The sequence below is a fragment of the Janthinobacterium sp. 67 genome (assembly GCF_002797895.1).
Classification (GTDB): Bacteria; Pseudomonadota; Gammaproteobacteria; order Burkholderiales; family Burkholderiaceae_D; genus Janthinobacterium.
On the sequence record NZ_PGES01000001.1, the window covers coordinates 4,921,885 to 4,978,042 of the forward strand.

Below are 56,158 nucleotides of genomic sequence, written 5' to 3' on the forward strand. Positions count from 1 at the left end.
ATGCCGTGCTGTTGCGCATACTGCTTGACGGCCGAGGCGTGCAGCTGCATGCCGCGTCCCGCAGGGCGGTCGGGCTGGGTCAGCACCAGCGGAATCTCGAATCCCGCTTCGTGCAAGTCTTTCAGGGCCGTGGCGGCGAATTCAGGCGTGCCTGCGAAGATCACTTTCATATGGTTCCTTGACGTGAGGTGCGCAGGCCCGCGCCCGAAGGCGCCAGGCTGGCGTGGTGTAACGACGACTGTTGCTGCTTAGTCTATCAGCTGTACTGCAAAAACTCCTTGAACACCTTACAAAACCGTAGCGAGCGGAAGCGAATTGTGGCTGAGAAGCGGAACTGTGCTTGAGCACAGTGAGCATCGCAGGCCGCAAGTCGCGACGCGCAGTAGGTTTGGTCAGGTGTTTTCAGAAACGGCGGTTCTGCGCACGCAAGCTCGCTTCGCGCTCGAGACCACGGATTTCCTTGATCATCTTGGTCTTGATGCGGTTGCGCTTGAGCGGCGACAGGTATTCGACGAATACCTTGCCCAGCAAGTGATCCATCTCATGCTGGATGCAGACGGCCAGCAAGCCATCGGCTTCCAGTTCGTACTGCTTGCCGTGGCGGTCCAGGGCGCGCACCTTGATGCGGGCAGGGCGCTCGACGCCGTCGTAGACGCCCGGCACGGACAAACAGCCTTCGTCGTAGACCTGCTTTTCTTCGCTGGCCCAGGTGATTTCCGGGTTGATGAACACTTGCAGCTGGTTTTTCTCTTCGGTGATGTCGATCACCATCATCTGGATATGCTCGTCCACTTGCGACGCGGCCAGGCCGACGCCAGGGGCGTCGTACATGGTTTCGGCCATGTCGTCGATCAGGGTTTGCAGGCGCGCGTCAAATTCGGTGACGGGCTTGGCGACCGTGTGCAGGCGAGGATCGGGGTAACGCAGGATATTTAATATGGACATACGGATTCGACTGGTTAAGGTGGGCGCCGGTGCGCCGGATTATTCATGCCTGGGCCATGCGGACGATGGCAGGGCTATTTTATTTTTGGGTACGCTACGGTTGGGCGCGTATGGCGCAACGGCGCGGCAGATGCGTTTGCCAGTGCGTCGATTAGTTTGCTGCAAAGGGAAATTTTATCACAGACGCCCCTTACCCTGTGGACGGCGGGCCGTTTTGCAGCGCCATTGCACGCATTGTTGCGCGCGTCGGTATCGCGTCCGTGCCATGGCGCTAGCATGGGATGGCACAGTACACAGCGAGGTTGCCATGCATGCAATTGCAACGACGGTGGACACGGCCACGGAACTGGCGGGCTGGCTGCGCCTGCAGCACCTGCCCGGCGTGGGGCCGGTGGCGGCGCGCACCTTGCTGGCCCGCTTCGGCTTGCCGCCGCAAATCTTCGCCGCTCCATTCGAGGTCTTGCGCGAAGTGGTGCCGGCCAGCGTGGCGCGCGCCATCGTGCAGCCGCCCAAGCCGGTGGCCAACAGCCAGCTCGCGCTTACCCTGCAGTGGCTGCAGCGGCCCGGCAATGCCGTGCTGACCCTGGCCGATGCCGCGTATCCGCCCCTGCTGCTGGAAATCGCCGATCCGCCGCTCTTGTTATATGTGCGGGGGCGGGCGGAACTGCTGTCGCGCCCCGGCGTGGCCATCATCGGCAGTCGTAATGCCAGCGCGCAAGGCATGCAGAATGCGGCCGCGTTTGCGCACGCGCTCAGCACGGCGGGCCTGACCATCATTTCCGGGCTGGCGCTGGGCATCGACACGCAGGCGCACGAAGGCGGCTTGCGCGGCGCGGGCGCGACCGTGGCCGTGATCGGCACGGGCGCCGATCTGGTGTATCCACGACGCAACCTTGATCTGGCGCAAAGAATCGCCGAGCAAGGCTGCATCGTCAGCGAGTACGCGCTGGGCTTGCCGGCCATGCCGGGGAACTTTCCGCGCCGTAATCGCCTGATCAGCGGCCTGGCGCACGGCGTGCTGGTGATCGAGGCGGCCGCGCAATCGGGCTCATTGATCACGGCGCGCCTGGCCGGCGAGCAGGGACGCGACGTGTATGCCTTGCCCGGCTCCATTCATGCGACTTTGGCCAAGGGTTGCCATGCGCTCATCAAGCAGGGGGCCAAGCTGGTCGAGTCGGCCGATGACGTGCTGCAAGAGCTGCAGTGGCTGGGTGGCGTCCCCGCCGTGCCGGCAGCGGTGGAAGACGAGACGCCGCTGCTGGCCGCGCTGGGCCACGATCCCGTCGATGCCGATACCCTGGCCGCGCGCAGCGGCCTGGCCATGGGCGCGCTGATGGGCGAATTGCTGGCGCTGGAGCTGGCGGGGAGGGTGGAACGCTTGCCGGGAGGACTGTTTCAACGCTGCAAATGACAGCTTGTCACTTGTGTGGCGGCCTTGCAGCACGGGCGCGCTTTGTCGGTGCGCACCCTTGTGCCTTAGCGAACTTAGCTGCTAGAGTAGAGCCATGTTCGATATCCTGGTGTACCTCTACGAGACTTACTATCGCCCCGATGCCTGCCCCGAGCCGGCAGTCCTGGCGCGCAAACTGTCGGCCGTCGGTTTCGACGACGTGGAGATTTCCGAAGCGCTCGTGTGGCTGACGGACTTGAACGCCATGGCCGGCGTCGAACAAACCCTGACGGCCAGTTCCACGGGCACGCGTTTCTATGTGCAGCAGGAAAGCGACGTGCTGGGCACGGCCGCCATCGGTTTCATCCAGTTCCTCGAAAGCGCCAAGGTGCTCTCGCCGCTGCAGCGCGAAATCGTCATCGAACGGGCGCTGGCGCTCGACGAGGCGCCCGTGTCGCTGGGCAAGCTGAAAGTCATCGTGCTGATGCTGCTGTGGAGCCAAGGCAAGGAACCGGATGCGCTGATGTTCGACGACCTGTTCGTCGACGATGAAGACCTCCCGCCGCGCCTGCTGCACTAATATATCAACGCCCCTGGCCGCACCTGGCGCCACTGCCGCGCCATCTCCCTTACTATATGCTGCGACACCGCGCACGCCAGGCCATTGTTTTTGCGCTGGCGCATTCTTGCTTGCAGATAACTTGCCGAATTCTTCATTAGGCGCTTATCATTGGCCGCTTGACAAGACCACAAGTCACAAGGCCTTGCGCAGACAAAAGCGTCGGCGCCTGGCAATGCACTGTATGATGCGCATGCTGAAACTATCCTAGAGCATTTTTCGAGACTAAAAAATATGACAAAAACCCTCATCATCGCCGAGAAGCCTTCTGTCGCGAACGATATCGCGAAGACGCTTGGCGGCTTTACCAAGCACGATGAGTACTTTGAATCGGATGAATACGTCCTGTCGTCGGCGGTTGGCCACTTGCTGGAGATCGCCGTACCGGAAGAATTCGACGTGAAGCGCGGCAAATGGAGTTTCGCGCACTTGCCGATGATTCCCCCGTATTTCGCGCTCAATCCCATCCCGAAGACGGAAGCGCGCCTCAAAGTATTAAACAAGCTGATCAAGCGTAAAGACGTTTCCACCCTCATCAACGCATGCGATGCGGGGCGCGAAGGCGAGCTGATTTTCCGCCTGATCGCGCAAAACGCCAAGGCCAAGCAACCGGTCAAGCGCCTGTGGCTGCAGTCGATGACGCCGGGCGCCATCCGCGACGGTTTCGCGCACCTGCGCAGCGACGAAGAAATGCTGCCGCTGGCCGACGCGGCCCGCTGCCGTTCGGAAGCCGATTGGCTGATCGGCATCAATGGCACGCGCGCCATGACGGCGTTCAATTCGAAAGAGGGCGGCTTCTACCTGACGACCGTGGGCCGCGTGCAGACGCCGACGCTTTCCATCGTCGTCGAACGCGAAGACAAGATCAAAAAATTCGTGCCGCGCGACTTCTGGGAAGTGCGCGCCGAATTCGTCTGCGCGGCCGGCATCTACGAAGGCCGCTGGCTCGACACGAAGTTCAAGAAGGACGAGAACGATCCCGAGAAGCGCGCCGAGCGCCTGTGGAGCAAGACCGCTGCCGACTCGATCGCCACCGCCTGCCGCGGCCGCCAAGGCACCGTCACGGAAGAATCGAAGCCGACCACCTCGATGGCGCCGGGCCTGTTCGACCTGACCAGTTTGCAGCGCGAAGCGAACTCGCGTTTCGGCTTCTCGGCCAAGAACACGCTGGGCCTGGCCCAGGCGCTGTACGAAAAGCACAAGGTGCTGACGTATCCGCGTACCGATTCGCGCCACCTGCCGGAAGACTATATGCCGACCGTGCTGCAGGCGCTGGAAACGGTCAAGGAAAACAGCAACTACCACCAGTTCGCCAAGCAGATTATCGACAAGGGCTGGGTCAAGCCGAACAAGCGCATCTTCGACAACACGAAGATCTCGGATCACTTCGCGATCATCCCGACGACGATCGCGCCAAAGAATTTGTCCGAGCCGGAACAAAAATTGTACGACCTCGTCACGCGCCGCTTCATGGCCGTGTTCTTCCCGCCTGCGGAATTCCAGGTCACCACGCGCTACACGGAAGTGTCCGGCCATCAGTTCAAGACTGAAGGCAAGGTCATGACCAATCCGGGCTGGCTGGCCATCTACGGCAAGGAAGCGTCGACGGACGCGGACAAGGAAAGCAATGGCAACGGCAACCTGGTGCCAGTGGCCAAGGGCGAGAAAGTGCAGACGGAAAGCGTCAGCGCCAACGGCCTGGTCACCAAGCCGCCAGCGCGCTTCACTGAAGCAACGTTGCTGTCGGCCATGGAAGGCGCTGGCAAGCTGATCGACGACGACGAGCTGCGCGATGCGATGGCCGGCAAGGGCCTGGGCACGCCAGCGACGCGCGCGGCCACCATCGAGGGTTTGCTGACGGAACGCTATCTGATCCGCGAAGGCCGTGAACTGATTCCGACGGCCAAGGCGTCGCAGCTGATGACCTTGTTGAAAGGCCTGGGCGTCAACGAATTGACGGCGCCGGAGCTGACGGGCGAGTGGGAATACAAGCTGTCGCAGATGGAAAAAGGCAAGATTTCGCGCGAAGAATTCATGCGTGAAATCGCGCAGATGACGCAAATCATCGTCAAGCGCGCCAAGGAATACGACAACGACACGATTCCCGGCGACTACGCTACCCTGGAAACGCCATGCCCGAATTGCGGCGGCGTGGTGAAGGAAAACTACCGCCGTTTCGCCTGCACCAAGTGCGAATTCTCGATGAGCAAGACGCCGGGTTCGCGCCAGTTCGAAATCGCCGAAGTGGAACAATTGCTGAAGGACCGCACCATCGGCCCGCTGCAAGGTTTCCGCTCGAAGATGGGCCGTCCGTTCGCCGCCATTTTGCGCATCGTGCGCGATGAAGAGATCAAGAATTTCAAGCTGGAATTCGATTTCGGCCAGAACGACGAGAGCGAAGATGGCGAAGGCGTCGATTTCACGGGCCAGACGCCCGTGGGACCTTGCCCCAAGTGCAATGCCGGCGTGTATGAAATGGGCCTGGCCTATGTGTGCGAACACAGCGTGGCCAAGCCGAAGACGTGCGACTTCCGCAGCGGCCGCATCATCTTGCAGCAGGAAATCTTGCCGGAACAAATGGCAAAACTGCTCAACGATGGCAAGACGGATTTGTTGCCGGGCTTTGTATCCCAGCGTACCCGTCGCCCGTTCAAGGCTTTCCTCGTGCGCGGCAAGGATGGCAAGGTGAGCTTCGAGTTTGAAGAGCGCAAGGCCAAGCCGGGCGCCAAGACGAAGGCGGCCGAGGTCGAAGGCGAAGAAGGCGCGGCGCCAGCGAAGAAAACGGCCGTGAAGAAAGCGGCAGCCGTGAAAAAGGCGCCAGCGAAGAAAGCGGCGGCGGTGAAAAAGCCGGCCGCCAGGAAGGCGCCGGCGAAGAAAGCGGCAGCGGCCGAGTAATCGGGCGCCAGCCACAAAAAAGCCAGGGACGTCCCTGGCTTTTTTTACGTCCCGATTTTCTTGGCGTTAGTCTGACGCTTAGTCGAGGTAGTCGGAATACTCGCGCTGCGCGTAGTTCTGCAAATTCGCCCACGGCTGCGCCTTGCTGACGGTCGGCTGCAGCTTGACGTCGACCCGGCGGTAGAAGGTATTCGCGCGGTCGCCGCTTTCGATGATCAGCGGAATCTGCTTTTGCTCATCCCACAGGATGCGCTGGAACACGCCATTCTTTTCCACTTCGCGCCAGCGCGCGCCCGTCACGTTCGACGCCTGTTTCGACAGCGGCATGGCGGTCACCAGTTTTGGGTCCAGCAGGTAAAAACTGTTTTCCCAGGACCCGTCGAAATTGACGTTTTCGTATTCGGCTTTCGGGATGGAGACGACGATCTTGTCGTGCGCATCGATGTATTCCACGCGCACGGTGTTCTTTTCCAGCATCACGTGGCGGGGGATCAACACGGGATTGAAGTGCTTGTGTTCATGCTGCGTGGCCTTCAGTGCCACTTTGGTGTTCTCGCCGTGGTTGTGGCCCGCATGCGCGTCCGTCGACGGCGCCAGCACGCGCTCGACCCACACGTGGCCGGGGCGGCGCAGCATCTTTTCTTCGTAGCGGCTTTCGCGCGTCACGCCTTCCGGCGTGAGGACGCGGCTGTAGTAGGTGATGCCCAGGTCCAGGTCGGCGGGAGCCGAAGGGGTTGCAGGAGCGGCTTGCGCGCCGGCGGCAAAGCCGGCGGCGAGGAGGACGGCGATCAGGGACGATTTCATGGTGTGGCCTTTACGTGCAGAGGGGCGGAGGGCATACGCCATCCGCCCCGGTGGGGTTACCGTGTTGATGTGGATCAGAAGCCGAAGGCCGCCTTCAGCAAGTCAAACACCTTGGTGTTGTCCAGGGTGCCCTTGAAGGCCTTGGCGCCGGCGCCCGTGGCCAGCAGCTTGACGTCGCCGCCGCCGTGGGTTTCGCTGGCCAGACGCACGCCTGTTTCTTGCAGGTAGTTGTCTTTCAGTGCCGTGGCGCTGTCGACATTGCTGCGCAGGTCAGGGCGGTTCGGGCCATTGCCGAACACCAGGGTGGTGTAGGTATTGCCATCGGCATCCTTGCTCGGCTGGTTGTCCTTGTAGCCGCGGTTGATGTCGAGGATAGGATTGCCGCGCTTGCCATAGCCGTTGAAGGCCAGGGTGTGGTCATGGTCGGCCGTGACGACGATCAGGGTGTTCTCCAGCTTTGGATCGGTTTCCTTGATCTTGGCGATGGCCGCCTTGATGGCGTCGTCGAAGGCAATGGTGTCCGTCAGCGCGCGCTTGGCGTTGATGCCATGCAAGGCGTGGTCGATGCGACCGCCTTCGACCATCAGGAAGTAGCCGTTCGTGTTTTTCGACAGCAAGTCCATGGCCTTCAGGGTCATTTCCGACAGGCTAGGCTGGGTCGCGCCTTCGCCCAGCGGTGGCGTGGCCGTGCGGTCCAGTTCATATTCCAGGTGGCTGCGGGTGCTGTACAGGCCGATGAATTTCTTGCCGCTTGGCGCTGCCGCCATTTCCGCTTTCGTCGCGGCCACGGTGTAGCCCTTGGCGGCAAATTCCGTCAGCAGGTTGCGGCCATCGGCACGGCCATACTTGTTGCTGGTCGACCAAGGCGTGAAGTGGTTGCGGCCGCCACCCATCAGCACGTCGACGCCATCGCCCAGGGCGGCGTTGTAGCCCGCGCCGCCTGGCACCGCTTGCGCGGCGATCGCGTATTGCGCATTGCGGTTGCAGATGTGCGAGAACGTCGTCGCCGGCGTGGCGTGCGTCAGTTCCGTGGTGGTGATGGCGCCCACGGCCTTGCCCTTGGCTTTCGCCAGTTCCAGGATGGTCGGCACGCTCTTGCCGCCGGCCGGGCAGTTGTCCACGCCCAGGTTGCCGTTGGCATCGCGGCCGGGCTCTTTGGCGATCGTTTCCTGTGCCATCGAGATGACTTCATTGTTCATCTTGACGCCGGTCATGTAGGCGGCCATCGATGGCGCGCTGTCCGTCGTTTGCGCATCGTTCGAGAACGTCTTGATGCGCGCCGTGCGTTCCAGCGTGTCCATCGTCAGGCTGCCGTCTTCCTTGTACTGGTAGATGCGCGCGGCCGTCACGACGGACGGGCCCATGCCGTCGCCGAGGAAGAAGATGACGTTCTTGGCGTCGGCGGCGTAGGCGCCGTTGGCAACGCTGGCGGCCACGAGCGTGGTCAACAAGGAGAGTTTCAATGCATGTTTCATGTGCTTGTCCAGTTCTGATGTCTTGATGATTACAGACCGCCGGCCGTCTTGACCAGGCCGAATACTTTGGTGTTGTCGATGGTGCCCAGGAAGGTTTCCGAACCTTTGCCGATGGCGCCCAGGAAGACGTCGGTGCCGCCGTGGGTTTCATTGCCGGCCGAGGTGCGGATTACCGCTTCCTGGTGGTAGGCATTGGCGCTGGTGACGGTTTCGTCGAGGCTGGCCATGGCGGCGCGGCTCGATTGCGTACGGTTTTCGCCATTGCCGAAGCCGATGATGGAATACGGTGCGCCGTCCAGGTCTTTCTCGACCGCGCCGGTCACGTAGTTCTTCACCACGCCCAGCACGCCAGGGTTGCCGGCAGCCGTCTTGCCCGTGCGCTTGGCGTAGCCGTTCAGCACCAGGGTGTGGTCATGGTCGGCCGTGACGACGATCAGGGTATTGGCCAGGGTCGGATCGGTGAGCTTGGCTTTTTCGATGGCGGCCTTGATGGCGTTGTCGAACGCGACGGTGTCTTGCAGCGCTTTCTTGGCCGTCGTTTCGTGCAGCGCATGGTCGATGCGGCCGCCTTCGACCATCAGGAAATAACCCTTCTTGTTCTTGGCTAGCACGTCCATGGCCTTGGTGGTCATTTCCGCCAGGCTAGGTTCCTTGGCCGCATCGCGGTCCAGGTCGTAACTCATGTGGCTGGACGTAAACACGCCGAACAGGCGGTCCGTCTTGGCCGGATCGACGGCCTTGAAGTCGGTGGCGTTGTTGGCGACCGTGTAGCTCTTCGCCTTCAGTTCGGCCACCAGGTCGCGGTCGTCGGAACGCTTGCCGCCGCTCTTGAATGGCGTAAAGAATTGTGCGCCGCCACCGAGGACCACTTCCAGGCCGGTGGCGCCCAGCGCGCTGTTGTAGCCCGTGCCGCCAGGCACGAGGGCTGCGGCGATATCGTTTTCCAGGTCGCGGTGGCAGATGTGCGAGTAAGTCGCCGCTGGCGTGGCGTGCGTCACGCGCGCCGTGCTGACGACGCCGGCGGCGAAGCCCTTGGCCTTGGCCAGTTCCAGCAAGGTGGTGGCGGGCGTGCCGTTGCCGGTGCCGCATTTGTTGACCAGCTTGTTGCCGTTTGCATCCGTGCCCGGATCGATGGCGACCGTGTTGGCCGACATCGAGATGACTTCATTGTTCATCTTGACGCCGGTCATGTAGGCGGCCATCGATGGCGCGCTGTCCGTCACTTGCGCATCGTTCGAGAACGTCTTGACGAAGGCCGTTTCCGGCAGGGTGTCCATGGTCAGCGCGCCGTCTTCGCCCACCGAATAGATGCGCGCGGCTGTCATGGTGGTCAGGCCCATGCCATCGCCAAGGAAGAAGATGACGTTTTTCGGCGGCGCTTCGGCCACCACGTCTTCTTTTTTGGCATCGCTGCCGCAGGCGGCCAGCATCAGGGTAATGGCGACGCTGCAGCCAGCGACGGAAATTTTTCTGCGTGTCATGTGGTTCATCCGGCTAGGTTTGAAAGAGCTAGCAAGATAGCAATGCAATGTGACACCATCATGACGCTGTGACACGTTTTGTAACGGCGCCACGTTGTCGCCGGCCGCGTGGCTTTCGCGCACGTCATTGACGGGAAAATACACCGTGCCGTAGCCGACATCGCTTGCCGAATCGACGATTGCACCGAATTGTGCAACAAACTATTGCGGTTTATCGGGTTTTTCTACCGAACCGAGCAACGTAAGATGCACTCATCCCAACCATCTTGTGAAGGCACATCATGTTCTCCAAATCCATCAGCAGCGTTCTTGTTTCCACCCTGTTTGCCGCCGGTGCCGCCTCGGCCGCCGCCAGCGCCCCCTTGACCCTGGAAGTATTCAACCCGGGCGAAGAGGCCATCTTCCCCGTCGCTTCCGTGCTGGTGGCGGGCAAGCATGACGCCGTGCTGATCGATGCGCAGTTTTCGCGCGCCGAAGCGCAAAAACTGGTGGAGAAGATCCGCGCCAGCGGCAAGAAACTGACGACCGTGTACATCAGCCACAGCGATCCCGATTTCTATTTTGGCCTCGACGTGATCAAGGCCGCCTTCCCGAAGGCGAAAATCGTTGCCACGCCAGAAACCGTGGCGGAAATCCGCCGCAAGGCCGATGCCAAGGTCGCCTACTGGGGCCCTATCCTGAAAGACAATGCGCCGAAAAGCATCGTCATTCCCGAAGCGTTGACGGGCAAGCGCATCGCCCTGGAAGGGCAGTCGCTGGACATCGCCGGCCCGACGCCAGCGCGCACCTATGTGTGGATTCCATCGATCAAGGCTGTCGTCGGCGGCGTGGTGCTGTTTGGTAACTTGCACGTGTGGATGGCCGATACGCAAAGCGCCCAATCGCGCCAGGACTGGCTCAAGACTCTCGATGGCATCGCCGCCCTGAACCCCGTCACCGTCGTGCCCGGCCACTTCAAGGTCGGCTCGCCCCTGACGCCGGACAGCATCAGCTATACGCGCGACTACGTGGTGACGTTTGAAGCGGAAACGGCCAAGGCCGCCAATTCGGCCGCCCTGATCGAGGCGATGAAAATGCGCTATCCGAAGGCGGGCCTGGAGGGCGCCCTGGAAACTAGCGCAAAAGTCGCCAAAGGCGAAATGAAATGGTAAAAACCTACTGCGCGACGCGATTTCCGGCCTGCGATGCTCACTGTGCTCTAGCACAGTTGCGCTTCTCTGCCAGAACTAGCGCCGCTCGCTACGGTTTTTGCAAGTCATCTGTTTCAGTTTTATAAAGGATAGAGTCATGCCCACACTGCACTACATTTTCGACCCGCTGTGCGGCTGGTGCTACGGCGCCGCGCCGCTGCTCGAGGCGGCGCGCGCCGTACCCGGCCTGACGGTGGCGTTCCACGGCGGCGGCATGATGACGGGCAGCAATCGCCGCCAGATCACGCCCGAGTGGCGCGGCTACGTGCTGCCGCACGACCGACGCATCGAGCAATTGTCGGGCCAGCCGTTTGGCGAAGCTTATATGAATGGTTTGCTGAACGACACGACGGCCATGATGGATTCCGGACCGCCGATCACGGCCATCCTGGCGGCTGAAGTCCTGGCCGGCAAGGGCCTGGACATGCTGCAGCGCGTGCAGCGTGCCCATTACGTGGACGGCTTGCGCATCGCCGACGTGCCCGTGCTGGTGGCGCTGGTGCAAGAGCTGGACATGGACGGGGTGGCCTTCCAGGCCGAGTATGCGCGGCAGGCGGGCGCCGCCACGCAGCGGCACATCGACGCCAGCCGCGCCTTGCTGGCGCAGGTGGGCGGCCAGGGTTTTCCTACCTTCGTGCTCGACGATGGCAGCGGCAAGCTGTCCGTGATCGATATCGGCGGCTTTTTGGGCCAGCCCGCGAAGTTGCAGGCGCAGCTTGGCGGCGTATGCGATGCGCAAGGGTGCGCATTGTAAATAGCTATCGGATCGATAAAATCAATTAGCTTTTCCTTTGTTGTTGACCTCGTTACACTAGTTCCATTAGTCAACAACGAAGGAAAAGCAGCCATGAGCCAACAGCCGCCATTCAGTACCGCCTCGGGCATCCCCGTCGCCGACAACCAGAATTCCCTCAGCGCCGGCCCCCGCGGCCCGCTGCTGCTGCAAGACTTCCATCTGATCGAAAAACTCCAGCATTTCAACCGCGAGCGCATCCCCGAGCGCGTCGTGCACGCCAAAGGCTCGGGCGCCTACGGCACCTTTACCGTCACGCACGACATTTCGCGCTACACCAAGGCCAAATTGTTTGCCGAAGTGGGCAAGCAGACGGCCACCTTCGCCCGCTTTTCCACCGTCGGCGGCGAACGCGGCAGTGCCGACACGGAACGCGACCCGCGCGGTTTCGCCGTACGTTTCTACACGGAAGAGGGCAACTGGGACTTGGTTGGCAACAACACGCCCATGTTCTTCATCAAGGACCCGATCAAGTTCCCCGACTTCGTCCACACGCAAAAGCGCGATCCGCAAAGCAATCTGAAATCGGCCGAAATGATGTTCGATTTCTGGAGCCATGCGCCGGAAAGCTTGCACCAGGTCACCATGCTGTTCTCGGACCGCGGCACGCCGGACGGCTACCGCCACATGGATGGCTTCGGCAGCCACACGTATAGCCTGATCAATGCGGACGGCCAGCGCGTGTACGTGAAATGGCACTTCAAGACGCGCCAGGGCATCAAGAATCTGCCGGCCGCGGAAGCGGGCCGCCTGGCCGGTGCCGACCCCGACTACGCCCAGCGCGACCTGTTCGGCGCCATCGAACGCGGCGATTTCCCCCAGTGGGAAGTCAAGCTGCAGGTGGCGACGCAGGAGCAACTCGATGCATGGGAGCAGCGCACGGGCTGGAACCCGTTCGACCTGACGAAAGTGTGGCCGCACGCGGACTTCCCGCTGCTGCCCGTCGGTATTTTCGAGCTGAACCGTAACCCGGACAATTACCACGCGGAAGTCGAGCAGGCGGCCTTTTCGCCGGCCAACGCCGTGCCGGGCATGGGCTACTCGCCGGACAAGATGCTGCAAGGCAGGCTGTTCGCCTACCACGACGCCCAGCTGTACCGCGTCGGCACGAACCACCAGCACCTGCCCGTGAATGCGGCCCGCTGCCCCTTCCATAACCAGCAGCGCGACGGCGGCATGGCGATCCACAATGGCGGCGCGGCGCGCAATTACGCGAACGTGGCGGCGGCGGGCAGTGCGCCGCAAGGGCTGGGCCATGGCGAGGGGGCGCTGGCACTCGATGGCGGCGCGGCGCGCTACGATGGACGCGGCGTGGAAGACGATTACACGCAGGCCGGCAATCTGTTCCGTTTGATGTCTGACCAGGCGAAGCAGAACCTGTTCGACAACCTGGCCGGTCCCTTGAGTCTGGTGCGTCCGGAAACCTTGCAGCGTCAACTGGGGCACTTCGACCAGGCCGATCCAGCCTATGGCGCCGGCGTGCGGACCGCCCTGCAGGCGCGCGGCGTGGCGCTGTAGCGTGTGTGGCAGGCGGAACAATCCTGTTCCGCCTGTTGTTGATGCAGCACAAATGAGCGCTTGATATTAAATATTGCCGTATGGACATATTTGCCGCCCATGCGTAGACTTGTCGGTCTGATCTGACTAGAAGGTCTTGCACTATGAATATGGCGAAGCTGTCGGTGCATGGGGACGACCCCACGCTCAAATCCATCCTCGAAGTCTTGCCCACCGATCCGGAACGGCAATGGCGCAAGGGCGAGGCGAAGGGCGCGAATCGCGTGCATCTCGATTCCGGCTTTGAAGTGCTGATCGCGCAGGCACCCAAATCGCAAGTGTTGCCATCGCGCATACGCAGCTACCTGGCCGAATGCCGCTCGCGCGGCGTGACGTTCACGATGCCGCGCATCGTGGCCGAGCTGCAACTGGAATTGAACGGCGACGACACGGTCGACGCGCCGCTCGACCTGTCGCTGGCCGACATGCAGCACCTGACGGAAATGGGCATCAGCCTGAGCCTGGTGACGCGCTCCGCCGCCTGACTCCCAACGATACCGAAGTGGCCGCCTGTATGCACAGGCGGCCATTGTTCGTCACGGTTCTTCGAGCTCGACGGTGACCATATTGTCGTCCGGCTTGCGGTCGATCAGCTTGTTGTCGGGATCGATGCCCGCCTTGCCGGGGCGGCTGCCGACGATGACGGTATAGCTCGCCTGGCGGGCCGTCATGCGCAGGCGCTCGCGCAGCAGCGGATGGCCATTCGCATCGTCGACGCCGATCTCGATCCAGTCGTGCAGGGGCGCGTCGTGTTCCTCGCCCTGTTCGCCGGCCGTCAATTTGCCCGCCTGCACCTTGATGGTGACGGCGTACTTGCCGTCGCTGCGCCTGGTGGCCGTGGCCGACAGGGCGCGATTGTCGAACAGCACGATTTTCTCGAACAGGTCGTCGATCAGATAAGCCTGCTCGGGCGGCGTGACCTGGCGCAAGCCGGCAATCAGGGCCGTCACGCTCGCATACGGCGGGCCTTTCTGGCCATAGGTCTTGAGCAGGTCGCGCAGCACGCCGTTGACCTTGTCTTCGCCGATGATATCTTGCAGCAAATACATGGCCAGGCTGCCCTTGTTGTAATGGATGTAGGTCTGATTTTCATTTTCGGCCAGCGGCAATTCCTTCTTGCGTTCTTCGCTGCGCCCCATCAGGTATTGATTCAGGTCATAACGCAGGAAGCGGCGCATCTTGGCCGGTCCCACGGTTTTCTTCATCACCATCAGGGCCGAATATTCGGCCAGGGTTTCGCTGAGCACGGTGGCGCCGCGCGTATTGCCGCCCACCAATTGATGCGCCCACCACTGGTGCGCCACTTCGTGCGCCGTGACGTAGAACGGATAGTCGATGTCTTTCGGGTTCTTGTCGTCCACCTTGGCGATGAAGCCCAGGCCTTCCGAGTATGGGATCGTGTTCGGGAACGATTGCGCGAACGTGGCGTAGCGGGGGAACTCGACGATGCGCAGGATCTTGTGCTGGTAGGGGCCGAAGTTCTTCGTGTAGTAATCGAGCGCTTCCTTGCTGCCGCGCACGAAACGATCGAGGTTGTATTCGTGGCCGGGATGGTAGTACACGTCGATGGCCACGTCTTGCCAGCGCTCGTGCTTGACGGCGTAGCGGGCCGACTGGAAGGCGTAGAAATTCAGGATGGGCTGGTCCAGCGTGTAATGGAAGTAATGGCGGCCCTTGGCGATCCAGTCGTTGTCCAGCATGCCTGGCGCGATGGCCGTCTGGCCGTCGACGGTGCTGACGGTGGCGTCAAAATTGATGCGGTCGGCGTCGTTGCTCACGTAATTGTCGGCCAGGCCCTTGGCATCATCGCGCGGCAAGGCCCGTTCGCGCGCCGGCAGACCGTGTTTCTTGCGGTCGCGCGGGTCCGTCAATTCCTGCTGCGGCTGGTAGCCGATGTGCGGCAGCACGGCATTCGTGAAAAAGGTGCCGTTGGCCACCACGGGCGTGTCCTGGCCCAGGCCGAAGATGCCGCGCGGCGCATAGCGGACGTCGAAATCGAGGCCCAGGGTGGCGCCTGGCGCCAGCGGCGCGGCCAGGCGGTAGCTGTAAAAGCCCAGCTTGCCGTCGTCGAGGCCCGGATGCACGCGCGCGTCGAAACGCAGGCGCATGGTGGCGGTCGGGTCTTGCTGCACAAAAATGTGGCTGATCGGCAGGCCGGTCTTGTTTTGCAGCAGGTAGCGGCCCGTGACGGCCAGGGTGCGCTGCGCCGGGTAGATGGCCACGTCGAGTTTCACGTCCGTGATTCTCGGCTGCGGCGTGGCGGCAAACTTGCGGTACTGGCGCTCGAGGCTGGCGCGGTCCGCATCGCGGGAAAATTCGGACTGGTAATCGTTGGCCACGTGGAAAACGTAGAACAGCACGCCGCCTGCGCCGACGAAGATCAGGGCCCCGCCCGCAAAGCTGGCCAGCACGCCATGCGTGAGGCCGTGGCGTGCCAGGCGCAGGCGGATGCGCCAGCTGTCCTGCGCGCCGCGGGGCCAGAACAGCAGCGACAACACCGTCAGCATGACGGCCGCGCCGCTCCAGTACAGCAAGTACCAGCGCTCGCGCAACACAAAGTGGCCGGCGCCGTTCATGGCCGAATACACGACTTCCGGCGTGCTGCCGTACAGCAGCAGCGGGTCGCCCAGGCCCAGCGAGGAAAAGCTGATGCTGGCGATGTGGTACAGAATCATGGCGAAATACGCGAGGTATTTCTGATTGATCAGCACCTGCGCGAAGATGGCCAGCACGGCCACCAGCGCATAGTAGGGCAGGTGCGACAGGAACAGCGATTCCACGTACAGGCCGGGGTCGAGGCGGTAATAGCCCTTGAAGACCTGGATCGACATGCCGCACAGCATGATGATCAGGCTCAGCAAGGCTTGCAGGCCGACCAGCGCCAACAGCTTTGACAGCAGGGGCAGCCAGTTCGGCACGGGCAGGGCGTCGAGCATCTGATACGTGCCCGCTTCCCGTTCGCGCCACACCAGCTCGCCCGCGTAGAAGGTGGTAATGATGAGCATGAACAGGGCGAACGAGGCGCTGACCATGTCCAGCACCTTTTCCGTCACGGGATAGGTATTCGTGCCGTACATGGAACCCATGTCCAGCGCGCCCGCATACATGGTCAGCACACCGGCCAGCACGATGACGACAAAATAGATGTTCTTGATGGTTTCGCGCAGGTTCAGCCAGCTCATCTTGAAGAGCAGGGTGGCCAGGTTGCGCTGCGCGAAGTCGGGCGCTTCCTGCGTGGACAGCGAGGCGTTCGACAGGCGCTGCGGCGCCTCGCCCTCGCTGCGGCGCCTGGCGGCGCCCGCGTCCGTCGTTGCGTGGAACTGGAAGCGCCAGTAGCCGAGCAGCAAGGCCACGAGGGCAAAGCCCGACCAGATGGCGCGGTTCAGCAGGTACACGCCTTCCAGGGTCACCAGGCGCGCGTTGCGCTCCGCGTTCGGCCAGTATTCCGTCAGGCGTATCAACGCCGTCGTGCCGAAGGGGTCGATCAGGGCGGCCAGGGTCTTGTAGTCGAGGTCGCGCGCCAGCGACGGCGCCACCAGGTAGCCGATCAGCATCACCACCGAGCTGATGTACACGGGCAGCATGCGCCGCGTCAGGGCCGCGATGACGAAGAAAATGGCGCCGAAGATGAACAGGTTGGGCAGCAGGGTAAACACATACGGCATCAGGTAGGCCAGCGTCCGTTGCGGCCCGAGCCGCTCCGGGTCGATGCCGGGCAGCCAGGCGCCCAGCCAGGCACCGATCACGATGCTGGAAAACACCACGGCCAGCACCAGATAGGCGCCGAGGAAGCGGCCGAAGACGTACTGGTATTTCCTGATCGGCGCGCTGAAGAAGAAATGCTGCATGCCGTATTCGAAATCCTGCTGCACCGAGCGGCCCATCATGGCCGCCACCACCACGGCGCCAAAGCAGCCCAGCACGCTGCACGTGAACGCCAGCGAGCGTGGTGCGTTGATCAGGAACTTGCCGCCGAAACTGATGCTCGCCTCCTTGAAGACGCCGCCGGCGGCCGCCATCCACAGCATGGCCAAGGCCAGGAACATGGCGAAATACACCCAGGTCGACAGCAGCTTGAGTCGCTGTCGCGCTTCAAAGCGGGCGATGGCAAACATGGCCGTCCCCTCAGTCGCACTGCGGGGCGACGCGGTGGCGCCCCGCAATGGTGGCGAAATACAGGTCTTCCAGGTCGCCGATGGCTTCCTCGAAGTCGTCGCCCGGGTCGTCGTCGCTGTAGACGTGGATCAGGGTACGGCCCGACAGCAAACGCGTGGAAATGACGGCATGGCGCTGCTGGAAGCTGGCCAGTTCTTTCTTGTCGACAAAGCGTGCCCAGATCTTGCAGCTGACTTCGTCGATCAGTTCCTGGGTCTTGCCGCATAGCAGCAAATGGCCCTTGTTGATGATGGCCATGTTGGCGCACAGGTCGGCCACGTCGGACACGATGTGGGTCGACAGGATCACCGTCTTGTCTTCGCCGATGTCGGACAGCAGATTATGGAAGCGCACCCGCTCCTGCGGGTCGAGGCCGGCCGTCGGCTCGTCGACGATGATCAGCTTCGGGTCGCCCAGCAGCGCTTGCGCGATGCCGAAGCGCTGGCGCATGCCGCCGGAAAAGCCGCCCAGGCGCTGGTGGCGCACGTCGAACAGATTGGTTTGCTGCAACAGGCCATCGACGACTTCGCGCCGGCGCGCCCGCTGCGACAGCCCTTTCAGTGTGGCGAAGTGGTCGAGCAGCTCGTAGGCCGTCACCTTCGGGTACAGGCCGAAGTCTTGCGGCAGGTAGCCGAGCATGCGGCGGATCTCGTCCTTGTCGTCGAGCACGTCGTAGTCGCCGAAGAAGACCGAGCCGGAATCGCACTCCTGCAGGGTGGCCAGGGTGCGCATCAGGGTCGACTTGCCGGCGCCGTTCGGGCCCAGCAAGCCAAACATCCCGGGCGGTATCGTCAGCGACACGTTATCCAGCGCCACCACGCCATTCGCGTAGGTTTTCGACAATTTGCGGATCTGCAATTCCATACAACTCCTGACTCATGCGTTGCTGCCCGATGCTACAAGGCTACTCTATGCTGGCATTGTATTGAATTTAAGACGTACTGGGCAGTTGCATGCGATACACGGCATTTTCGCGTGCCCAGAGTGCAGCCGGGCGGGGTGGATGGCGCCCCGCCACGCACCTAATTGCGGAACAACACGGATTCGCGATTGAACCACCAGCGGCACAGCATCAGCAGCGCGCCCGCGATCACCGTCGTCGAGGCCAGGATCACGCCGAACATGCGGTAATCCATGGTGCCCTTGACCAGCTCCTTCATGGCCAGCGACACGTTGGTCAGCGGCACCATGGCCCACATCCAGTTCAGTTCGACGCCTGGCAGCATGGCCGCCACCGTGGGCAGGATGACGAACAGCATCAATGGCGTGATCATGCCGGCAGCTTCCTTGTAGCTTTTCGCATAGATCGAGATCGACAGCAGCATCGAGGCGAAGATGGCGGCCGTTGGCACCAGCATCAGGGTCACCATGGCCAGGTCGGGCAAGCCGATGCTGCGTACCATGACGGCCATGTTGCCTTCGAGCGAACTGCCGAAGATGGCCAGCAGGGCGCCCATGCTGCCCACCATCAGCACGGCCGAGGTCATGCCGACGGTAAACAGCACGAGGAACTTGGCCACCACGATGGCGCTGCGCGGCACCGGGGCCAGCAGCAGCGTTTCCAGGGTGCCCCGCTCCTTTTCGCCCGCGCCCAGGTCGATGGCCGGATACATGGCCGCCGTCAGGCACACCATCAGCAGCAGATACGGCAGCATGCCGCCGACGATGGCGCCCATCTGCTCGCGCTCGTTGGCCGTCGATTGCTTGTCGAGCACGATGGGGTGCAGGGCAAAGGCCAGCTGGGCCGGACTCAGGTTCAGTGCCGACAGCGCGCTTTCGCGCAGGCTGGCGTTGTAGGCTTCGACGATCTCGCGCACCCGCTGCTGGGTCACGTCGACCGTGCTGGCGCTGTTGTAATGCAGGGTGACCTTGGCTTGCTGCTGTTGCCGCAGCGACTCTTCAAAATGGGGCGGAATGACGACGGCAAACTTGATCGTGTCGTCGCCGATGGCGCGGCGGATGTCGCCCTCGCTGGCCAGCGGCACTTCGCGCAGCTTGTGCTGCTGGGCAAAGCGCGCGCTCAAGCCCGGCGAATGGTCCTTGCCGAACAGGGCGTAGCGCATTTCCGCCGTTTTCGCGTTCTTGAACATATTGCTGGAAACATAAGCAAAGCCGCCAAAGATCAGTGGCATGGCGAAGATGGGGATGAGGATGGTGAAAATCAGCGTCTTGCGGTCGCGCGTGAGTTCCAGCAACTCTTTCAGATAAATGGTCCACATGGCTCAGGCTCCCTGGTTGATGACGCTGACAAAGGCGTCGTACAAGTCCGCGCTGCCGCCCAGGTGGCGCAGTTCGTTGACCGTGCCGTTGAAGGCGGTGGTGCCGCGGTTGATGATGCAGACGCGGTCGCACAGCTTTTCCACCTCGTGCAGGTGGTGCGTGGAAAAGATCAGCGGCACGCGCAGCGCCTTGTAGCTGGCGATGAAGTCGAGCAGGATCTTGGCCGACATCACGTCCAGCCCGGTGGTTGGTTCGTCGAGGATCACCACCTGCGGCTCGTGCACGACGGTGCGGGCGATCGCGCATTTCTGTTTCATGCCCGTCGATAATTGATCGGCCCGCTTGCCGCCGTATTCCTCCATCTGCAGCAGGGAAAACAGCTCGTCGCAGCGGCGCTTCAGCTTGTCGCCCGGCATGCCGTGCAGGCGGCCGAAATATTCCACGTTTTCGCGCGCCGTCAGGCGGCCGTACAAGCCCGTCGAACCGGACAGGAAACCGATGCTCTGACGCGCCACCAGCGGTTGCTGCAAGACATCGACGCCGTTGACGAGGGCGCTGCCCGCGTCCGCCTGCAAGGCCGTCGACAGCAGGCGCAGGGTGGTCGTCTTGCCGGCCCCATTCGGACCCAGCAGGCCCAGCACTTCTCCGGGGGCGCAGCTGAAACTGACGTCGCGCACGGCGTGGAACCAGCCATCGTGTTCGCGCGGATCGCTGACGTGCACGCCCTTGCCCTTGTGGGGCGGCATGCGGAAACGTTTTGCCAGGTGCTTGACCTCTATCATGTGCTTCATCCATTCAATGGTGAAGGACGAGAGTAGCATGCAAAAAATGTAACTTGCAAGGTGGAAATATCGTTTGGTCTATTGAAAAAAACAGCATCTTCATGCAAGCTGGCCCGGTGGGCGCCGAGGACGGCGCGGGAGAGTGCAATGCAAACGATCGATCAGGCGATGCAGGACAAGGTACTGGCCGTGGCCCGCGCCGGCATGACCAGTGCCGAAGCCATCGGTTTCTTCCGCGTCAGCCTGGGGCTGTACTACCTGGCCGGCCTGATGACGGAGGAAACGCTCGATTTCAAGCAGATCGACGCGAAGTACAACCGGTTTATCTACCACTCGATAGGTGGCGGGCACAGCATCGCCAGCGTGCTGCAGTTCATGAGCGGCGAGAAAGTCTTGCGTGTGCTCCAATCGGAGCGTTTTCGCGCCGCGTTTGCCCAGCACTGCCCGGACATTCCCGTCGACAGCATTTCCTTCCTGATTTCACTGAACCTGGGCGTGGCGAAAAGCCTGTCCGGCCTGGACGCCGTCGGCCCCGTGGTGGACTGGATCGAGCAGGAAAAAGCGCGCACAAGTCAATAAAGCCCCGATCCCCCTGCGCGCGGCGTGGGGACGGCTGGCCGCTATCGTCCTATAATTCATGCTTTACTACTCATGAGCATAGCCACGATGACCGCGAACCGCCATTTTGACCCCCTGGATCGTTTGATTGTCGGCGCCGACAAGGCCCTGCGCGTCATGGCGGGCGTGGCCTCGGCCTCGCGCCCCACGCCGGCCGCGCATGCGCCCGATGCGGAGCTGAGTCCGGCCGAACAGCGCCACAGCGCCGGCTTGATGCGTGTCAACCATGTGGGCGAAGTGTGCGCGCAAGCCCTGTACAACTCGCAGGCGCGCTATGCGCACAGCCCGGCCATCCGCGCCCAGTTCGACGAAGCGGGACGCGAAGAGGAAGACCACCTGGCCTGGACGGCGCAGCGCCTGACGGAGCTGGGCTCGCGTCTGAGCCTGCTCAATCCCCTGTGGTATGCCGGTTCGTTTGCGCTGGGCACCATTGCCGCGCGCATGGGCGACGGCCGCAGCCTGGGTTTTGTGGTGGAAACGGAGCGCCAGGTGGAAGCGCACCTGGCCAGCCACCTGGAAGAGTTGCCGCCGCAGGACGCCAAGTCGCGCGCCATTGTGAAACAGATGGCCATCGACGAGGTGGAGCACGGCGCCGCCGCCCAGCGTTTGGGCGCCATCGACACCCCGGCGCCCGTGAAGGCGCTGATGGGGCTGATGGGTAAAGTGATGACAAAAACCGCCTATTACATCTGACAGGTCGGGTAGGTCGGATTAGGCCGCCGGCCGTAATCCGACAACATTGTTGGCGCTTGCGGTGTCGTCGGATTACGCGGGGCCTTGCCCCGCTAATCCGACCTACTCCTCGATGATTTCGAAGGAGTGCGTAATTTCCGCCGTTTTCGCCAGCATGATCGACGCCGAGCAATATTTGTCATGCGACAAGGCCACGGCCCGTTCCACGGCCGTCGGTTTCAGTGCCTTGCCCCGCACGGTGAAGTGGAAGTGGATCTTGGTGAATACTTTCGGATCGGTGTCGGCGCGGTCGGCCTTCAGGGTTACTTCGCAGCCACTGACGGCTTCGCGGCCCCGTTTCAGGATCAGCACCACGTCATAGGCGGTGCAGCCGCCCGTGCCCAGCAAGACCATTTCCATGGGGCGTGGCGCCAGGTTGTGGCCGCCGCCATCGGGCGCGCCATCCATGGTCACCAGGTGGCCGGAACCCGTTTCTGCCCGAAAACTCATGCCCGACGGGCCATTCCAGCTGACTTTGCATTCCATCGTACTCTCCGAAAATTGTAAGCGTTTTGTATTGTAATAGAGGAATGCCCATCCATGTGCCGCCCGCCGGGCCGCAGCCGGCCTCGATTGCGGCTTGACGCGGCAAGGCAAAGCCGCTTATACTTGTCGGCTTTCCGTTCGCTCAGGAAAAGTAAATAAGGCAGAGTCCGAACAGCAACATCGTCGGAACCACCATTTGAGCGTGTAATCTATTAGGAAGTCAACATGAAAACATTTTCCGCTAAAGGACATGAAGTCCAGCGCGATTGGTTCGTGGTTGACGCGACGGACAAAGTCCTCGGACGTGTTGCCAGCGAAGTGGCACTCCGACTGCGCGGCAAACACAAACCAGAATTTACTCCTCACGTCGATACCGGCGACTTCATCGTCGTCATCAACGCAGGCAAACTGCGTGTGACCGGTACCAAAGCTACTGAGAAAATTTACTACCGTCACTCTGGCTATCCAGGCGGCATCTACGAAACCAACTTCCAGAAAATGCAACAGCGTTTTCCAGGTCGCGCGCTTGAGAAAGCGGTCAAAGGCATGCTGCCTAAAGGCCCACTCGGCTACGCAATGATCAAGAAGCTGAAAGTGTACGCGGAAGGTTCCCATCCGCACGCTGCTCAGCAACCTAAAGCACTTGTTCTCTAAGGAACTGACATGATCGGTAATTACAATTATGGAACCGGCCGTCGCAAAAGTGCAGTGGCTCGGGTTTTTATCAAAGTTGGCACAGGCTTGATCGTTGTTAACGGCAAACCAGCAAACGAATACTTTTCGCGCGAAACGGGTCTGATGGTCATCCGTCAACCCCTGGAACTGACCGGCAATGTCGAGCGTTTCGACATCAAAGTCAACGTCCATGGCGGCGGTGAGTCGGGCCAGGCTGGTGCAGTTCGTCACGGCATCACCCGCGCTCTGATCGACTACGATGCAGCGTTGAAACCGGAACTGGCGAAAGCCGGCTTCGTGACCCGCGATGCACGTGAAGTCGAGCGTAAAAAAGTTGGTCTGCGCAAAGCACGTCGCGCAAAGCAATTCTCGAAGCGTTAATTTCTACGCTACAGCACCTTTCGGGGTGCTGGTCGAAAAGCCGCTGGACTTCGGTCCCGCGGCTTTTTTGCATTTCAGCGTGACTCGGCGTTGCGCTGTAAAATACGCGGAAAACCCCATGGGTAGCGTTTCCCTTCATCTTTATGCAATCTATACACAAGGAAAGAACATGATCAAAGTTGGCATCGTCGGCGGCACTGGATACACGGGCGTGGAATTGCTGCGCTTGCTCGCTACCCATCCAGATGTCGAGTTGACGGCGATTACCTCGCGCAAGGAAGATGGCTTGCCCGTTGCTGACATGTATCCTTCCCTGCGTGGCCATGTCAACCTGGCGTTTACGTCGCCGGACAAGGCCAAGCTGGAGCAGTGTGACGTGGTCTTCTTTGCCACGCCACATGGCGTTGCCATGGCGCAAGCACCAGCCTTGCTGGCCGCCGGCGTGAAAGTCATCGACCTGGCCGCCGACTTCCGCCTGAAAGACCAGGCCAAGTTCGAGCAGTGGTACAAGATTCCCCACACGGCGCCCGAGCTGATCGAGCAGGCCGTGTACGGCTTGCCGGAACTGAACCGCGAAGACATCAAGCAAGCCAAGCTGATCGCCAACCCCGGTTGCTATCCGACCACCATGCAGCTGGGTTTTTACCCGTTGCTCAAGGCGGGGCTGGTCAACGCGGGCGGTTTGATCGCCGACTGCAAGTCGGGCGTGTCCGGCGCCGGCCGCAAGGCGGAAATCGGCATCCTGTTCTCGGAAAGCAGCGACAGCTTCAAGGCCTACGGCGTGGCCGGTCACCGCCACCTGCCGGAAACGACGGCGCAATTGCAGCGTTTCACGGACGAGAAAGTGGCGCTGACCTTCACGCCGCACCTGGTGCCGATGATACGTGGCATGCATTCGACCCTGTACGCGCAGCTGAACAAGGATGTCAGCAATGAAGAGCTGCAAGCCTTGTTCGAAGAGCAATACAAAGACGAGCCTTTCGTCGACGTGATGCCGTTCGGCTCGCATCCGGAAACCCGTTCCACGCGCGGCTCGAACACGCTGCGCCTGGCCTTGCACCGTCCGGAAGGCGGCAATACCGTCATCGTGCTGGTAGTGCAGGACAACCTGGTCAAGGGCGCATCGGGCCAGGCCGTGCAATGCATGAACTTGATGTTTGGCTTGAAAGAAGCGGCCGGTTTGCAACACATCGCCGTGATGCCGTAACGATACGCGACGGTGCTTGCGCGGGTCCGGCGCCTTTTTGCCGGACCTGTGATAAATTGGACTGCCACCTACCCGACAGGATGACGTTCATGTTCGAGCGCAACGCGAAAAACCCCATCGACACCTTGATCGGCGCTTCCACGCGGATCGAGGGCGACCTGCTGTTTTGCGGCGGCCTGCGCATCGACGGCCATGTGCGCGGCAACGTCACGGGCGAGCCGGGCGAGCCCACGTATGTGGTGCTGGGCGAGGCGGGCCGTATCGATGGTGAAGTGCGCTGCTCGAGCCTGGTCGTCAGCGGCGAGATCAATGGTCCCGTGTACGTGTCCGAAATGCTTGAAATCCAGCCAAAAGCCCGCATTGTAGGTGAGGTCTATTACAAGGTGCTGGAAATGCACAGCGGCGCATTGGTGCAGGGCAAGCTCAGCCGGCACGACAGCGCAGACCCGGTGCTGCACCTGGCCGTGTCGGAAATGTGAGCAGGAACAACACCGGCCTGCCGCGTCAGCGGCGGCCGCAGCGCGACTTGCGCCAACAGTCTATAATGACTTAATGTTTTCTAGTAGGAGTGCCTGATATGAATGCCGTCGCTGAAATGCAAGATGTGATCCCTTCCCCTATTATCTTTACCGATAGCGCCGCTGAAAAAGTCGCGCAGCTGATCGAAGAAGAAGGCAATCCCGACCTGAAATTGCGCGTATTCGTGCAGGGCGGCGGCTGCTCCGGTTTCCAGTATGGCTTCACCTTCGATGAAATCGTCAACGAAGATGACACCACCATGGTCAAGAACGGCGTCCAGCTGTTGATCGATTCCATGAGCTACCAGTACCTGGTCGGCGCGGAAATCGACTACAAGGATGACCTGGAAGGCGCGCAATTCGTGATTAAAAACCCTACCGCGACTTCCACCTGCGGTTGCGGTTCCTCGTTCTCGGTATAAAGTAGTTTTATCGGAATGTAAAAATAGCGGATCATCGATCCGCTATTTGTGTTTCTGTGCCCGCTTAGCGCGGATACAGCGCGCCCAATACCCTCAGCCCCTGCGCTCCCGTCACGGCCGGCAAGTTACCCGGCTTGCGCTGCGTAAAACGCCAGGCCAGCCACGCAAAGGCCAGCGCCTCGACCTGGCTGGGCGCCACGCCCAGCGCTGCCGTCGATTCCACCGCCATGCCCGGTAATGCACGGGCCAGCGCCGCCATCAGGCTGGCGTTCTGCGCGCCGCCGCCACACACGTACACGGTTTCCGCCCGCGCCCCGTCGCGCGCGATGGCGTGCGCCAGGCTGGCGGCCGTCAGCTGCGTCAGGGTCGCCTGCACGTCGGCCGGATTGGCTTGCGCATAGTTGCTCAGCTTGCCCTGCAGCCAGTCGGCATGGAACAGGTCGCGTCCCGTGCTTTTCGGCGCCGGCAAGTCAAAATACGGTTCATCGAGCAAATCTGCCAGCAGCGCGGGGATGACCTGGCCTGTCTCGGCCCAGGCGCCGTTGGCGTCATAGGGTTGGCCCAGGTGCCGCAAGACCCAGCCATCCATCAGCGCATTGCCCGGCCCCGTATCGTAGCCCGTCACCGTGCCGTCCGCGTGCAGTACGCTGATATTGCTGATGCCGCCGATATTGGCCAGCACGCGCGTGTGGCCGGGCAGATTGAAAATGGCCTGGTGAAAAGCGGGCACCAGCGGCGCGCCCTGGCCGCCGGCCGCCACGTCGCGGCTGCGCAAGTCGGCGATGACGTCGATGCCCGCCAGTTCAGCCAGCAGGGCAGGGTTGTTCAACTGGCGCGTAAAGCCCAGCTCGGGTCGGTGGCGGATGGTCTGGCCATGCGCGCCGATGGCGGCAACGGCGTCCGGGCCGATGCCCGCTTTGCTCAAGAGCATGGCGACGCAATCGGCGTAATGGCGTACCAGTTGATTGGCCGCCAGCGCTTCGCGTTCGATTTCATTCTGGCCAGCACTTTGCAAGGCCATCAGGTCGGCGCGCAGGCTGGCGGGGAAGGGAATGTAGGCGTCGCCCAGGCTGCGCGTGCCGCCATCGTCGGAAAAGTCGACCAGCGCGCCATCGACGCCATCGAGGCTGGTGCCCGACATCAAACCGATATACAGCATGGGGTACTCCTTGAGTGCTCAGTGGTGGGATGCATTGTGCCGTATTTGTGCCGTACGCAAAAGCGCGCGGGGAAAAACAAAGGCACCGGCCATCTGCATGGGCGGTGCCTTTATATATTGCCCGAAGGCAGTGTTGCTTAGCGCGAAGCCAGTGCCGTGTCGTTCGGACGCAGCAGGGTGAAGCGGTGCATCATGTCAGCCGACACCATGCGGAAGCGGCTCAGCTCGGCGGCCGTCAATGGCGCCTGTGCTTGTACGTTCAGCTTGCTTGGGTCTTGTGCCACGCCGCCGACGCGGAATTCATAGTGCAAATGCGCGCCCGTGGACCAGCCGGTGGTGCCGACGTAGCCGATCACATCGCCCTGGCTGACTTTTTGACCTTTTTTCAGGCCCGAAGCGAAGCGGCTCATGTGGGCGTAGGCGGTGCTGTAGTTGGCCCAGTGTTTCAGGACGACAACATTGCCATAGCCGTTTTGGCTGCCGACGGAATCGACCACGCCATCGCCCGAAGCGCGGATAGGTGTACCGGTTGCTGCAGCGAAATCGATGCCCTTGTGCGCTTTCCAGTTGCCGGAAATCGGGTGTACGCGCATGGAGAAGCCGGACGAGATACGGGAAAATTCGAGGGGGGATTTCAGGAAGGCTTTTTTGAGGGACTTGCCGTCGAAACTGTAGTAACCGCCGCCTTGCTTGCTGGCTGGGTCTTCGAACCAAACGGACTGGTAAGTCGTGCCGCGGTTGGTGAATTCACCGGCCAGGATGCGGCCCGCTCGGACAAATTCGCCATCTTGCCAGAATGTTTCGTAGACAACATTAAACGAGTCGCCGCGTTTCAGGTCGGAGCGGAAGTCGATATTGGTGGAGAACATTTCCACGATTTGCGCGGAAATCGAGTCTGGCAGGCGGGTGCCGTCCAGGCTGGAGTCGGTGGCGGCGAACAGGGTGGAGGTAATCTTGCGCGCGTGCATTTCAACGCGGCGTTCCAGCTGGGCTGCCACTTCCTTGGCCACGAACTTGTCGCCCTTGCGGGTGATCAGGATGTTCTTGACCGATTTGTCCGTGCCGTCGACGAGGGTGGCGCGCATCCAGTTGAGGTCGCCGTTTTCGGTGGTTTGCGCTTGTACGCGCTTGCCCGATTTCAGCAACATCACGCCGCGCGCGATCTTGTCGGTTTTGATGAAATTGGCGGCCGCCTGATCATCCACGCCGAGACGGGTCAGCAGGGTGGCGAGGGTATCGCCAGCGCGGACTTTTTCTTCGTGGGTGAAATTCTGGTCTACCTGTTCCATCGCGGAAATTTGCGAGGCGATGTCCGGCATTTCCAGGTTCTGGGCGATGGACGTGACGGGCAGGTCCGATGCGTCCGGCGCCATGGGCGACACAGCGACCGCGCCGAAGGCGGCCACGGCGAGCAGCACCGCGGACGCACCAATAATGCGTGCCTTGCGGGTCGTCGTCAGCTGTGTGTACAGGCGTGAGCCTGTGATTTTATGTATAGGGTTCATGCAATCAGTTAAAATTTGCCCTTGAACGTGACCTGAGCTAGCGCTCTTTGTTATTGTTATTTTGATTCGTTTTCATACGGCAAGATTGATGGGATCGAGCATTATAGCAAACTCCGCAAACCTACTACCATTTTGAGATCTACAGTCAAATTTTATGGAAATCAACACCACCGCATCGCCTACAAAGGCTAACGCCGCTCAGACCGCGCTTCCGCTGTCTGACAGAGTACAAGAAGCCCTCGCGATTACCAAGCGTGGCGTCGACGAACTATTGATCGAAAGCGAATTTGCGCAAAAATTAGCACGCTCCGAGAAAACCGGTGTTCCGCTGCGCATCAAACTGGGCCTGGACCCGACCGCACCCGACTTGCACCTGGGCCACACTGTCGTGCTGAACAAGATGCGCCAGCTGCAAAACCTCGGCCATCAAGTCATTTTCCTCATTGGCGACTTCACGTCCATGATCGGCGACCCTTCGGGCCGCAACGTCACGCGCCCGCCGCTGACCAAGGAACAGATCGAGATTAACGCGATGACGTATTTCGCGCAAGCATCTTTAGTACTGGACGCCAGCAAGACGGAAATCCGCTATAACTCCGAGTGGTGCGATCCGCTGGGCGCGCGCGGCATCATCCAGCTCGCTTCCCACTACACGGTGGCGCGCATGATCGAGCGCGACGACTTCACCAAGCGCTTCCAGGGCGGCATTCCTATTTCCGTGCATGAATTCCTGTACCCGCTGATGCAGGGCTATGACTCGGTGGCCCTGAAATCGGACCTGGAACTGGGCGGCACGGACCAGAAGTTCAACCTGCTGGTGGGCCGCGAACTGCAAAAGCAGTACGGACAGGAGCAGCAGTGTATTTTGACCATGCCGCTGCTGGAAGGTTTGGACGGCGTGGAAAAAATGTCCAAGTCGAAGAACAACTACATCGGCATCACGGAACCGGGCAACACCATGTTCGCCAAGCTGATGAGCATTTCCGACGTCATGATGTGGCGCTACTACGAGCTGCTGTCGTGGCGCTCGATCGACGAGCTGGCGCAGCTGAAGCGCGAAGTCGAGGAAGGCCGCAATCCGCGCGACGCCAAGGTTGCACTGGCGCAAGAGATCGTTGCCCGCTTCCATTCGCAGCAGGCGGCCGAAGATGCGCTGGCGGACTTCGTCAACCGCTCGAAAGGCGGCATTCCCGACGATATTCCGGAAGTGAGCCTGGCTGGCGCGCCGCTGGGCATCCCGCAATTGCTCAAGCAAGCCGGTCTGTGCCCATCCACGTCGGAAGCCATGCGCAAGATCGACCAGGGCGGCGTGCGCATCGATGGCACCGTCATCAGCGACAAGGGCTTGCAAGTGGAAGCCGGCCAGTTCGTGTTGCAAGTTGGCAAGCGCAGCTTTGCGCGCGTCACCTTGACGGCATGATCGCGCTGCTGCAGCGCGTCACGCAAGCCAAGGTGGATGTCGCCGGCGCCACCATCGGCGCCATCGACGCCGGGCTGATGGTGCTCGTGTGCGCCGAGCGGGGCGATACGGAGAAGGAAGCGGACGCCCTGCTGGCCAAGCTGCTCGGCTACCGCGTGTTTGCCGACGAGGCGGGCAAGATGAACCGCAGCGTGACGGACGTGGCCGGCGGCTTGCTGCTGGTGCCCCAGTTTACGCTGGCGGCCGACACCAAGTCCGGCACGCGCCCGTCGTTTACGCCGGCGGCCGCGCCGCAGGACGGCTTGCGCCTGTTCACGCATTTCGTGGACCAGGCGCGCAGCCGCCATGCGACCGTGCAAACGGGGCGGTTCGGCGCCGACATGCAGGTGTCGCTGACGAACGACGGCCCCGTCACGTTCTGGCTGCAAGTGAATGCCAAATAAGCGCAAAGCCATAACTATAAAGAGGAGCAAGCGATGAAATTGTGGAGCGAGACGTTTCGTGATGGCGGCCTGATGCCGGCCGACTATGCTTTTGCCGCGATCGATCCGGCCAGCCGCGTGCGCCTCGCCGGCAACCGCAATCCCCATCTGGCCTGGGACGATGTGCCCAACGGCACCGAGTCGCTGGCCCTGTTCTGCATCGACCCCGATGCGCCGCAGGACGCCAGCCTGGCCAACCGCGATGACCAGGCCCTGCCGCTGACGGCGCTGCGCGGCGACTTTTATCACTGGAGCTTGCTCGACGTGCCGCCGGCCATGCGGGTTATTGCTGCTGGGGAATTTTCCAGTGGCATCACGCCGCGTGGCAAGGCGGCCGCTCCCGGGCTGCGCCAGGGCATCAACGACTACACGGGCTGGTTTGCCGGCGATGCCGCCATGGCTGGCGATTATTACGGTTATGATGGCCCGTGCCCGCCATGGAATGACGAGCGCATCCACCACTATATTTTCCGCCTGTACGCGCTCGACGTGCCGCAGCTGGCTTTGCCCGGGCGTTTCACGGGGCAGCAAGCCCATGCCGCCCTGTACGGCCACATCCTCGACGAAGCCCAGCTCGTCGTCGCCTACTCGCTCAACCCCGAGTTGGCACTTACCCTGAAGAAATAAAGCATGAGCACCACGATTTTATTGATACGCCATGGCGAGACGGCCTGGAATGCGGGCCGCCGCCTGCAGGGCCATATCGACATCGCCTTGAACGAGGCGGGCCTGGCGCAAGCGGCCGCGCTGGGACAGGCGCTGGCGGACGAACCGCTGGCCGCCATCATCGCCAGCGACCTGCGGCGCGCGCAGCAGACGGCGCAAGCCGTTGCCGATGTGAAAGATGTATCCGTGCAAACGGACCCCTTGCTGCGCGAGCGCTGCTATGGCGCCTTTGAAGGCTTGCTGTATGCGGACATCGCCGCGCGCTATCCGCATGAGTATGCGCAATGGCAATCGCGCCAGATCGACGCCGTGATGCCGTCGGGCGAGCGCCAGGCCGAAAGTTTCCGCCAGTTCTATGCGCGCGCGAACGATGCCATCGTCCGCTGGGCCGAACAATATGACGGCCAGACCATCGCCATCGTGGCGCACGGCGGCGTGCTCGAGTGCGCTTACCGCGAGGCGGTCGGCATGACGCTCGACAGCCCGCGCGACTTCCAGGTCAAGAATGCCAGCGTCAACCGGTTTTCGTACGCGGACGGCAAGCTGCATTTAGTGCACTGGGGAAATATCGAGCACCTGAGCGCACCCGCGATGGACGAGCTGGGCTAAGCGACCCCATCCTCACTCTGACGCACTGAGCTAAAAAAATAGTGCTTATTAAATAGGCAGGTAATCGGTTAAAATAGCAGGTTCCTCCGTCCATTCCAGGTTCCTCAGTGCAAATCGGCCCTCACATTCTGCGCAATAACGTTTTCGTCGCTCCCATGGCGGGTGTGACGGATCGGCCTTTCCGCCAGTTGTGCAAGCAGTTGGGTGCCGGCTATGCCGTGTCGGAGATGGCGGCGTCGAATCCGCGTCTGTGGGCGACGGAAAAAAGCGCGCGCCGCACTGACCACGAAGGCGAAATGGAGCCGAAAGCCGTGCAGATCGCCGGCGCCGATCCGCAAGACCTGGCCGATTGTGCCAAGTTCAACGTGGACCGGGGCGCGCAGATCATCGACATCAACATGGGTTGCCCCGTGAAAAAGGTGTGCAACAGCTGGTGCGGTTCGGCCCTGTTGCAAAACGAAAGCCTGGTCGAAAAGATCTTGCACGCCGTCGTCAACGCCGTCGACGTGCCCGTCACCCTGAAATTTCGCACGGGCTGGAACCGTGAAAACAAGAATGCCCTGAAAATCGCCCGTATCGCCGAGCAAGCCGGCATCCAGATGCTGACCTTGCATGGCCGCACGCGTGCCGATGGCTACAAGGGCGATGCCGAATATGAAACCATTGCTGCGGTGAAAGCATCGGTGGGCATCCCCGTGGTGGCCAATGGCGACATTACCAGCCCGGAAAAGGCCCGTTTTGTACTCGATCAAACGGGCGCCGATGCCGTCATGATCGGCCGCGCGGCACAGGGCCGGCCGTGGATTTGCCGTGAAATCGACCATTTTTTGCGCACTGGTACTTTATTGCCGGCGCCGTACGTGGATGAAGTGCGGACCTTGATGGATGAGCATTTGCGCGCCCATTACGCGTTTTACGGCGAATTCCTCGGCGTGCGCACGGCGCGCAAGCACATCGGCTGGTATGTGAAAGACCTGGAAGGCGGCGAAGCGTTCCGCCAGCAAATGAACTTGCTGGAGTCGACGGACGCGCAATTGCTGGCCGTCGATCAATTTTTTGAGTCGCAATGGAAATTTGGCGAACGGTTACAATACCGCCTCTCCGAATCCAGTGAAAGTGGCCTGGTAGAAGCGGCCACGGCAGCATGAGCAGATAGCAGCAAGCAGGGTAGTCAGTGATCAGCAGTACAAGGGCGAGCGCCTATACAGAGCGTCATGCAATATTAATTACAACACCGAGGCAAGAGGGCAGCACGCGGACCGCATGAGCGACGCGGCACCGGATGGCCAGGTGTTCAGCCGGTTGAAGCATACAAATGAGCAAAGAAAGCATTCAGGAAGTCGTACAGAAAAGTCTAGAAGATTACTTCAATGACCTGGGCGAACAGCAAGCATCGAATATTTACGACATGGTCGTGCTGACCGTGGAAAAGCCCATCCTGGAAGTCGTGATGACACGCGCCGATGGCAACCAGTCGCATGCCGCGCAGATGCTGGGCATCAACCGCAATACCTTGCGCAAGAAATTGCAGGAGCACGGTTTGCTGTAATGCCGGCATGCAAGTGACGCCAAGATTTGAATCCGCCGCAGCCTCAGCCCTGCGCCATTCGCCAAGAACACTTAACCACCTAGCCACAGCCATGATCAAACAAGCTCTCCTCTCCGTTTCCGACAAGACCGGCGTTCTCGAATTCGCCCGCGCCCTGTCCGCCCTCGGCGTCAACCTCCTGTCCACCGGCGGCACCGCCAAATTGCTGGCAGACAACGGTGTTCCTGTCACGGAAGTTGCCGATTACACGGGTTTCCCGGAGATGCTCGATGGCCGTGTGAAAACCCTGCACCCGAAAGTGCACGGCGGTATCCTGGCGCGCCGCGATTTCCCTGAGCACATGTCGAAACTGGTCGAGCACGACATGCCGACCATCGACATGGTGGTGGTCAACCTGTACCCGTTCCAGGGCACGGTCGCCAAGGCCGATTGCACACTGGAAGACGCGATCGAAAACATCGATATCGGCGGCCCGACCATGCTGCGTTCGGCGGCCAAGAACCACAAGGACGTGGTCGTCATCTGCGATCCGACCGACTACGACGCGGTGCTGGCGGAAATGCGCTCGGCCGACGGTAAGGCAGGCGACGTCAGCTACGACACCAAATTCATGCTGGCGAAAAAAGTCTTTGCGCACACGGCGCAATACGATGGCGCCATCACCAACTACCTGACCAGCCTGGGCCCGACGAAAGTGCACGCCGAGCGCGGCGCCTATCCGCAAATCCTGAACGTGGCCTTTGAAAAAGTGCAAGACATGCGCTACGGTGAAAACCCGCACCAGAGCGCCGCTTTCTACCGCGACCTCGTCACCACCGATGGCGCGCTGGCCAACTATCGCCAGCTGCAAGGCAAGGAATTGTCGTACAACAACATCGCCGACGCTGATGCGGCCTGGGAATGCGTGAAGAGCATGGGCGGCTTCGAACAAAGCGCCGCTTGCGTCATCGTCAAGCACGCGAACCCCTGCGGCGTAGCCCTGGGCAAGAATGCGGCGGAAGCGTATGCGCGCGCCCTGCAGACGGACCCGACCTCGGCGTTCGGTGGCATCATCGCCTTCAACACGGAACTCGACGGCGCCACCGCCGGCGAAATCGCCAAGCTGTTCGTCGAAGTGCTGATCGCCCCGTCGTTCTCGGCCGAAGCGAAACAGATTCTGTCGAGCAAGCAAAACGTGCGCATGCTGGAAATCCCGCTGGGCGCGGGCGTCAACGCCATGGACTTCAAGCGCGTCGGTGGCGGCTTGCTGGTGCAATCGCCGGATGCGAAGAACGTCGGTATCGGCGACTTGCGCGTGGTCAGCAAGCTGCAGCCAACGCCGCAGCAGCTGGCCGACCTGATGTTCGCCTGGAAAGTGGCGAAATTCGTCAAGTCGAACGCCATCGTCTTCTGCGGCAATAACATGACCCTGGGCGTGGGCGCTGGCCAGATGAGCCGTATCGACTCGGCCCGCATCGCTTCGATCAAGGCGCAAAACGCGGGCCTGTCGCTGACCGGTTCGGTGGTGGCGTCGGACGCCTTCTTCCCGTTCCGCGACGGCCTCGACGTCGTCGTCGACGCGGGCGCGACCTGCGTCATCCACCCGGGCGGCTCCATGCGCGACCAGGAAGTGATCGATGCGGCGGACGAGCGCGGCGTCGTGATGCTGTACACGGGCACGCGTCACTTCCGTCATTAATATCGATGGAGAAAGTAGGTCGGATTAGCGGGGCCGCAGGCCGCGCGTAATCCGACAGGCGCGGTTGGCGACGCAGTCGGATTACGCGTACCGCTAATCCGACCTACAGCTACTCCAAAAAGTACTCAGCGGCAGGCACCGGTTATTCACCGGTGCCTGCCGTATTCATTATAGAATCTGGCGATGATTATTCTTGGCATCGATCCTGGCTTGCGCACCACCGGCTTTGGGGTCATTGAAAAACACGGCAACAAGCTGCGCTATATCGCGTCGGGGACCGTCAAGACGGGTTCCGAAGGGGAATTGCCGCCGCGCCTGAAGGTCATCCTGCAGGGTGTGGGCGAGATCGTCGGCACCTACCAGCCCGATTGCGCGGCCATCGAAAAAGTGTTTGTCAACGTCAATCCCCAATCGACCTTGCTGCTGGGCCAGGCGCGCGGCGCGGCCATTTGCGCGCTCGTGCATGCCGATTTGTCGGTGGCCGAATACACGGCGCTGCAAGTGAAACAGGCCGTCACGGGCCATGGCAAGGCGGCCAAGGAGCAGGTGCAGGAAATGGTGTCGCGGCTGCTGTCCCTGCCCGGCTTGCCCGGCACGGATGCGGCCGATGCCCTGGGCGTGGCCATTTGTCACGCCAACAGCATCGATGCGCTGGCCATGATAGGCGCGCTGGCGCCGCAACTGCAGGGCTTGCGCATGAAGCGCGGCCGTTTAGTTGGATAATCACCCTGAAATTTAACATTAGGAACACGCGATGATAGGCCGTCTCTCCGGTATTCTGCTTGAAAAGAATCCGCCACAATTGCTGGTCGATTGCCAGGGCGTCGGCTATGAAGTCGACGTGCCGATGAGCACTTTTTACAACTTGCCCCACGTGGGCGAAAAAGTCGTGCTGTTCACGCACCAGGCCATCCGCGAAGATGCGCATTTGCTGTTTGGCTTCGGCAATGCGGCCGAGCGGGCCGTGTTCCGCCAGCTGATCAAGATCACGGGCGTGGGTGCGCGCATGGCGCTGTCGATTCTTTCCGGCATGACGATTGCCGACCTGGCGCAGGCCATCACCCTGCAGGATTCCGGCCGTTTGGTGAAAGTGCCGGGCATCGGCAAGAAGACGGCCGAGCGCCTGTTGCTGGAATTGAAGGGCAAGCTGGGAGCCGATATCGGCGCCGGCGGCGCGCATGCGGCGCCCGACGCGCAATCGGACATCCTCAACGCCCTCGTTGCGCTCGGTTATTCGGACAAGGAAGCGCTGGCCGCCGTGAAGAACGTGCCGGCTGGCACCGGTGTGTCGGACGGCATCAAACTGGCGCTGAAAGCGCTGTCGAAAGGCTGATAGGGCATGAGCATCCAGACCGACAGCTTCACGGAACAGCGCATCATCGACGCGGCGCCCATCTCGCACAACGAAGAGGCCATCGAGCGGGCCTTGCGCCCCAAGCAGTTAGATGAGTACGTGGGGCAGGAAAAGATCCGCGACCAGCTCGAGATTTTCATCACGGCCGCGCGCCAGCGCAAGGAAGCGCTCGACCACACTTTGCTGTTCGGCCCGCCTGGCCTGGGCAAGACGACCCTGGCGCACATCATCGCGCGCGAAATGGGCGTCAATTTGCGCCAGACTTCCGGCCCCGTGCTCGAGCGTCCGGGCGACCTGGCGGCGATCCTGACGAACCTGGAAGCGAACGACGTGCTGTTCATCGATGAAATCCACCGGCTGTCGCCGGTCGTCGAGGAAATTTTATATCCGGCGCTTGAGGATTATCAGATCGATATCATGATCGGCGAAGGCCCGGCGGCCCGTTCCGTGAAGCTCGATCTGCAACCGTTTACCCTGGTCGGCGCCACCACGCGCGCCGGCATGCTGACCAATCCGCTGCGCGACCGCTTCGGCATCGTCGCGCGCCTCGAGTTTTATAACACGGGCGAATTGACGAAGATCGTCAGCCGCAGCGCCGCCTTGCTGAAAGCGCCCATCGACCCGGAAGGCGCGCGCGAGATCGCCCAGCGCGCCCGTGGCACGCCCCGCATCGCCAACCGTCTGCTGCGCCGCGTGCGCGATTTCGCGGAAGTCAAAAGCAATGGCGAAATCACCAAGGTGGTGGCCGACCGGGCGCTGGCCATGCTCGATGTCGATTCCGTCGGCTTCGACGTGATGGACCGTAAATTGCTCGAAGCCGTGCTGTTCAAGTTCGGCGGCGGCCCCGTCGGCATCGGCAACCTGGCGGCCGCCATCGGCGAAGCGGCCGACACCATCGAAGACGTGCTGGAGCCGTATCTGATCCAGCAAGGCTTCTTGCAGCGCACGCCGCGTGGCCGTGTCGCCACGCCGGCAGCCTATTTGCACTTCGGCGTCAGCGCGCCGCGCATGGGCCCGGGCGGCGAAGCGTGGGAACTGTGATGGCGCAAGAAGGTATGCCAGGCATGCAGATCTGGATCGACGCCGATGCCTGTCCCGTCGTCATCAAGGAAATTTTGTACCGCGTGGCCGACCGCCTGGAGTTGCCGCTCACCCTGGTCGCCAACCAGGGCTTGCGCGTGCCGCCGTCGCGTTTCATCCGTACCGTGCAAGTGCCGTCCGGCGCCGACGTGGCCGACCAGGAAATCGTGCGGTTGCTCAATCCCGGCGACCTCGTCATCACGGGCGACATCCCGCTGGCCGCCGACGTGCTGGCCAAGGGCGGTTATGCGCTCAATCCGCGCGGCGAGTTTTACACGAAGGACAATATCGCCCAGCAACTGACGATGCGCGCCTTCATGGAAGAGCTGCGCAGCGGCGGCGTCGACACGGGCGGCCCGGCCGCCTTCAACCAGTCGGACCGGCAACAGTTCGCCAATAGCCTGGACCGGCATTTGAGCAAGCATCACCGCAAGCCGGCGGCGGTAGTGCGGCAGACGTAAAAAAACCGGCGCAAGCCGGTTTTTTTGTGCGCATAAAGCTTAACGCATGACTTTTTTCGTGCCCACCACTTCCACCGTTACGCGGCGGTTCTTGGCGCGCCCGGCGGCACTCGTGTTGTCGGCCACCGGCTGCGTTTCTCCCTTGCCTTCCGTATAGACGCGGTTCGTTTCCACGCCTTGCGCCACCAGGTAAGCCTTGACGGCTTCGGCGCGGCGCAAGGAGAGCTTCTGGTTGTAGGCGTCAGGGCCGACGGCATCCGTATGGCCGACCGTGACGATGACTTCCAGATCCATGCCTGTCAATTGACCGAGCAGCTGGTCCAGCGCCGCCTTGCCTTGTGGCTTGAGCGCCGATTGATCGAAATCAAACAGCGCTTCGGAAGCAAACGACACTTTTTCCGACACGGGTGCCGGTGCCGGCTTGGCCTCGATCAGCGGTGGCGCCACCGTGACGACGGGCGCCGCTTCTGGCGCCGGCTGGTAGGCGGGCGTGGCGCTGGCCGGGCGGCCCAGTTTGTACACGAGGCTGACGGAATACAGGTCCGCATCGCCACGGTTGCCGACGGCGTCGTTCAGGCGATAACGCTCGACTTCGCCACGCAGGGCCAGCGCTTCGCTGAACTTGTATTCCAGGCCCAGGCCCAGCTTGGCGTTGAGCTTGCGCTCGCTGGCATGGGTATTGGCCGAGCCCAGCAGGCGATTGCCGCTGAATTCCGTGTTGGTCTTGGTGTAGTGCATGCCGACGCGGCCCAGCAAGGACAGGCGCTGCGACAGCGGCAGCTGGCCCAGCAAGTCCAGGTTCACGCCGCGAAAGGCCGCTTGCCCGTTCAGCACGCCGTTGCCGCTGGTGGTCGACTTGAAATCGAACTTGCCCAGGTCAAAGTAGCCTGCTTCCACGGCGAAATACTGGTTCAGCTGGCGGCCGGCAAACAGTTTATAGCCGGTGTCGCGCTGGTCCTTGCTGAAGCCGGTAACGGTTTCGCCGTTGGCGGCCAGGCTGGCGCGCAGGCGCGGCTCGTCGATGGTGGCGCGCGACTGGCCCACGCCCGCGCCGATGTACCAGGCGCTGTTGGCCCAGTCCGGATTGATGAAGGTATTGTCCTGCGCCTGCGCCGATTGCGCCGCCAGCAAGGCGCCGGTCATGACGCCCAGGGCGCCCAGTGTGTGTGCGATAGTCATGGTCATGTCCCGGTTATTTGGTGATCTGGTTGTTGCGCAGGGTAACGGCGGCAGCCGTCAGCACGCGGCCATTGAGCAGGGTCGTGTTGTCGCCCACCGTGATGGCGGCCGATTGGCCCAGGATATTGCCCTTGAAGACGCTGTTCGCGGCCAGGGTGGTCGGGCCGACGGGCAGCCAGGTGACGTTGTCGGCCGTGGCGCCATTGTTCAGGGCAACTACCGAATTGACGGTCGAGTTCAAGGTCAGCGCCGTGCGGAAGATGTACACGCCGGGACCGTTCAGGGTCAGGGTGCCCGTGATGCTGATGGCGCCCGCATAGCAATACACGCCGGGGCCGAAAGTCTGGCCACCGAGGTCGACGCCGCCGGCAAAGCTGACGTCGCAAGTCCGGCTATTGCCGTCCGTGATCGCCGCTTGCAGATCCGTCATGGCGCCGGCCAGGATGGCGCCCGACTTGTAGTTGGTAAAACCTGCCGCCTGGGTCGGGTCGACCGTTTGCGAAGGCGAACCGACGTCGCCCGTGACCAGGGTCGTGCCGCCCGAATTATTCGTGATCGAGGTGCCGGCCAGTACGCCGAACGATGCGGCGCGGCCCAGGAGGATCGGATTGAGGACGGGCGGGATGGCAACGGCCGTGACGGTCAGCAGCGCGCTGCCCGACTGGCCGCCGGCCGTGGCCGTGATGCTGCTGGTACCGGCGGCAATGCCGGTGGCGACGCCCGTGTTCAGCACGCTGGCATTGGCAACGGTGCCCGACGTCCAGGCGGCGCTGTTGGTGATGATGGCGTTCGAGCTATCCGAATACGTTGCCGTGGCAATGAATTGCTGCTGGGCACCGACAACGATGCTGGCGGTGGCTGGCGTGACGGCAATGCTGACCAGGGTAATGGCAGGCACGGTGACGGTGGTGCTGGCTGTCTTGCCGTTGAAGCTGGCATTCATGACGCTGGTACCAAAGGTAACGCCGGTGACGAGGCCGCCGCTGGCGACGGTGGCCGAAGCTGGTGTGGCGGAAACGAAGCTGCTGCCGGACGTGACGTCAACGCTGCTGCCATCCGAATACGTGGCAAGGACGGCCAGCTGGCGCGTCGCGGCGACGGGCACGATGGGGTTTTGCGGCGTGACGGCGATCGACAGCAAGGTCGCCGGGGTGACGGTCAGTACGGTGCTGGCCGTGAGCGTGCCCGTGGTGGCCGTGATCTGCGTCGTGCCGGCAATCTTGCCGAGGGCCAGGCCGCCAGCGGCGATGCTGGCCGTGGCGGGGTTGGCCGAGGCAAAGGCCGAGACGGCCGTGACGTCGCGCGTGGCGCCGTCGCTGAAGCTGCCCGTCACCGTGAATTGCTGCGTTGCGCCGATGGCAATGGCTGGCGCGAGCGGCACGATGGCAATCGCCGTCAAGGTGGCGGGCGAGACGGTCAACTGGGCCGCCGCACTCTTGCCGCCGAACGTGGCGCTGATGCTGCTGTTGCCGGCAGCGATGCCGGTGCTCAAGCCCGTGGCGGCATTGACTGTCGCGCTGGCCGACGTGGCCGACGTCCAGGCCGCCTTGGCGCTGACGTCTTGCGCGGAGCCGTCGCTATACGTGGCGATGGCCGTAAATTGCTGGCCCGCGCCGATGGCGACCGTGGCCGTGGCTGGCGTGACGGCCAGGCTGGACAAGGTGGCAGCCGGCAAGCCGAGGATGGGATCGCGTCCCTGGTCGCCGCCGCCGCAACCGGCCAGGGTGGCCATGGCCAGCAAACCTGCCGAGACGAGCAGCGGGTTCAGATATCGCTTGAAGAGATTCATATAGTTCCTTTGTGCATGGCAATTATTGCCGGTCATCCGCGGATGAGGTCATCCGGCAGAGCCATGCCGCCTTTCGCTACAGGGCGATGGCGTCACAGGCATGCACTATTTCATCTAGGAAACTTCAAGTATGTTCGGTGGCGCGCATAGGCGCTTGGCATTCGGAGATAGGTTCAAAAAAAGGCGATTCGGCCTGAAAAACAACGGATGTGTGCGGTAAACAGACGCAAAAAAGCCGGCGCTAAGGCCGGCTTCATCAGGGCAGGGAGGGGCTTACTCTTCGCGCACCCACGTCTGCGAACGGCCAAACATCGGCACGCCGATGTAGCCGCGCACTTGCAGCTTGGTGCCGCCTTCCGTCAGTTCCGCCTTGCTCTTGTAAGTCTTGCCATTGGCCGGGTCCGTGATTTCGCCGCCCGTCCATTCCTTGCCGTCATATTTCAGGCCGGACAGGATCACCATGCCGACGATGGGCTGGTCTTTCTTGGCGCCCGTGCACTTGTCGCACTTGGGATTCTGGTCTTCGTCCGGGCCGCGGAACAGCTTGTCGATCTTGCCTTGCAAGACGCCGTTGCTTTCCGTGATGACGATGAGGGATTTCGGCTTGCCGCTGGCGTCGTCGATGGTTTTCCACGTGCCCACGGGGGTAAAGTTGCCGTCGCGCGCGGTGGCGCTGCCGGCGATGGCCAGGGCGGCCACCAGTACGCTTGCTTTGAATACTTTATGCATCGCTAGTCTCCATTGGTTTTTTGATCGTGTCACGAACAGTTATATACCAAGGCAAGGCCAGCAGTGCTGCGCGGCGTCACGGATGACGCCGCGCAATCCTTCCAAACTTGCCTTATGCGCTGGCTAGTTTAGCAAACTGTTCGCGCAGTTTTTCAATTGTCGCCGAAAAACTGAGCAAGCGCTCGTTTTCTTGCGCAACGATGGCGGCGGGGGCGCGCGCGACAAAGCTTTCATTGCCTAATTTGCTGTTTACTTTGGCAATTTCCGCTTCGATGCGAGCGATTTCCTTGCCCAGGCGCTCGCGTTCGGCGGCCACATCGATTTCCACCTTCAGCATCAGCTTGGTCGTGCCGACGATGGCGACGGCCGCTGGCGAGTCCGGCAATGCATCGACGATCTGCACGTCGGCCAGCTTGCCCAGCGACTGGATGTACGGTGCGTACGACGCCAGTGCTTCTTTCTCGCTGGCATTGCCTGCTTCGACGATCAGCGGCACGCGCACGGAAGGCGAGATTTGCATTTCGCCTCGCAGGTTGCGCGTCGCATCCGTCAAGGCTTTCAGCTGCTGCATCCACGCTTCGGCCGCTTCATCGATCTTGTCGGTGTTGGCGATCGGATACGGCTGCATCATGATGGACACGCCCTTGGGCTCACCGTCGGCCTTCGGCAGCTTGCCGGCCAGCGGCGCAACGCTCTGCCACAGGGCTTCCGTGACGAAGGGGATGATCGGATGGGCCAGGCGCAGCACCACTTCCAGCACGCGCAGCAGGGTGTGGCGGGTGGCGCGCTGCTGGCCTTCCGTGCCCTGTTGCACTTGCACCTTGGCTACTTCCAGGTACCAGTCGCAATACTCGTCCCAGACGAATTTATAGATCGATGCGGCGATATTGTCGAAACGGAAGTCTTCAAAGCCCTTGGCCACGTCCAGTTCCGCTTTTTGCAGCAACGAGATGATCCACTTGTCCGCTTGCGACAGGTCGGCGTCGTTCGGCGTGCAATCCTTGCCTTCCGTATTCATCATGACGAAACGGGTGGCGTTCCACATCTTGTTGCAGAAGTTGCGGTAGCCTTCGCAGCGGCCCAGGTCGAAATTGATGTTGCGGCCCAGCGAAGCGTAGCTGGCCATGGTGAAGCGCACGGCGTCCGTGCCGTAGGCCGAAATGCCTTCCGGGAATTCCTTGCGCGTGGCCTTGGTGATCTTTTCCGCGTCGCGCGGGTTCATCAGGCCCGTCGTGCGCTTGACGATCAAGCCTTCCAGGTCGATGCCGTCGATCAGGTCGATCGGGTCCAGCGTGTTGCCCTTCGACTTGGACATTTTCTGCCCCGTCGAATCGCGCACCAGGCCGTGCACGTAGACGGTTTCAAACGGTACCTTGCCCGTGAAGTGCGCCGTCATCATGACCATGCGCGCGACCCAGAAGAAGATGATGTCGAAACCCGTGACCAGCACGGACGAGGGCAGGAAGGCCTTCATGTCCGGCGTTTCTTCCGGCCAGCCCATGGTCGAGAACGGTACCAGGGCGGACGAGAACCAGGTGTCGAGCACGTCGTCGTCGCGTTTCAACGGCCCCGTGCTGCCGGCGGCCTGCGCCTTGGCTTGTGCCTCGGCTTCCGTCTTGGCGACGAAGATATTGCCCTTGTCGTCGTACCAGGCGGGGATTTGATGGCCCCACCACAGCTGGCGCGAGATGCACCAGTCCTGGATGTTGTTGAGCCACTGGTTGTAGGTGGTGCTCCAGTTTTCCGGCACGAACTTGATTTCGCCATTGGCGACTTTATCGAGCGCCGTTTCCGCGATCGATTTGCCCGGGAAGAACGTGCCTTCCGGGGCCGGCTTGCTCATGGCGACGAACCACTGGTCCGTCAGCATCGGCTCGATGACGACGCCCGTGCGGTCGCCGCGCGGCACCATCAGCTTGTGCGGCTTGACCTGTTCCAGCAAGCCTTGCGCGTCGAGGTCGGCGACGATCTGCTTGCGCGCGGCAAAGCGGTCCATGCCGCGGTAGGCTTGCGGCGCGTCGTCGGTGATCTTCGCGTCCAGGGTCAGGATGACGATCTGCGCCAGTTTATGGCGCTGGCCCACGGCGTAATCGTTCATGTCGTGCGCGGGGGTGATCTTGACGCAGCCCGTGCCGAATTCCTTGTCGACGTATTCGTCGGCGATGATGGGGATTTCGCGGTCGGTCAGCGGCAGTTTCAGCATCTTGCCCACCAGCGCAGTGTAGCGCTCGTCCGTCGGATCGACGGCCACGGCCACGTCGCCCAGCATGGTTTCAGGACGGGTGGTGGCCACCGTCAGGAAACCGCTGCCGTCGGCCAGCGGGTATTTGATGTACCACATGGAGCCGTCTTCTTCCTCGGACACCACTTCCAGGTCGGACACCGCCGTGCCCAGCACGGGGTCCCAGTTGACGAGGCGCTTGCCGCGGTAGATCAGGCCTTGCTCGAACAGGCGCACGAAGACGTCGGTAACGACTTTCGAGCGCGGCTCGTCCATCGTGAAGTATTCGCGCTGCCAGTCGGCCGAGGCGCCCAGGCGGCGCATCTGGCCGGTGATGATGGAACCGGATTTTTCTTTCCATTCCCACACTTTTTCCACGAATTTCTCGCGGCCCAGGTCATGGCGCGAAATCTTTTGCGCGTCCAGCTGGCGTTGCACGACGATTTGCGTGGCGATGCCCGCGTGGTCGGTGCCGGGTATCCAGGCCGTGTTGTGGCCCAGCATGCGGTGGTAGCGTGTCAGGCCATCCATGATGGTCTGGTTGAACGCATGGCCCATGTGCAGGGTGCCGGTGACGTTCGGCGGCGGCAACTGGATGCTGAAGGAAGGTTTTCCGGCATCGAGGGTGGCGGTAAAGTAACCGCGCTGTTCCCACTCGGTGCGCCAGAATTGTTCAATGTCGGCGGGCTCGAAAGACTTGGCTAATTCCATGATTTGGCGTGTGATTGGCAAAAGGAACCATTATAGATGACGCGGCATCGCCTGCAGCGTGGCTAGCGTCCTTTTTCAGTGTTTTGGCGGCCTGGCGGGCCGCGAACTAACAACAGATGGCGCAATAAAACGGGGGTAAAAGGGTGGCCGATGCTATAATGCCGGCCTCGGCGCCTCCTGCCCCATCCTTGCGGACGGCGCCAGCAGACGCGGTTGTATCCAAGTTTCATATCCAACACACGTCCGCGTCTCAAGGCCAGCGCATCCGCGATGCCAGCCACTTTCAGTGCGTCCCCTTCGGGCCGGGCGCCTGAGCCACGCGCACCGCCAGCGGTGCACCATTCACGGCGGAATCAACGCGGCTCATTGCACGCCGCTGCCGCCACAGCTTAGCCAGGAATCTTGCTGCCTGGCCAGTCGTCTTTCGATACGGCACTCCTCAGCGCGCCTTTGGCGCCTGTGGCCGCGCCATGGCCGCTCTCTTTTCCTGGTTTCGCCTATACAAGGAAACCAGCATGAAAAAAATCTCGATCACCGTCGGCCTCGTTTCGACCATCGCCACCGTGGGCGCCTTGCCTGCGGCCCACGCCCAATCGTCCGTTGATGTGTATGGCTTGATGGACGCGGGCCTGGTGCAGGAAGGCGGCGTCAGCAAGCTGACCAGCGGCATATCGGCCGGCTCGCGCCTGGGTTTGCGCGGCACGGAATCGCTGGGCAATGGCTTGCAAGCCGTGTTCACCCTGGAAGCTGGCGTCCTGAGCGACACGGGCCGCTCCGACCAGGCGGGGCAATTGTTCGGCCGCCAGGCTTTCGTCGGCATCGACAGCCCGCTGGGCATGCTGACCGTGGGCCGCCAGTACAACCTGCAAAGCCAGGCCTTGACCGACGTGGCCGATCCGTTCGAGGGCGGCTTTGCCGGCGCGGCAACCAATCTGGCCGGCTATTCGGCCACGCGCATCGACAATACCGTGCGCTATTCCACACCTGAAATGCGCGGCGTGACGGCCACGGTCCTGTACGGCTTTGGCGAACACACGGGGATTGCGGCCGACCAGCGTTCACTGGGCCTGGCCCTCGGCTATGTCAATGGTCCATTGACCCTGCGCCTGGCGCGCCAGAGCCGTGCCGGCGAGCCGGGCAAGGCCGACGTGAACAACACCATCTTGGCCGGCAACTACAACTTCGGCGTGGCGACGGCCTTTGCCGGCTATGGCCGCAACACGGGCGACGGCAGCACCATGTTCTTTGGTGGAAATCCGTACGGCGCGGCGCAGGCGCCGGCCCAGTCGACCGACAGCCGCGACGCCATCGTCGGCGTGTCCGTGCCGCTGGGCGCGACGACCTTGCTGGCCTCGTACGTGCACAAGGATGACCGCGATGCGGCCAATCGCGATGCGCGGCAGCTGGCCGTCGGCGCCACGTATGCCTTGTCCAAGCGCAGCAAGGTGTATGTTGCCTACGCGCACATCCGCAACCGCAACGACGCCGCCTACATGGTGGGCAATGCCACGGAAGTGGGCACGGGCAACCGCGCCTTCAACGTCGGCCTGCGCCACGCGTTTTAAGACTGTGCGCTAAACGGGCAGCATGCTGCCTTCGAGCAGCAATGTTTCGAAGGCGGGGGCGGCCAGCGGGCGGCTGAACAGGTAGCCCTGCATCTGGTCGCAGCCGTGCTGGCGCAGGAAGGCCAGCTGCTGCTCCGTTTCCACGCCTTCGGCGATCACTTTCAGGCGCAGGCTGTGCGCCAGCGAAATGATGGCGCGCACGATGGCCGCGTCGTCGATGCTGTGCGTGATGTCGCTGACGAAGGTCTTGTCGATTTTCAGCACATCGATGGGGAAGTGGCGCAGGTAGGCCAGGCTGGAATAGCCGGTGCCGAAGTCATCGATCGACAGTTGCACGCCCAGCGCCTTCAGCTTGGCCATGATGGTCGTCGCTTGCTCCACGTCATGCATGACCATGCTTTCCGTCAATTCCAGTTCCAGGTGGGCGGCGTCGAGTCCCGTGTCCGCCAGCGCCTGTGCCACCGCGTGCAGCAGGTTCTTTTGCTTGAATTGCCGCGCCGACAGGTTGACGGCCAGGCGCAACGGGCCATGGCCTGCCAGTTGCCAGGCGCGCGCCTGGGCGCATGCCGTGCGCAGCACCCAATCGCCGATGGGAATGATCAAGCCCATTTCCTCTGCCAGGCCGATGAAGCTGGCAGGCGGAACACGCCCCAGCTGCGGATGTTGCCAGCGCAGCAGCGCTTCCATGCCCACCACCGCGCCGCTGGCCAGGTCCAGCTGGGGCTGGTATTCGAGGTGGAATTGCCCCCGTTCCAGCGCGTGGCGCAACTCGCTCTCCAGTTCCAGCCGCTCCAGGGTGCCCGCATTCATGCTCGAGGCATAGAATTGCCAGTGGCCCCGTCCCTGTTCCTTGGCGCGGTACATGGCGATGTCGGCATGCTTGATCAGGGTGTCGGCATCGACGCCATCGTCGGGATACACGGCCACGCCCATGCAGCAGCTGAGAAAAAATTCATATTCGCCCAGTTGCAGCGGCTGCGCCACGGCGTCCTGGATGCGTTGCAGGATGGCGGCGCCCGGTTCGCCATTGCCGTGCTGGGGCAGCAACAGCACGAATTCATCGCCGCCCAGGCGCGCCACTGTATCGACTTCGCGCGTGGCGTCGCACAGGCGCTCGGCCACGTTTTTCAGCACCAGGTCGCCCGCATCGTGGCCAAGGGTATCGTTGACGAATTTAAAGCGGTCGAGGTCGATGAAGACCACCCACAGGGGCTGGCCGCTGCGCCGTGTCACTGCCATCGCCTGCTCCAGCCGTTCGCGCAGCAGGGCCCGGTTGGCCAGGCCCGTCAGGATATCGTGCCTGGCCTGGAATTCCAGTTCCTGTTCGAAACGCATGACGGTGCTGATGTCGTATTGCGCCACGACAAAGTGGCTGACTGGGCCATCGCCGTCGTCGCGCACGGGGGCGACGAACAGCTCGCTCCAGTAGCTGCTGCCATCCTTGCGGAAATTGCGCACGATGGCCTTGCCTTCGCGCTGTTCGCGCAGGGCCGCCGTAATGGCGTGCATGTCTTGCCGTCCTTGCTCGGGGCCCTGCAAGTCTTCCAGGCGCTGGCCGATGACTTCGCCGGCCGCATAGCCGGTGATGCGCTCGAAGGCGGGGTTGACGTATTCGATCAGATAGCCCGGTGCGTCGGCGCTGCACAGGATGATGGCGTTGGCCGATACTTCGATGATGCGTTCGCGCAAACGCAGCGACTTTTCATTGTGCATGCGCGCGGCGATGTCTTCGGACAGGCGCAAATTGGCAAACTGCAGCGCCGCCGTGCGCTCGCCGGTGATGCGGGCAATCACGGAGTTGCGCGACACCAGCTGATACACATACGCGGCCGCCAGCAGGCTCGACAGCAATCCACCCAGCAGCACATACAGCGAACCGCGATGGTTGGCGTCCAGGCCCATGCCTTTGGCCGGCAGCAGCGCGGCGCCCAAGGTGTGCCCGCTGGCGTGGTACTGCAGCAGCAGCCGTGCGCTTTCCGCCTCGATCTGGCGCGCCGAGGCGTAGCACAGGGCCGTCAGGCACAGCCCGAACGCCAGGGTGAGCAGGGCCGAGGTGGAAACGGAAATGGAGATGCGTTTGAAGAATGATTGCATGGTGGTCCCGTGGCAGCGCCGGTGCCGATCCATGATCAGGCAGGCCGGGCAGTGACTGACTGTAGGGTGCGCGGCGAAATGCCGTCCGTTCGCTACCGAACGGACGGCAATGCTGACAAGAAATATAGTCGGGTCACTGTGCCAGCGCTGTGTTACGCTGCACCACATGGCGCCCCTCGTTCGGACGCCTTTCATCGATCCCCTAGCTGACGACTGGAAAACAGGAAACCTGCCCATGTCGAGTCCGCATGCCCAGTTGCACAACCCGAATCAAAACCATTTGCTCGCCGCCATGCTCGACGCCGATTTCGCGCGCCTGGCCCCCCACCTGGAGCAAGTATCGATGCTGCTCGGTGACGTGATCTACGATTCGGGCGACAAGCTGCAGCATGTGTATTTCCCCACCACGGCCATCGTTTCCATTCATTACCTGCTGGAAAACGGCGGCTCGTCGGAAATTGCCGGCGTCGGCAATGAAGGCGTCGTGGGCGTGTCGCTGTTCATGGGCGGCAACTCGACGCCGAGCCGCGCCGTCGTGCAGACGGGTGGCGTCGGCTACCGGCTGAAGGCGCATTTGCTGATGGAGGAATTCGACCGCGCCGGTCCCGTCATGCGCTTGCTGCTGCGCTATACGCAAGCGCTGATCACGCAAATGTCGCAGACGGCCGTGTGCAACCGCCACCATACGGTGGAGCAGCAGCTGTGCCGCTGGCTGCTGCTGACCATGGACCGCCTGCCGAACCGCGAGCTGACCATGACGCAGGAATTGATTGCCAACATGCTGGGCGTGCGCCGCGAAGGCGTGACGGAAGCGGCCGGGCGTTTGCAGACGCGCGGCTTCATCAGCTACCGGCGTGGCCATATCTCCGTGCTGGACCGCGCCGGCCTCGAAGGCCATGTGTGCGAATGCTATGGCGTGGTGAAAAAAGAATTCACGCGCCTGTTGTCGGACGTGCGCCAGCGCCAGGCGCACTGAATACCGCATCTTTCCTCTTATCGTAGTCACAAGCCCAGGCTAGCTCATGCAATCTGTTGAAAACACCCCCCCGCGCGCACCGTCGCGCTGGCCCATGGCGCTGGCGTTTTCGTTCAGCGCCATCGTGCTGCTGGCCATCGGCCTGCTGGCCTGGCGCGCGCCGTTCGAGACGGCCTGCGTCATCGATGCGCTGGTCTTCTTGCTGCTGATGCTGCTCGTGGCGCTGTACCGGCGCACCCTGGCGGCCAGCCTGCCGCGCCAGCTGCTCAAGGCGGGCGCCTTGCAGGATGCGATTTTCAACAGCGCCAATTTTTCTTGCATCGCCACCGATGCCCAGGGCGTGATCCAGATTTTCAACGTGGGCGCCGAACGCATGCTGGGCTATGCGGCGAGCGACGTGGTCGACAGGCTGACACCGGCCGGTATTTCTGACGCGCAAGAAATCGTTGCGCGCGCCGCCGCCCTCAGTGCCGAACTCGACACCGTCATCACGCCCGGCGTGGAAGCGCTCGTGTTCAAGGCCACGCGTGGCATCGAAGACATTTATGAACTGACCTACATCCGCAACGATGGCAGCCGCTTCCCCGCCATCGTCTCCGTGACGGCCTTGCGCGACGCGCAGAGCAAGGTCATCGGTTACTTGCTGATCGGCACGGATAACACGGTGCGCAAGCAGGTCGAGGCGGAACAGGCCTTGCTGGACCAGCGCTTGCGCGAACAGCAGGCGTACACGCGTTCGCTGGTCGAGAGCAACAATGCGGAGTTGACGAAGGCGCGCCAGGTGGCGGAAAAGGCCAACCGCGCCAAGTCGGAATTTTTGTCGAGCATGAGCCATGAATTGCGCACGCCGCTGAATGCCGTGCTGGGCTTTGCGCAGCTGATGGCGTCCGACGTGCCGCCGCCGAGCCCGCCGCAGCAGCGCTCGATCGAGCAAATCCTCAAGGGCGGCTGGTATCTGCTGCGCCTGATCAATGAAATCCTCGACCTGGCCATGATCGAATCGGGCAAGGTCACCTTGTCGCAGGAGGCGATGTCCCTGCTCGACGTGCTGCAGGATTGCCAGGCGATGATCGCGCCGCAGGCGGAAAAACGCGGCATCCGCATGTATTTCCCCCGCTGCGGCGAAGCCTACTTCGTGCATGCGGACCGCACGCGCGTGAAACAGGTGATGGTCAACCTGCTGTCGAACGCCATCAAGTACAACCAGGGCGGCGGCGCCGTCACCGTCGAATGCAGCCGCCATGGCGAACGGGTGCGCGTGAGCGTGCGCGACAGTGGCGCCGGTCTCGACGCGGGCCAGGTGGCCCAGCTGTTCCAGCCATTCAATCGCCTGGGACAGGAAAACAGCACGGAAGAGGGCACGGGCATCGGCCTCGTCGTCACCAAGCAACTGGTCGAATTGATGGGCGGCACCATCGGTGTCGACAGCACGGTCGGCGTGGGCACCACGTTCTGGTTCGAGCTGGCCGCCAGCAGCGCGCCGGCATTGGTGCTGGGCGACGGCGACGCGCTGCCGCAGGTGCAGGAGCCGCAGGAAAGCCAGCGCACCTTGCTGTACGTGGAAGACAATCCCGCCAACCTGGCGCTGGTGGAGCAATTGATCGCCCGCCGCAGCGATTTGAAGCTGCTGACGGCCATCGATGCGCACCTGGGCATCGACCTGGCGCGCACGTATCAGCCGGACGTGATCTTGATGGATATCAACCTGCCCGGCATCAGCGGCTTTGGCGCCCTGCATATCCTGCATGACGACCCGCTCACGAGCCATATTCCCGTGATGGCCCTGTCCGCCAACGCCGTGCCGCGCGACATCGAGAAGGGCCTGGAAGCGGGGTTCTTCCGCTACCTGACCAAGCCCATCAAGGTTGTCGAATTCATGGATGCGCTCGACGTGGCCCTGCACCATGCGGCCGCGCACGGCCTGGCCGACGACATTCACGCAGTACGCTAATTCAGCATTTATTTTTAGGAATACCGCCATGCTTCAAGCCACCGAGATCCTGAACGCCAGCATCCTCATCGTCGATGACCAGGAGGCGAACGTCATGCTGCTGGAACAGGTGCTGCGCAATGCCGGCTATACGCGCATTACCTCCACCATGGACCCGCAAGCCGTGCGCGCACTGCACCAGCAGCACCGCTACGACCTGATCCTGCTCGACTTGCAGATGCCGGAAATGGATGGCTTCGAGGTCATGGAAGGCTTGCGCGACATCGAGGCGGGCAGCTATCTGCCCGTGCTGGTGATCACGGCCCAGCCCGGCCACAAGTTGCGCGCGCTGCAGGCGGGCGCCAAGGATTTCGTCAGTAAGCCGTTCGACCTGGTGGAAGTCAAGACGCGCATCCACAACATGCTGGAAGTGCGCCTGCTGTACCAGAAGCTGGCCGAATACAACAAGTCGCTCGAGCAAATGGTGGAAGAGCGCACGGCGGAGCTGCGCGAAAGCGAAGCGCGCTTCCAGCGCTTCACGGAATTGTCGTCTGACTGGTACTGGGAACAGGATGCGCAGGGAAACCTGACGCGCTTTTCCGGCCCCGTGGCTGAAATGCTGGGCATCGGCAGCGAAGAAGAGCCGCAGCGCTGGAACGCTGCCGAACGAGCGCTGCTCGATGCAAAAATTGCTGCGCGTGAACCATTTCTCGACTTCATCTACAGCCGCGCCAATGGCGACGGCAGCACGCAGTACCTGCAGGTGAGCGGCGAACCGATGTTCGACAATGGCAGCCGCTTCATCGGCTACCGCGGCATCGGCCTCGATGTCACGGAGCGCTTGCGCATTGCCTGATTTATACTTGCTGCTATCCACATCGACAAGGAAAGCATCATGGCTGACAAATCAACGCCGCAATACTGGTTCCCCGCCAAGACCTATGGCTGGGGCTGGGGCTTGCCCATCACGTGGCAAGGCTGGCTCGTGTTCCTGGCCGCGCTGGCGCTGTTCGCCTGCGGCGCCTTCCTGTTCCCGCCGCAAACCATGCTGGTCGGCTACATCGTGTATGAAGTGGCCATCGTTGCCGTGCTTATTTTCATCTGCCAGCTGAAGGGCGAACCGACCAGCTGGCGCTGGGGCAAGAAGAAGTAGAGCGATGTACAAAGACGACACCTGCAAGAAATCATCTGGCCACGCGGCGTGAACCGCGTATAATTGGCTCGCTGCCGCAAGGCGGCAAACGCTAGGGGTCCTGCCTTTCGCTGTGGAAACACGGTGCAAGCGCGGGTGAGAAATACCCTCCGAACCTGATCTGGATAATGCCAGCGAAGGGAAGCTTTAGGATGAACGCACCCCGCTTTTCCGCGTGCGCAATTCCGAACCTCCTTAGCTGGCTCCAGGCTTAAAAATAGTCTAGCCAAGGAGCCAAAATGAACGCCAACCCGAAATTCCTCTCCGCCACCGCCACGGTCGACGAAGCCGCCATCGCGCCGCTGCCCAATTCGCGCAAGATCTATGTCGAAGGCAGCCGCCCCGACATCCGCGTGCCCATGCGCGAGATCAGCCAGTCCGACACGGAAGCGTCGTTCGGCGGCGAAAAGAATCCGCCGATCTACGTCTACGACACCTCCGGCCCGTACACGGACCCGGACGTGCAGATCGACATCCGCTCTGGCCTCGATACGCCGCGCCTGCCGTGGATTATGGAACGTGCCGACACGGAAGAATTGCCCGGTCCGACCTCCGAATACGGCATCGCCCGCCTGGCGGATCCGAAACTGGCCGAGCTGCGTTTCAATCTGCACCGCAAGCCGCGCCGCGCCATCGCCGGCAAGAACGTGACGCAGATGCATTACGCGAGGCGCGGCATCATCACGCCGGAAATGGAATTCGTCGCCATCCGCGAAAACATGCGGCGCCAGGAATATCTGCGCGAACTGAAAGCCTCCGGCCCCATGGGCGAGCGCCTGGCCGAGCTGATGGGCCGCCAGCATCCGGGCCAGGCCTACGGCGCCAGCATCCCTGCGGAAATTACGGCCGAATTCGTGCGCGAGGAAATCGCCCGCGGCCGCGCCATCATCCCCGCCAACATCAACCACCCGGAAGTCGAGCCGATGATCATCGGCCGCAATTTCCTCGTGAAGATCAACGCGAACATCGGCAATTCCGCCGTCACCTCGTCGATCGGCGAGGAAGTGGAAAAGATGACCTGGGCCATCCGTTGGGGCGGCGACAATGTGATGGATCTGTCCACAGGTAAACACATCCACGAGACGCGCGAATGGATCATCCGCAACAGCCCCGTGCCGATCGGCACCGTACCCATTTACCAGGCCTTGGAAAAGGTCAATGGCAAGGCCGAAGATTTAACTTGGGAAATTTTCCGCGACACCCTGATCGAGCAGGCCGAGCAGGGCGTCGACTACTTCACCATCCACGCGGGCGTGCTGTTGCGCTATGTGCCGATGACGGCCAAGCGCCTGACGGGCATCGTGTCGCGCGGCGGCTCTATCATGGCGAAATGGTGTCTGGCGCATCACCAGGAATCGTTCCTGTACACGCATTTCGAAGAGATTTGCGAAATCATGAAGGCGTACGACGTGTCGTTCTCGCTGGGCGACGGCTTGCGTCCCGGCTCGATCTACGACGCCAACGACGAAGCGCAGCTGGGCGAGCTGAAGACCCTGGGCGAACTGACGCAAGTCGCCTGGAAGCACGACGTGCAGGTGATGATCGAAGGGCCGGGCCACGTGCCGATGCAGCTCATTAAAGAGAACATGGATTTGCAGCTGGACCAGTGCGGCGAGGCGCCGTTCTATACGCTGGGACCGCTGACGACCGACATCGCACCCGGCTACGACCACATCACGTCGGGCATCGGCGCGGCCCTGATCGGCTGGTATGGCACGGCCATGCTGTGCTACGTGACGCCGAAGGAGCACCTGGGCCTGCCCAACAAGAACGACGTCAAGGACGGCATCATCACCTACAAGATCGCGGCGCATGCCGCCGACCTGGCCAAGGGCCATCCGGGTGCGCAAATCCGCGACAACGCGCTGTCGAAAGCCCGCTTCGAATTCCGCTGGGATGATCAGTTCAACATCGGCCTGGACCCGGACAAGGCACGCGAATTCCACGATGAAACCCTGCCCAAGGATTCGGCCAAGGTGGCGCATTTCTGCTCCATGTGCGGTCCCCATTTCTGCTCGATGAAGATCACGCAGGAAGTGCGTGAATACGCGGCCGGCATGGGCATCGCGGAAGACAAGGCACTCAAGCAGGGCATGGAAATCAAGGCCATCGAATTCATCAAGAATGGCGCCGAGCTGTACCGCAAGGTCTGAGGGAGGGCGTGATGACCGCATTGATATCCATCACGCTCAACGGCGCGCCGCACCAGGTGCCGCCGGGGCAAACCCTGGACCAACTGATCGCCGCCCTGTCGCTGGAAAACCAGGCGCTGGCGCTGGCCGTCAACCGCAATGTCGTGCCGCGCAAGGCGTGGCCGGGACAGGTCTTGCAAACCCAGGATCAAGTGGAAATAGTCCGCGCCATCGGCGGCGGCTGAACTAAGGAAAAAGCAATGAACAGTAATAACAATGACCTGCTGACCATCGCAGGCAAACAGTATCAATCGCGCTTGCTGGTCGGCAGCGGCAAGTACAAGGATTTGCCGCAGACGCGCGAAGCGACGGATGCGGCCGAGGCGCAGATCATCACGGTGGCGATCCGTCGCGTGAATATCGGCCAGGATCCGAACGCACCCAGCCTGCTCGACTTCGTGCCGCCGGACCAGTACACGATTTTGCCGAACACGGCCGGCTGCTACAACGCCAAGGATGCCGTCTATACCTTGCAACTGGCGCGCGAGCTGCTGGGCGGGCGCAACTTGGTGAAACTGGAAGTGCTCGGTGACGAAAAGACCTTGTTTCCGCACATGCCGGAAACCTTGATCGCGGCCGAAGAGCTGGTCAAGGATGGTTTTGACGTGATGGTGTATTGCAGCGACGACCCCATCCAGGCGAAGATCCTGGAAGATATCGGCTGCGTGGCCGTCATGCCGCTGGCGTCCCTGATCGGTTCGGGCATGGGCATTTTGAATCCCTGGAACTTGTCGCTGATCATCGACCAGGCGAAAGTGCCCGTGCTCGTCGATGCCGGCGTGGGCACGGCGTCCGATGCGGCCATCGCCATGGAGCTCGGTTGCGATGGCGTGCTGATGAATACGGCCATTGCCGGCGCGCGCGACTCCGTGCGCATGGCGCATGCGATGAAGCTGGCCGTGCGGGCCGGGCGCGAAGCGTTTTTGGCGGGACGCATGCCGCGCAAATTTGCCGCGTCACCGTCGTCGCCGATGGCGGGCCGCCTGGCGTGATGACGCCGATGCGCCGCACTGTGCTCGTGTTTGCCGGCGCCGATCCATCGGGTGGCGCCGGCATCGCCGCCGATATCGTGGCCATTGCCGCGCAGCGCGCACATGCCTTGCCCGTCATCACGGCGCTGACGGTGCAGGACAACGACAGGGTCTTTGGCATCGAGCCGGTGGCGCCGGAATTGCTGCGCCGCCAAGCGCAGGCGCTGATCGACAAGATGGCGATTCATGCCGTCAAAATCGGCATTCCCGGCAGCGCCGCGAACGCGGCCGTCATTGCGCAACTGATCGCGCAATTGCGGCTGGCCCGGCCGCATTTACCTGTGGTGCTCGACCCCGTGCTGGCCAGCGGCCATGGCGACGTGCTGAGCCGGGACGATGCCGTGCTGGCGCTGGCGCCCTTGCTGCCGGTCACGACCGTCATCGTACCGAACGGCCCGGAAGCGCTGACCTTGGGCGGCGAGGGAAACTTGCGCGCGCGAGGCTGTGAGAACGTGCTGGTGACGGGCGGCCATGGTGACGGCGAGGTGCTCGTCAACCGCTGGTTCGACGCCGAGGGCAGGGAGCGCGAGTGGCGCTGGCCGCGCCTGCCCGGCGAATTTCATGGCAGCGGCTGCACTTTGGCGTCGGCCATCGCGGCGCGTCTGGCGCAAGGTGTGCCGATGCAAGAGGCGCTCGATGGCGCGCAACGCTATTGCCATGCGGCCCTGGCTGGCGCGTATGCGATAGCGCCAGGCCAGCTGATGCCGCAACGATTCATTCAATAAGGAAAACATCATGCGTGGACTGTATCTGGTCACCCCGAACTGGGACGACACCGACCGCCTGCTCGACGTGAGTGAGCAAGCCTTGCAGGAAGGCGTGGCTTTGCTGCAATACCGCCACAAGAGTGCCGAAGCGGATCAGCGGCGCGAACAGGCGGGCGCCTTGCTGGCCCTGGCCCGCAAGTATGGCGTGCCTTTCATCATCAATGACTTCATCGAACTGTGCGAAGAGCTCGACGCGGACGGCGTGCACGTGGGCGGCACGGATGCCTCCGTCGCGCAGGTACGCGCGCGGCTGGGCAAGGACAAGCTCGTCGGCGCCTCCTGCTATGGCGACATGGCCCTGGCAAGGACGGCGCAGGCGGGCGGCGCCAGCTATGTGGCCTTCGGCGGCTTTTATCCATCGCTCGTGAAAAAGTACCCGGTCACGACATCGCTCGACATCGTGCTGCAGGCGAAACGCGAGATTGCCTTGCCCTGCGTGGTGATCGGCGGCATGACGCCGGAGAACGCCGCGCC

52 protein-coding genes and 1 riboswitch (2 of these 53 running past the window's edge) are annotated in these 56,158 nt (G+C 62.1%); of the genes, 35 read left to right on the plus strand and 17 right to left on the minus strand.

Annotation, left to right across the window (positions count from 1 at the left end; genetic code table 11):
* Positions 1–170, minus strand: the start of a protein-coding gene (fmt, locus tag CLU90_RS22095; RefSeq protein ID WP_100428909.1) for a methionyl-tRNA formyltransferase. Its footprint begins 790 nt before the window's first position; the window shows 170 of its 960 coding nt (coding positions 1–170); it begins with the start codon at positions 168–170; the stop codon falls past the left edge of the window.
* 232 nt (positions 171–402) lie between these two features.
* Positions 403–945, minus strand: a complete 543-nt coding sequence (gene def, locus CLU90_RS22100; RefSeq protein WP_092716785.1) for a peptide deformylase — start codon at positions 943–945, stop codon at positions 403–405.
* A 307-nt stretch (positions 946–1,252) separates the two neighbouring features.
* Here def and dprA point away from each other — a divergent pair, with 307 nt between their 5' ends.
* From dprA to CLU90_RS22115, 3 genes are all read left to right on the plus strand, one after another.
* On the plus strand, positions 1,253–2,356 hold the full coding sequence (dprA, locus tag CLU90_RS22105; protein WP_100428910.1) for a DNA-processing protein DprA: 1,104 nt from the start codon (positions 1,253–1,255) through the stop codon (positions 2,354–2,356).
* Between the two features lie 94 nt (positions 2,357–2,450).
* Complete coding sequence (locus CLU90_RS22110; RefSeq protein ID WP_034749287.1) at positions 2,451–2,915, plus strand: DUF494 family protein; 465 nt, start codon at positions 2,451–2,453, stop codon at positions 2,913–2,915.
* A 273-nt stretch (positions 2,916–3,188) separates the two neighbouring features.
* Positions 3,189–5,849: a DNA topoisomerase III gene (locus CLU90_RS22115; protein ID WP_092716789.1), complete on the plus strand. Its 2,661-nt coding sequence runs from the start codon at positions 3,189–3,191 to the stop codon at positions 5,847–5,849.
* Between the two features lie 78 nt (positions 5,850–5,927).
* Here CLU90_RS22115 and CLU90_RS22120 read toward each other — a convergent pair whose 3' ends face one another.
* The 3 genes from CLU90_RS22120 to CLU90_RS22130 all read right to left on the minus strand — a co-directional run bounded on the left by CLU90_RS22120 (position 5,928) and on the right by CLU90_RS22130 (position 9,609).
* Complete coding sequence (locus CLU90_RS22120; protein WP_100428911.1) at positions 5,928–6,653, minus strand: hypothetical protein; 726 nt, start codon at positions 6,651–6,653, stop codon at positions 5,928–5,930.
* Between the two features lie 74 nt (positions 6,654–6,727).
* The gene (locus CLU90_RS22125) at positions 6,728–8,128 is read right to left on the minus strand and encodes an alkaline phosphatase (protein WP_092716794.1); all 1,401 of its coding nucleotides are present in this window, start codon (positions 8,126–8,128) and stop codon (positions 6,728–6,730) included.
* A gap of 29 nt (positions 8,129–8,157) precedes the next feature.
* The gene (locus CLU90_RS22130) at positions 8,158–9,609 is read right to left on the minus strand and encodes an alkaline phosphatase (RefSeq protein ID WP_175539388.1); all 1,452 of its coding nucleotides are present in this window, start codon (positions 9,607–9,609) and stop codon (positions 8,158–8,160) included.
* Positions 9,610–9,890: 281 nt separating this feature from the next.
* Between CLU90_RS22130 and CLU90_RS22135 the strand changes: the two genes are divergently transcribed.
* The 4 genes from CLU90_RS22135 (at position 9,891) to CLU90_RS22150 (ending at position 13,634) form a co-directional block, all read left to right on the plus strand.
* Positions 9,891–10,760: an MBL fold metallo-hydrolase gene (locus CLU90_RS22135; protein WP_092716796.1), complete on the plus strand. Its 870-nt coding sequence runs from the start codon at positions 9,891–9,893 to the stop codon at positions 10,758–10,760.
* Positions 10,761–10,896: 136 nt separating this feature from the next.
* Entirely contained in the window at positions 10,897–11,553 is a 657-nt protein-coding gene (locus CLU90_RS22140; RefSeq protein WP_100428912.1) for a DsbA family protein, read from the plus strand.
* Positions 11,554–11,646: 93 nt separating this feature from the next.
* On the plus strand, positions 11,647–13,110 hold the full coding sequence (locus CLU90_RS22145; protein WP_100428913.1) for a catalase: 1,464 nt from the start codon (positions 11,647–11,649) through the stop codon (positions 13,108–13,110).
* A 143-nt stretch (positions 13,111–13,253) separates the two neighbouring features.
* Positions 13,254–13,634, plus strand: coding sequence for a hypothetical protein (locus CLU90_RS22150; protein WP_139178436.1), 381 nt, complete (start codon positions 13,254–13,256; stop codon positions 13,632–13,634).
* A 51-nt stretch (positions 13,635–13,685) separates the two neighbouring features.
* On the opposite strand, the gene CLU90_RS22155 is transcribed toward CLU90_RS22150, so the two are convergent.
* The 4 genes from CLU90_RS22155 to CLU90_RS22170 all read right to left on the minus strand — a co-directional run bounded on the left by CLU90_RS22155 (position 13,686) and on the right by CLU90_RS22170 (position 20,306).
* Positions 13,686–17,264: an ABC transporter permease/M1 family aminopeptidase gene (locus tag CLU90_RS22155; RefSeq protein WP_100428914.1), complete on the minus strand. Its 3,579-nt coding sequence runs from the start codon at positions 17,262–17,264 to the stop codon at positions 13,686–13,688.
* A gap of 10 nt (positions 17,265–17,274) precedes the next feature.
* Complete coding sequence (locus tag CLU90_RS22160) at positions 17,275–18,168, minus strand: ABC transporter ATP-binding protein (protein ID WP_100428915.1); 894 nt, start codon at positions 18,166–18,168, stop codon at positions 17,275–17,277.
* 158 nt (positions 18,169–18,326) lie between these two features.
* Positions 18,327–19,523, minus strand: coding sequence for an ABC transporter permease (locus CLU90_RS22165; RefSeq protein WP_092716808.1), 1,197 nt, complete (start codon positions 19,521–19,523; stop codon positions 18,327–18,329).
* 3 nt (positions 19,524–19,526) lie between these two features.
* Positions 19,527–20,306, minus strand: coding sequence for an ATP-binding cassette domain-containing protein (locus CLU90_RS22170; RefSeq protein ID WP_100429537.1), 780 nt, complete (start codon positions 20,304–20,306; stop codon positions 19,527–19,529).
* Between the two features lie 147 nt (positions 20,307–20,453).
* On the opposite strand from CLU90_RS22170, the gene CLU90_RS22175 reads away from it, so the two are divergent.
* Complete coding sequence (locus CLU90_RS22175; protein WP_072456731.1) at positions 20,454–20,885, plus strand: hypothetical protein; 432 nt, start codon at positions 20,454–20,456, stop codon at positions 20,883–20,885.
* Positions 20,886–20,972: 87 nt separating this feature from the next.
* Positions 20,973–21,617, plus strand: coding sequence for a 2-polyprenyl-3-methyl-6-methoxy-1,4-benzoquinone monooxygenase (gene coq7, locus CLU90_RS22180; RefSeq protein ID WP_046683453.1), 645 nt, complete (start codon positions 20,973–20,975; stop codon positions 21,615–21,617).
* Positions 21,618–21,719: 102 nt separating this feature from the next.
* On the opposite strand, the gene CLU90_RS22185 is transcribed toward coq7, so the two are convergent.
* Positions 21,720–22,142 carry an OsmC family protein gene (locus tag CLU90_RS22185; protein ID WP_034749235.1) on the minus strand — a complete coding sequence of 141 codons (423 nt, stop codon included), beginning with the start codon at positions 22,140–22,142 and terminating at the stop codon, positions 21,720–21,722.
* Between the two features lie 225 nt (positions 22,143–22,367).
* Here CLU90_RS22185 and rplM point away from each other — a divergent pair, with 225 nt between their 5' ends.
* From rplM to erpA, 5 genes are all read left to right on the plus strand, one after another.
* Entirely contained in the window at positions 22,368–22,796 is a 429-nt protein-coding gene (gene rplM / locus CLU90_RS22190; protein WP_010393282.1) for a 50S ribosomal protein L13, read from the plus strand.
* A gap of 9 nt (positions 22,797–22,805) precedes the next feature.
* The gene (gene rpsI / locus CLU90_RS22195; protein ID WP_010393285.1) at positions 22,806–23,198 is read left to right on the plus strand and encodes a 30S ribosomal protein S9; all 393 of its coding nucleotides are present in this window, start codon (positions 22,806–22,808) and stop codon (positions 23,196–23,198) included.
* A 169-nt stretch (positions 23,199–23,367) separates the two neighbouring features.
* A complete protein-coding gene (gene argC, locus CLU90_RS22200) occupies positions 23,368–24,405 on the plus strand; it encodes an N-acetyl-gamma-glutamyl-phosphate reductase (protein WP_092716811.1) in 1,038 nt (345 codons plus the stop codon).
* A gap of 89 nt (positions 24,406–24,494) precedes the next feature.
* Complete coding sequence (locus CLU90_RS22205; protein WP_034785332.1) at positions 24,495–24,884, plus strand: bactofilin family protein; 390 nt, start codon at positions 24,495–24,497, stop codon at positions 24,882–24,884.
* Positions 24,885–24,982: 98 nt separating this feature from the next.
* Entirely contained in the window at positions 24,983–25,345 is a 363-nt protein-coding gene (gene erpA / locus CLU90_RS22210) for an iron-sulfur cluster insertion protein ErpA (protein ID WP_029496047.1), read from the plus strand.
* Between the two features lie 64 nt (positions 25,346–25,409).
* On the opposite strand, the gene CLU90_RS22215 is transcribed toward erpA, so the two are convergent.
* Positions 25,410–26,504 carry an anhydro-N-acetylmuramic acid kinase gene (locus tag CLU90_RS22215; RefSeq protein WP_100428916.1) on the minus strand — a complete coding sequence of 365 codons (1,095 nt, stop codon included), beginning with the start codon at positions 26,502–26,504 and terminating at the stop codon, positions 25,410–25,412.
* A 137-nt stretch (positions 26,505–26,641) separates the two neighbouring features.
* Positions 26,642–28,009, minus strand: a complete 1,368-nt coding sequence (locus CLU90_RS22220) for a M23 family metallopeptidase (RefSeq protein WP_100428917.1) — start codon at positions 28,007–28,009, stop codon at positions 26,642–26,644.
* A 154-nt stretch (positions 28,010–28,163) separates the two neighbouring features.
* On the opposite strand from CLU90_RS22220, the gene tyrS reads away from it, so the two are divergent.
* The 11 genes from tyrS (at position 28,164) to CLU90_RS22275 (ending at position 37,308) form a co-directional block, all read left to right on the plus strand.
* The gene (gene tyrS / locus CLU90_RS22225) at positions 28,164–29,429 is read left to right on the plus strand and encodes a tyrosine--tRNA ligase (RefSeq protein ID WP_092716817.1); all 1,266 of its coding nucleotides are present in this window, start codon (positions 28,164–28,166) and stop codon (positions 29,427–29,429) included.
* Entirely contained in the window at positions 29,426–29,872 is a 447-nt protein-coding gene (gene dtd / locus CLU90_RS22230; RefSeq protein WP_100428918.1) for a D-aminoacyl-tRNA deacylase, read from the plus strand. Before tyrS ends, dtd begins: the two co-directional genes overlap by 4 nt.
* A gap of 33 nt (positions 29,873–29,905) precedes the next feature.
* Positions 29,906–30,538 carry a YbhB/YbcL family Raf kinase inhibitor-like protein gene (locus CLU90_RS22235; protein WP_100428919.1) on the plus strand — a complete coding sequence of 211 codons (633 nt, stop codon included), beginning with the start codon at positions 29,906–29,908 and terminating at the stop codon, positions 30,536–30,538.
* A 3-nt stretch (positions 30,539–30,541) separates the two neighbouring features.
* On the plus strand, positions 30,542–31,186 hold the full coding sequence (locus CLU90_RS22240; RefSeq protein WP_100428920.1) for a histidine phosphatase family protein: 645 nt from the start codon (positions 30,542–30,544) through the stop codon (positions 31,184–31,186).
* Between the two features lie 107 nt (positions 31,187–31,293).
* On the plus strand, positions 31,294–32,334 hold the full coding sequence (gene dusB / locus CLU90_RS22245; protein WP_092716825.1) for a tRNA dihydrouridine synthase DusB: 1,041 nt from the start codon (positions 31,294–31,296) through the stop codon (positions 32,332–32,334).
* A gap of 167 nt (positions 32,335–32,501) precedes the next feature.
* Positions 32,502–32,735 carry a helix-turn-helix domain-containing protein gene (locus CLU90_RS22250; protein WP_008445162.1) on the plus strand — a complete coding sequence of 78 codons (234 nt, stop codon included), beginning with the start codon at positions 32,502–32,504 and terminating at the stop codon, positions 32,733–32,735.
* Between the two features lie 91 nt (positions 32,736–32,826).
* On the plus strand, positions 32,827–34,413 hold the full coding sequence (purH, locus tag CLU90_RS22255; protein WP_092716828.1) for a bifunctional phosphoribosylaminoimidazolecarboxamide formyltransferase/IMP cyclohydrolase: 1,587 nt from the start codon (positions 32,827–32,829) through the stop codon (positions 34,411–34,413).
* Positions 34,414–34,596: 183 nt separating this feature from the next.
* Entirely contained in the window at positions 34,597–35,136 is a 540-nt protein-coding gene (ruvC, locus tag CLU90_RS22260) for a crossover junction endodeoxyribonuclease RuvC (protein WP_092716830.1), read from the plus strand.
* Between the two features lie 31 nt (positions 35,137–35,167).
* Complete coding sequence (ruvA, locus tag CLU90_RS22265) at positions 35,168–35,746, plus strand: Holliday junction branch migration protein RuvA (RefSeq protein WP_034749203.1); 579 nt, start codon at positions 35,168–35,170, stop codon at positions 35,744–35,746.
* Positions 35,747–35,752: 6 nt separating this feature from the next.
* A complete protein-coding gene (gene ruvB, locus CLU90_RS22270; RefSeq protein ID WP_092716833.1) occupies positions 35,753–36,808 on the plus strand; it encodes a Holliday junction branch migration DNA helicase RuvB in 1,056 nt (351 codons plus the stop codon).
* Between the two features lie 23 nt (positions 36,809–36,831).
* Positions 36,832–37,308 carry a YaiI/YqxD family protein gene (locus tag CLU90_RS22275; protein ID WP_100429538.1) on the plus strand — a complete coding sequence of 159 codons (477 nt, stop codon included), beginning with the start codon at positions 36,832–36,834 and terminating at the stop codon, positions 37,306–37,308.
* 39 nt (positions 37,309–37,347) lie between these two features.
* Here the strand turns inward: CLU90_RS22275 and CLU90_RS22280 are convergent, their stop codons facing one another.
* From CLU90_RS22280 to CLU90_RS22295, 4 genes are all read right to left on the minus strand, one after another.
* Positions 37,348–38,487 (minus strand): OmpA family protein, encoded by a 1,140-nt coding sequence (locus CLU90_RS22280; protein ID WP_100429539.1) that lies wholly within the window; start codon positions 38,485–38,487, stop codon positions 37,348–37,350.
* 13 nt (positions 38,488–38,500) lie between these two features.
* Positions 38,501–40,276, minus strand: a complete 1,776-nt coding sequence (locus CLU90_RS22285) for an ice-binding family protein (RefSeq protein WP_232731295.1) — start codon at positions 40,274–40,276, stop codon at positions 38,501–38,503.
* 273 nt (positions 40,277–40,549) lie between these two features.
* Positions 40,550–41,005 carry a DUF2147 domain-containing protein gene (locus tag CLU90_RS22290; protein ID WP_100428921.1) on the minus strand — a complete coding sequence of 152 codons (456 nt, stop codon included), beginning with the start codon at positions 41,003–41,005 and terminating at the stop codon, positions 40,550–40,552.
* 112 nt (positions 41,006–41,117) lie between these two features.
* Complete coding sequence (locus CLU90_RS22295; RefSeq protein ID WP_100428922.1) at positions 41,118–43,937, minus strand: valine--tRNA ligase; 2,820 nt, start codon at positions 43,935–43,937, stop codon at positions 41,118–41,120.
* Between the two features lie 515 nt (positions 43,938–44,452).
* Between CLU90_RS22295 and CLU90_RS22300 the strand changes: the two genes are divergently transcribed.
* Positions 44,453–45,502, plus strand: coding sequence for a porin (locus CLU90_RS22300; protein ID WP_092716841.1), 1,050 nt, complete (start codon positions 44,453–44,455; stop codon positions 45,500–45,502).
* Positions 45,503–45,511: 9 nt separating this feature from the next.
* Here CLU90_RS22300 and CLU90_RS22305 read toward each other — a convergent pair whose 3' ends face one another.
* Positions 45,512–47,596, minus strand: coding sequence for a putative bifunctional diguanylate cyclase/phosphodiesterase (locus CLU90_RS22305; RefSeq protein WP_232731296.1), 2,085 nt, complete (start codon positions 47,594–47,596; stop codon positions 45,512–45,514).
* 235 nt (positions 47,597–47,831) lie between these two features.
* Between CLU90_RS22305 and CLU90_RS22310 the strand changes: the two genes are divergently transcribed.
* The 9 genes from CLU90_RS22310 to thiE form a co-directional block, all read left to right on the plus strand.
* Positions 47,832–48,572, plus strand: a complete 741-nt coding sequence (locus tag CLU90_RS22310; RefSeq protein ID WP_100428924.1) for a Crp/Fnr family transcriptional regulator — start codon at positions 47,832–47,834, stop codon at positions 48,570–48,572.
* A gap of 46 nt (positions 48,573–48,618) precedes the next feature.
* Positions 48,619–50,523 (plus strand): hybrid sensor histidine kinase/response regulator, encoded by a 1,905-nt coding sequence (locus CLU90_RS22315; RefSeq protein ID WP_232731297.1) that lies wholly within the window; start codon positions 48,619–48,621, stop codon positions 50,521–50,523.
* A gap of 28 nt (positions 50,524–50,551) precedes the next feature.
* The gene (locus CLU90_RS22320; protein WP_100428926.1) at positions 50,552–51,358 is read left to right on the plus strand and encodes a response regulator; all 807 of its coding nucleotides are present in this window, start codon (positions 50,552–50,554) and stop codon (positions 51,356–51,358) included.
* A gap of 39 nt (positions 51,359–51,397) precedes the next feature.
* Positions 51,398–51,655, plus strand: coding sequence for a hypothetical protein (locus CLU90_RS22325; RefSeq protein ID WP_100428927.1), 258 nt, complete (start codon positions 51,398–51,400; stop codon positions 51,653–51,655).
* A gap of 83 nt (positions 51,656–51,738) precedes the next feature.
* Positions 51,739–51,854, plus strand: a riboswitch (TPP riboswitch).
* 79 nt (positions 51,855–51,933) lie between these two features.
* Positions 51,934–53,847, plus strand: a complete 1,914-nt coding sequence (gene thiC / locus CLU90_RS22330; protein WP_100428928.1) for a phosphomethylpyrimidine synthase ThiC — start codon at positions 51,934–51,936, stop codon at positions 53,845–53,847.
* A gap of 20 nt (positions 53,848–53,867) precedes the next feature.
* Positions 53,868–54,071 carry a sulfur carrier protein ThiS gene (gene thiS / locus CLU90_RS22335; protein ID WP_070222852.1) on the plus strand — a complete coding sequence of 68 codons (204 nt, stop codon included), beginning with the start codon at positions 53,868–53,870 and terminating at the stop codon, positions 54,069–54,071.
* Positions 54,072–54,086: 15 nt separating this feature from the next.
* The gene (locus CLU90_RS22340; protein ID WP_100428929.1) at positions 54,087–54,878 is read left to right on the plus strand and encodes a thiazole synthase; all 792 of its coding nucleotides are present in this window, start codon (positions 54,087–54,089) and stop codon (positions 54,876–54,878) included.
* Positions 54,878–55,642, plus strand: coding sequence for a bifunctional hydroxymethylpyrimidine kinase/phosphomethylpyrimidine kinase (gene thiD, locus CLU90_RS22345; protein ID WP_442906749.1), 765 nt, complete (start codon positions 54,878–54,880; stop codon positions 55,640–55,642). The genes CLU90_RS22340 and thiD overlap by 1 nt, the downstream gene beginning before the upstream one ends.
* 10 nt (positions 55,643–55,652) lie before the next feature.
* Positions 55,653–56,158: the 5' portion of a thiamine phosphate synthase gene (thiE, locus tag CLU90_RS22350; RefSeq protein ID WP_100428930.1), read on the plus strand. The gene runs 106 nt beyond the window's last position; 506 of the gene's 612 nt are visible here — the first part of the coding sequence; its start codon is at positions 55,653–55,655; the stop codon falls past the right edge of the window.

Excerpts from the sequence above, each read along its gene's own strand:
- def (WP_092716785.1), bottom strand. The coding sequence starts at position 945 with ATGTCCATATTAAATATCCTGCGTTACCCCGATCCTCGCCTGCACACG.
- dprA (WP_100428910.1), top strand. The coding sequence starts at position 1,253 with ATGCATGCAATTGCAACGACGGTGGACACGGCCACGGAACTGGCGGGC.
- CLU90_RS22110 (WP_034749287.1), top strand. The coding sequence starts at position 2,451 with ATGTTCGATATCCTGGTGTACCTCTACGAGACTTACTATCGCCCCGAT.
- CLU90_RS22115 (WP_092716789.1), top strand. The coding sequence starts at position 3,189 with ATGACAAAAACCCTCATCATCGCCGAGAAGCCTTCTGTCGCGAACGAT.
- CLU90_RS22120 (WP_100428911.1), bottom strand. The coding sequence starts at position 6,653 with ATGAAATCGTCCCTGATCGCCGTCCTCCTCGCCGCCGGCTTTGCCGCC.
- CLU90_RS22125 (WP_092716794.1), bottom strand. The coding sequence starts at position 8,128 with ATGAAACATGCATTGAAACTCTCCTTGTTGACCACGCTCGTGGCCGCC.
- CLU90_RS22130 (WP_175539388.1), bottom strand. The coding sequence starts at position 9,609 with ATGACACGCAGAAAAATTTCCGTCGCTGGCTGCAGCGTCGCCATTACC.
- CLU90_RS22135 (WP_092716796.1), top strand. The coding sequence starts at position 9,891 with ATGTTCTCCAAATCCATCAGCAGCGTTCTTGTTTCCACCCTGTTTGCC.
- CLU90_RS22140 (WP_100428912.1), top strand. The coding sequence starts at position 10,897 with ATGCCCACACTGCACTACATTTTCGACCCGCTGTGCGGCTGGTGCTAC.
- CLU90_RS22145 (WP_100428913.1), top strand. The coding sequence starts at position 11,647 with ATGAGCCAACAGCCGCCATTCAGTACCGCCTCGGGCATCCCCGTCGCC.
- CLU90_RS22150 (WP_139178436.1), top strand. The coding sequence starts at position 13,254 with ATGAATATGGCGAAGCTGTCGGTGCATGGGGACGACCCCACGCTCAAA.
- CLU90_RS22155 (WP_100428914.1), bottom strand. The coding sequence starts at position 17,264 with ATGTTTGCCATCGCCCGCTTTGAAGCGCGACAGCGACTCAAGCTGCTG.
- CLU90_RS22160 (WP_100428915.1), bottom strand. The coding sequence starts at position 18,168 with ATGGAATTGCAGATCCGCAAATTGTCGAAAACCTACGCGAATGGCGTG.
- CLU90_RS22165 (WP_092716808.1), bottom strand. The coding sequence starts at position 19,523 with ATGTGGACCATTTATCTGAAAGAGTTGCTGGAACTCACGCGCGACCGC.
- CLU90_RS22170 (WP_100429537.1), bottom strand. The coding sequence starts at position 20,306 with ATGATAGAGGTCAAGCACCTGGCAAAACGTTTCCGCATGCCGCCCCAC.
- CLU90_RS22175 (WP_072456731.1), top strand. The coding sequence starts at position 20,454 with ATGCAAACGATCGATCAGGCGATGCAGGACAAGGTACTGGCCGTGGCC.
- coq7 (WP_046683453.1), top strand. The coding sequence starts at position 20,973 with ATGACCGCGAACCGCCATTTTGACCCCCTGGATCGTTTGATTGTCGGC.
- CLU90_RS22185 (WP_034749235.1), bottom strand. The coding sequence starts at position 22,142 with ATGGAATGCAAAGTCAGCTGGAATGGCCCGTCGGGCATGAGTTTTCGG.
- rplM (WP_010393282.1), top strand. The coding sequence starts at position 22,368 with ATGAAAACATTTTCCGCTAAAGGACATGAAGTCCAGCGCGATTGGTTC.
- rpsI (WP_010393285.1), top strand. The coding sequence starts at position 22,806 with ATGATCGGTAATTACAATTATGGAACCGGCCGTCGCAAAAGTGCAGTG.
- argC (WP_092716811.1), top strand. The coding sequence starts at position 23,368 with ATGATCAAAGTTGGCATCGTCGGCGGCACTGGATACACGGGCGTGGAA.
- CLU90_RS22205 (WP_034785332.1), top strand. The coding sequence starts at position 24,495 with ATGTTCGAGCGCAACGCGAAAAACCCCATCGACACCTTGATCGGCGCT.
- erpA (WP_029496047.1), top strand. The coding sequence starts at position 24,983 with ATGAATGCCGTCGCTGAAATGCAAGATGTGATCCCTTCCCCTATTATC.
- CLU90_RS22215 (WP_100428916.1), bottom strand. The coding sequence starts at position 26,504 with ATGCTGTATATCGGTTTGATGTCGGGCACCAGCCTCGATGGCGTCGAT.
- CLU90_RS22220 (WP_100428917.1), bottom strand. The coding sequence starts at position 28,009 with ATGAACCCTATACATAAAATCACAGGCTCACGCCTGTACACACAGCTG.
- tyrS (WP_092716817.1), top strand. The coding sequence starts at position 28,164 with ATGGAAATCAACACCACCGCATCGCCTACAAAGGCTAACGCCGCTCAG.
- dtd (WP_100428918.1), top strand. The coding sequence starts at position 29,426 with ATGATCGCGCTGCTGCAGCGCGTCACGCAAGCCAAGGTGGATGTCGCC.
- CLU90_RS22235 (WP_100428919.1), top strand. The coding sequence starts at position 29,906 with ATGAAATTGTGGAGCGAGACGTTTCGTGATGGCGGCCTGATGCCGGCC.
- CLU90_RS22240 (WP_100428920.1), top strand. The coding sequence starts at position 30,542 with ATGAGCACCACGATTTTATTGATACGCCATGGCGAGACGGCCTGGAAT.
- CLU90_RS22250 (WP_008445162.1), top strand. The coding sequence starts at position 32,502 with ATGAGCAAAGAAAGCATTCAGGAAGTCGTACAGAAAAGTCTAGAAGAT.
- purH (WP_092716828.1), top strand. The coding sequence starts at position 32,827 with ATGATCAAACAAGCTCTCCTCTCCGTTTCCGACAAGACCGGCGTTCTC.
- ruvC (WP_092716830.1), top strand. The coding sequence starts at position 34,597 with ATGATTATTCTTGGCATCGATCCTGGCTTGCGCACCACCGGCTTTGGG.
- ruvA (WP_034749203.1), top strand. The coding sequence starts at position 35,168 with ATGATAGGCCGTCTCTCCGGTATTCTGCTTGAAAAGAATCCGCCACAA.
- ruvB (WP_092716833.1), top strand. The coding sequence starts at position 35,753 with ATGAGCATCCAGACCGACAGCTTCACGGAACAGCGCATCATCGACGCG.
- CLU90_RS22275 (WP_100429538.1), top strand. The coding sequence starts at position 36,832 with ATGCAGATCTGGATCGACGCCGATGCCTGTCCCGTCGTCATCAAGGAA.
- CLU90_RS22280 (WP_100429539.1), bottom strand. The coding sequence starts at position 38,487 with ATGACTATCGCACACACACTGGGCGCCCTGGGCGTCATGACCGGCGCC.
- CLU90_RS22285 (WP_232731295.1), bottom strand. The coding sequence starts at position 40,276 with ATGAATCTCTTCAAGCGATATCTGAACCCGCTGCTCGTCTCGGCAGGT.
- CLU90_RS22290 (WP_100428921.1), bottom strand. The coding sequence starts at position 41,005 with ATGCATAAAGTATTCAAAGCAAGCGTACTGGTGGCCGCCCTGGCCATC.
- CLU90_RS22295 (WP_100428922.1), bottom strand. The coding sequence starts at position 43,937 with ATGGAATTAGCCAAGTCTTTCGAGCCCGCCGACATTGAACAATTCTGG.
- CLU90_RS22300 (WP_092716841.1), top strand. The coding sequence starts at position 44,453 with ATGAAAAAAATCTCGATCACCGTCGGCCTCGTTTCGACCATCGCCACC.
- CLU90_RS22305 (WP_232731296.1), bottom strand. The coding sequence starts at position 47,596 with ATGCAATCATTCTTCAAACGCATCTCCATTTCCGTTTCCACCTCGGCC.
- CLU90_RS22310 (WP_100428924.1), top strand. The coding sequence starts at position 47,832 with ATGTCGAGTCCGCATGCCCAGTTGCACAACCCGAATCAAAACCATTTG.
- CLU90_RS22315 (WP_232731297.1), top strand. The coding sequence starts at position 48,619 with ATGCAATCTGTTGAAAACACCCCCCCGCGCGCACCGTCGCGCTGGCCC.
- CLU90_RS22320 (WP_100428926.1), top strand. The coding sequence starts at position 50,552 with ATGCTTCAAGCCACCGAGATCCTGAACGCCAGCATCCTCATCGTCGAT.
- CLU90_RS22325 (WP_100428927.1), top strand. The coding sequence starts at position 51,398 with ATGGCTGACAAATCAACGCCGCAATACTGGTTCCCCGCCAAGACCTAT.
- thiC (WP_100428928.1), top strand. The coding sequence starts at position 51,934 with ATGAACGCCAACCCGAAATTCCTCTCCGCCACCGCCACGGTCGACGAA.
- CLU90_RS22340 (WP_100428929.1), top strand. The coding sequence starts at position 54,087 with ATGAACAGTAATAACAATGACCTGCTGACCATCGCAGGCAAACAGTAT.
- thiD (WP_442906749.1), top strand. The coding sequence starts at position 54,878 with ATGACGCCGATGCGCCGCACTGTGCTCGTGTTTGCCGGCGCCGATCCA.